This window comes from Psychrobacter fozii, from assembly GCF_003217155.1.
In the GTDB taxonomy this organism is placed as follows: Bacteria; Pseudomonadota; Gammaproteobacteria; order Pseudomonadales; family Moraxellaceae; genus Psychrobacter; species Psychrobacter fozii.
The window spans coordinates 576715-634385 of the sequence record NZ_QJSU01000001.1 but is presented as its reverse complement, the minus strand read 5'-3'; the positions used below and the strand labels follow the sequence as shown (position 1 = coordinate 634385).

The 57671-nt window shown below is 41.1% G+C and carries 48 protein-coding genes (1 of these 48 running past the window's edge); 16 read left to right on the top strand and 32 right to left on the bottom strand.

Annotation, left to right across the window (positions count from 1 at the left end):
- From DFP82_RS02665 to fmt, 15 genes are all read right to left on the bottom strand, one after another.
- Positions 1–667: the 5' portion of a fatty acid desaturase family protein gene (locus DFP82_RS02665; RefSeq protein WP_110922163.1), read on the bottom strand. 215 nt of this gene lie to the left of the window's left edge; only the first 667 of its 882 coding nucleotides appear in the window; the start codon lies at positions 665–667; its stop codon lies beyond the left edge, outside the window.
- A gap of 116 nt (positions 668–783) precedes the next feature.
- Complete coding sequence (locus tag DFP82_RS02660) at positions 784–1278, bottom strand: hypothetical protein (protein ID WP_110922162.1); 495 nt, start codon at positions 1276–1278, stop codon at positions 784–786.
- Positions 1279–1361: 83 nt separating this feature from the next.
- The gene (locus DFP82_RS02655) at positions 1362–2333 is read right to left on the bottom strand and encodes a TIGR01777 family oxidoreductase (RefSeq protein WP_110922161.1); all 972 of its coding nucleotides are present in this window, start codon (positions 2331–2333) and stop codon (positions 1362–1364) included.
- Between the two features lie 32 nt (positions 2334–2365).
- Positions 2366–2866 carry a hypothetical protein gene (locus DFP82_RS02650; RefSeq protein WP_110922160.1) on the bottom strand — a complete coding sequence of 167 codons (501 nt, stop codon included), beginning with the start codon at positions 2864–2866 and terminating at the stop codon, positions 2366–2368.
- A 112-nt stretch (positions 2867–2978) separates the two neighbouring features.
- Positions 2979–3440, bottom strand: coding sequence for a hypothetical protein (locus DFP82_RS02645; protein ID WP_110922159.1), 462 nt, complete (start codon positions 3438–3440; stop codon positions 2979–2981).
- Positions 3441–3484: 44 nt separating this feature from the next.
- Positions 3485–3934, bottom strand: a complete 450-nt coding sequence (locus DFP82_RS02640; protein ID WP_110922158.1) for a hypothetical protein — start codon at positions 3932–3934, stop codon at positions 3485–3487.
- A 41-nt stretch (positions 3935–3975) separates the two neighbouring features.
- Positions 3976–4929 (bottom strand): fatty acid desaturase, encoded by a 954-nt coding sequence (locus tag DFP82_RS02635; protein ID WP_110922157.1) that lies wholly within the window; start codon positions 4927–4929, stop codon positions 3976–3978.
- A 154-nt stretch (positions 4930–5083) separates the two neighbouring features.
- Complete coding sequence (locus DFP82_RS02630; protein ID WP_110922156.1) at positions 5084–5602, bottom strand: GbsR/MarR family transcriptional regulator; 519 nt, start codon at positions 5600–5602, stop codon at positions 5084–5086.
- A 168-nt stretch (positions 5603–5770) separates the two neighbouring features.
- Positions 5771–6409 carry an L-threonylcarbamoyladenylate synthase gene (locus tag DFP82_RS02625; protein ID WP_110922155.1) on the bottom strand — a complete coding sequence of 213 codons (639 nt, stop codon included), beginning with the start codon at positions 6407–6409 and terminating at the stop codon, positions 5771–5773.
- A gap of 158 nt (positions 6410–6567) precedes the next feature.
- A complete protein-coding gene (gene dprA / locus DFP82_RS02620) occupies positions 6568–7809 on the bottom strand; it encodes a DNA-processing protein DprA (protein ID WP_110922154.1) in 1242 nt (413 codons plus the stop codon).
- 62 nt (positions 7810–7871) lie between these two features.
- Complete coding sequence (locus DFP82_RS02615) at positions 7872–8969, bottom strand: LysM peptidoglycan-binding domain-containing protein (RefSeq protein WP_227680754.1); 1098 nt, start codon at positions 8967–8969, stop codon at positions 7872–7874.
- A 354-nt stretch (positions 8970–9323) separates the two neighbouring features.
- Positions 9324–10745 carry a threonine synthase gene (thrC, locus tag DFP82_RS02610; RefSeq protein ID WP_110922152.1) on the bottom strand — a complete coding sequence of 474 codons (1422 nt, stop codon included), beginning with the start codon at positions 10743–10745 and terminating at the stop codon, positions 9324–9326.
- A 50-nt stretch (positions 10746–10795) separates the two neighbouring features.
- The gene (locus DFP82_RS14665; protein ID WP_181416219.1) at positions 10796–11329 is read right to left on the bottom strand and encodes a hypothetical protein; all 534 of its coding nucleotides are present in this window, start codon (positions 11327–11329) and stop codon (positions 10796–10798) included.
- Positions 11330–11338: 9 nt separating this feature from the next.
- Complete coding sequence (locus DFP82_RS02600; protein WP_110922151.1) at positions 11339–12922, bottom strand: transcription antitermination factor NusB; 1584 nt, start codon at positions 12920–12922, stop codon at positions 11339–11341.
- 75 nt (positions 12923–12997) lie between these two features.
- Positions 12998–14068, bottom strand: coding sequence for a methionyl-tRNA formyltransferase (gene fmt, locus DFP82_RS02595; protein WP_110922229.1), 1071 nt, complete (start codon positions 14066–14068; stop codon positions 12998–13000).
- 217 nt (positions 14069–14285) lie between these two features.
- On the opposite strand from fmt, the gene DFP82_RS02590 reads away from it, so the two are divergent.
- Positions 14286–17126, top strand: coding sequence for a response regulator (locus DFP82_RS02590; RefSeq protein ID WP_110922150.1), 2841 nt, complete (start codon positions 14286–14288; stop codon positions 17124–17126).
- 82 nt (positions 17127–17208) lie between these two features.
- On the opposite strand, the gene DFP82_RS02585 is transcribed toward DFP82_RS02590, so the two are convergent.
- The 8 genes from DFP82_RS02585 to rpmH form a co-directional block, all read right to left on the bottom strand.
- The gene (locus tag DFP82_RS02585) at positions 17209–17883 is read right to left on the bottom strand and encodes a riboflavin synthase (RefSeq protein WP_110922149.1); all 675 of its coding nucleotides are present in this window, start codon (positions 17881–17883) and stop codon (positions 17209–17211) included.
- Positions 17884–18305: 422 nt separating this feature from the next.
- Positions 18306–19361, bottom strand: coding sequence for a bifunctional diaminohydroxyphosphoribosylaminopyrimidine deaminase/5-amino-6-(5-phosphoribosylamino)uracil reductase RibD (gene ribD / locus DFP82_RS02580; RefSeq protein WP_110922148.1), 1056 nt, complete (start codon positions 19359–19361; stop codon positions 18306–18308).
- Between the two features lie 80 nt (positions 19362–19441).
- Entirely contained in the window at positions 19442–19921 is a 480-nt protein-coding gene (gene nrdR, locus DFP82_RS02575) for a transcriptional regulator NrdR (protein WP_110922147.1), read from the bottom strand.
- Between the two features lie 84 nt (positions 19922–20005).
- The gene (mnmE, locus tag DFP82_RS02570) at positions 20006–21394 is read right to left on the bottom strand and encodes a tRNA uridine-5-carboxymethylaminomethyl(34) synthesis GTPase MnmE (RefSeq protein WP_110922228.1); all 1389 of its coding nucleotides are present in this window, start codon (positions 21392–21394) and stop codon (positions 20006–20008) included.
- A 266-nt stretch (positions 21395–21660) separates the two neighbouring features.
- Positions 21661–23349, bottom strand: a complete 1689-nt coding sequence (gene yidC, locus DFP82_RS02565; protein WP_110922146.1) for a membrane protein insertase YidC — start codon at positions 23347–23349, stop codon at positions 21661–21663.
- 210 nt (positions 23350–23559) lie between these two features.
- On the bottom strand, positions 23560–23940 hold the full coding sequence (yidD, locus tag DFP82_RS02560) for a membrane protein insertion efficiency factor YidD (RefSeq protein ID WP_110922145.1): 381 nt from the start codon (positions 23938–23940) through the stop codon (positions 23560–23562).
- Position 23941: 1 nt separating this feature from the next.
- Complete coding sequence (rnpA, locus tag DFP82_RS02555) at positions 23942–24313, bottom strand: ribonuclease P protein component (protein WP_110922144.1); 372 nt, start codon at positions 24311–24313, stop codon at positions 23942–23944.
- A gap of 186 nt (positions 24314–24499) precedes the next feature.
- Positions 24500–24634, bottom strand: coding sequence for a 50S ribosomal protein L34 (rpmH, locus tag DFP82_RS02550; RefSeq protein ID WP_007394757.1), 135 nt, complete (start codon positions 24632–24634; stop codon positions 24500–24502).
- A gap of 610 nt (positions 24635–25244) precedes the next feature.
- Between rpmH and dnaA the strand changes: the two genes are divergently transcribed.
- The 5 genes from dnaA to DFP82_RS02525 all read left to right on the top strand — a co-directional run bounded on the left by dnaA (position 25245) and on the right by DFP82_RS02525 (position 33254).
- The gene (gene dnaA / locus DFP82_RS02545) at positions 25245–26687 is read left to right on the top strand and encodes a chromosomal replication initiator protein DnaA (RefSeq protein WP_110922143.1); all 1443 of its coding nucleotides are present in this window, start codon (positions 25245–25247) and stop codon (positions 26685–26687) included.
- 167 nt (positions 26688–26854) lie between these two features.
- Positions 26855–28030, top strand: a complete 1176-nt coding sequence (gene dnaN, locus DFP82_RS02540) for a DNA polymerase III subunit beta (protein ID WP_110922142.1) — start codon at positions 26855–26857, stop codon at positions 28028–28030.
- Positions 28031–28198: 168 nt separating this feature from the next.
- Positions 28199–29404 (top strand): DNA replication/repair protein RecF, encoded by a 1206-nt coding sequence (recF, locus tag DFP82_RS02535; RefSeq protein ID WP_110922141.1) that lies wholly within the window; start codon positions 28199–28201, stop codon positions 29402–29404.
- A gap of 503 nt (positions 29405–29907) precedes the next feature.
- The gene (gene gyrB, locus DFP82_RS02530) at positions 29908–32517 is read left to right on the top strand and encodes a DNA topoisomerase (ATP-hydrolyzing) subunit B (RefSeq protein WP_110922140.1); all 2610 of its coding nucleotides are present in this window, start codon (positions 29908–29910) and stop codon (positions 32515–32517) included.
- 107 nt (positions 32518–32624) lie between these two features.
- Entirely contained in the window at positions 32625–33254 is a 630-nt protein-coding gene (locus DFP82_RS02525; protein WP_110922139.1) for a manganese efflux pump MntP, read from the top strand.
- Between the two features lie 210 nt (positions 33255–33464).
- Here the strand turns inward: DFP82_RS02525 and rlmF are convergent, their stop codons facing one another.
- Positions 33465–34523, bottom strand: coding sequence for a 23S rRNA (adenine(1618)-N(6))-methyltransferase RlmF (gene rlmF, locus DFP82_RS02520; RefSeq protein ID WP_110922138.1), 1059 nt, complete (start codon positions 34521–34523; stop codon positions 33465–33467).
- Between the two features lie 29 nt (positions 34524–34552).
- Complete coding sequence (locus DFP82_RS02515; protein ID WP_110922137.1) at positions 34553–35284, bottom strand: LysE family translocator; 732 nt, start codon at positions 35282–35284, stop codon at positions 34553–34555.
- A 314-nt stretch (positions 35285–35598) separates the two neighbouring features.
- Between DFP82_RS02515 and DFP82_RS02510 the strand changes: the two genes are divergently transcribed.
- The 3 genes from DFP82_RS02510 to DFP82_RS02500 are packed head-to-tail and all read left to right on the top strand — an operon-like array spanning position 35599 to position 39971.
- Positions 35599–36399 carry a crotonase/enoyl-CoA hydratase family protein gene (locus DFP82_RS02510; RefSeq protein ID WP_110922136.1) on the top strand — a complete coding sequence of 267 codons (801 nt, stop codon included), beginning with the start codon at positions 35599–35601 and terminating at the stop codon, positions 36397–36399.
- Between the two features lie 58 nt (positions 36400–36457).
- Positions 36458–38581, top strand: coding sequence for an McrB family protein (locus DFP82_RS02505; RefSeq protein ID WP_110922135.1), 2124 nt, complete (start codon positions 36458–36460; stop codon positions 38579–38581).
- Positions 38559–39971, top strand: coding sequence for an McrC family protein (locus DFP82_RS02500; protein WP_110922134.1), 1413 nt, complete (start codon positions 38559–38561; stop codon positions 39969–39971). The genes DFP82_RS02505 and DFP82_RS02500 overlap by 23 nt, the downstream gene beginning before the upstream one ends.
- A 349-nt stretch (positions 39972–40320) precedes the next feature.
- On the opposite strand, the gene DFP82_RS02490 is transcribed toward DFP82_RS02500, so the two are convergent.
- Entirely contained in the window at positions 40321–41157 is an 837-nt protein-coding gene (locus tag DFP82_RS02490) for a hypothetical protein (RefSeq protein ID WP_110922132.1), read from the bottom strand.
- Positions 41158–41712: 555 nt separating this feature from the next.
- Between DFP82_RS02490 and DFP82_RS02485 the strand changes: the two genes are divergently transcribed.
- From DFP82_RS02485 to DFP82_RS02465, 5 genes are all read left to right on the top strand, one after another.
- Entirely contained in the window at positions 41713–42876 is a 1164-nt protein-coding gene (locus tag DFP82_RS02485; RefSeq protein WP_110922131.1) for a MalY/PatB family protein, read from the top strand.
- Positions 42877–43117: 241 nt separating this feature from the next.
- Positions 43118–44713: a glutamine-hydrolyzing GMP synthase gene (gene guaA, locus DFP82_RS02480; RefSeq protein ID WP_110922130.1), complete on the top strand. Its 1596-nt coding sequence runs from the start codon at positions 43118–43120 to the stop codon at positions 44711–44713.
- 348 nt (positions 44714–45061) lie between these two features.
- Positions 45062–45748: a zinc ribbon domain-containing protein gene (locus tag DFP82_RS02475; RefSeq protein WP_110922129.1), complete on the top strand. Its 687-nt coding sequence runs from the start codon at positions 45062–45064 to the stop codon at positions 45746–45748.
- Positions 45749–46038: 290 nt separating this feature from the next.
- Complete coding sequence (locus DFP82_RS02470; protein ID WP_110922128.1) at positions 46039–46926, top strand: sce7726 family protein; 888 nt, start codon at positions 46039–46041, stop codon at positions 46924–46926.
- Positions 46892–47821, top strand: coding sequence for a sce7725 family protein (locus DFP82_RS02465; RefSeq protein ID WP_110922127.1), 930 nt, complete (start codon positions 46892–46894; stop codon positions 47819–47821). Before DFP82_RS02470 ends, DFP82_RS02465 begins: the two co-directional genes overlap by 35 nt.
- A 146-nt stretch (positions 47822–47967) precedes the next feature.
- Here the strand turns inward: DFP82_RS02465 and DFP82_RS02460 are convergent, their stop codons facing one another.
- From DFP82_RS02460 to DFP82_RS02450, 3 genes are all read right to left on the bottom strand, one after another.
- Positions 47968–48972 carry a YhdH/YhfP family quinone oxidoreductase gene (locus tag DFP82_RS02460; protein WP_110922126.1) on the bottom strand — a complete coding sequence of 335 codons (1005 nt, stop codon included), beginning with the start codon at positions 48970–48972 and terminating at the stop codon, positions 47968–47970.
- 174 nt (positions 48973–49146) lie between these two features.
- Entirely contained in the window at positions 49147–50124 is a 978-nt protein-coding gene (locus DFP82_RS02455) for a zinc-binding dehydrogenase (RefSeq protein WP_110922125.1), read from the bottom strand.
- A 410-nt stretch (positions 50125–50534) separates the two neighbouring features.
- The gene (locus DFP82_RS02450) at positions 50535–50789 is read right to left on the bottom strand and encodes a DUF2798 domain-containing protein (RefSeq protein ID WP_110922124.1); all 255 of its coding nucleotides are present in this window, start codon (positions 50787–50789) and stop codon (positions 50535–50537) included.
- Positions 50790–51066: 277 nt separating this feature from the next.
- Here DFP82_RS02450 and DFP82_RS02445 point away from each other — a divergent pair, with 277 nt between their 5' ends.
- The gene (locus DFP82_RS02445) at positions 51067–51801 is read left to right on the top strand and encodes an aspartate/glutamate racemase family protein (protein ID WP_110922123.1); all 735 of its coding nucleotides are present in this window, start codon (positions 51067–51069) and stop codon (positions 51799–51801) included.
- 279 nt (positions 51802–52080) lie between these two features.
- Positions 52081–53031, top strand: a complete 951-nt coding sequence (locus tag DFP82_RS02440) for an alpha/beta fold hydrolase (RefSeq protein ID WP_110922122.1) — start codon at positions 52081–52083, stop codon at positions 53029–53031.
- A gap of 2 nt (positions 53032–53033) precedes the next feature.
- Here the strand turns inward: DFP82_RS02440 and DFP82_RS02435 are convergent, their stop codons facing one another.
- The 3 genes from DFP82_RS02435 to DFP82_RS02425 form a co-directional block, all read right to left on the bottom strand.
- Positions 53034–54077, bottom strand: coding sequence for an NAD(P)H-dependent flavin oxidoreductase (locus tag DFP82_RS02435; protein ID WP_110922121.1), 1044 nt, complete (start codon positions 54075–54077; stop codon positions 53034–53036).
- 178 nt (positions 54078–54255) lie between these two features.
- On the bottom strand, positions 54256–55284 hold the full coding sequence (locus DFP82_RS02430; protein ID WP_110922120.1) for a hypothetical protein: 1029 nt from the start codon (positions 55282–55284) through the stop codon (positions 54256–54258).
- 318 nt (positions 55285–55602) lie between these two features.
- Positions 55603–57414 carry a hypothetical protein gene (locus DFP82_RS02425; RefSeq protein ID WP_110922119.1) on the bottom strand — a complete coding sequence of 604 codons (1812 nt, stop codon included), beginning with the start codon at positions 57412–57414 and terminating at the stop codon, positions 55603–55605.
- Positions 57415–57671: the final 257 nt, after the last annotated feature.

Genomic DNA, 57671 nt, shown 5'->3' with positions numbered 1-57671 from the left:
AGAGCAAGTTAAAAGTCAGTAGGTTAATCAGTGGATGACGCTCGCTACGGGCATATACCACGTCATCACAACCATGATGTACGCTCCATACCGCAAAGAACCCAACCATCGTATTAGCCAATATCATCACCAACACGTGATACACCAATACTGGATGCATCGTGATAAAAGCAGTGCCAATCACTGCAACAATAAGCAACATATCAATGCCGACCAGAATACGATTACGACGGCTACCATGCGTCAGGCCAAACCACTGAATCGCAATCGAGAAAAGTCCACCTCCCAATATTGCTTGATACCACGGCAGGCGCGCCCAGTTACCCTCAACATCACTGTCTCCCAGCGGATCTCGATGATGGTTGAGATGTGTGTGCCGAATGGCGTGCGTACTACAGAGCATCGTGATACTGAGAAAAAACAACATGAGCTCGGTGGCGAGTACTCCTACTCCCAACGTTCGATGATAACAATCATGCGCCTGTCTCAGTGCGGCAGTAAAAAAGAAAAACGTCGCCACAAGTGCAAGTAACCACCATCCTTGCCACGCGCTCCACCATGACAACAATAAAAAAGGTAATGATAAAAAAATATTATAAACAGTCTCGCTCAGACTAAGCTGACGTAAATCTTGCCATTCAATACTGGCTAACGAAGGATGACGCATGATGTTCTCCTTACTTAGTGATAAGCAGTAGCTGTCTTACTAGCGCGACCACTTAATTTAATTGGCTTAGTATTATTTATTTTATTTCTGTCAAAAGTGAAATGTGTAGATAAATTTTATTTGTGCTTAGGTAGTGCGATTAGACCTGTGACTACCGCGCTTACGCCACCTGTCAAAACCCGAATAATAAAAGGTAAGTCTAATAAATCTAGTAAAGATAGAAAAGTAAAACCTATGAGGCTACCAGTGACCAAAGATATTAGAAACCCTTTATAACTACGATAAGTTTTTGTATTCGCGAGAATATAACCTGTAAGCAATGAAGGTATCGAACCCAATATAAATCCAAAAAACATGCTTAAGATTAGCAAAAATCCTATCAACCCTATTAAACAGATCATGTTAAATATAGTTATAAAATAGATATTAGTAATATTGAATACTTCAGGCCCAACTAAACTATTATTTCCAAGTAGGGCATTAGGTACTATCATTGTCAGCCAAAGAAACAAGCCTCCTATTGTTCCGCCCAACAACCCATAGGATTCTATTACTTTATCTTTTGGATAGCTAGGTACCGTAACTGTAGCTCTACTCTCCATATCGCTCATAAAGACCTCTATTTTGTTTCACATGAAACTTAAAACTCAGATATAGAATATCTACGTTTCACATGAAACAGTTACCTAGTCATTTATGACTTCTGCTCTGCTAACGCTTGCTGTAGCGTTGGCTGCTGGAACTCATAACCTGCATCCTGTAATGCTTGTGGTAATACTTTTTGACCATCAATTAATAGCGTCGACATCTCACCAAACATCAGCTTAAGTAAAAAATTAGGTAAAGTGAAGAATGTTGGACGATGCAGCCATGTGCCTAGTGTTTTGGTAAAAGTATGATTGTTTACTGGGTTTGGCGACGTTAGGTTATATACAAACGCTGGTGTATCGTTTTCCGTTGCCGTTTTTAATAGATTATCCTGTGTAGCCTGACTTTGCGTATAACCAGCAAGATGCTGCTCAATGATAAATAGCGCTGCGCCTACCCAATCCTCACGGCTGATCCAGCTCATAATCTGCTGACCATTACCCAACTGACCACCGACACCCATTTTAAACGGTGTCAAAAGCTTGCCGACCATTCCGCCCTCAGGATGAATCACCACACCAGTTCGCACGATAACGACAGGTACGCCATAATCCGTTGCTGTCAAAGCTAGCTGCTCCCATTGCTCACATAACTGATGTGAAAAATCTGTCTCAAAACTGCTACTTTCGGTTAATGGTTTATCACCTTGCGTGCCATACCAACCAATCGCTGATCCGCTAACTAATAGCTTGGGTTTGATACTGGTGCGGGCGATAAACTCCAGTATTGACTCAGTGGGTTTAATACGACTGGCGAGCAACTGTTCTTTGCGTTCATCACTCCATCGCGAGTCAGCAATACCTGCGCCGGCTAGGTTAAAAATTACATCAAAAGTACTATCTGTTTTTGAGAGTTGGTCATAAGTCATCATTTCAATATCATTAGGATGTTCCTGGCTGCTGTCACGTGTCAGCCAAGTAATATGTAATTCTTTATCAGCCGTTTGATAACGTTTCTGAATCTCTTTACTGAACGCACTACCCAAAAACCCTGAACCGCCACTGATTAGAATATTCATACCCTACTCCCTATATGTATTAACTGTCTGATTTATGATTCATTGAAATGTAAACCCTTATAACCATCGTCTTCTTTTTTAGCCGTTATATCAAAACCACTTTTACATACTTTTGGTAAAGCAATGCAGCTAGCAATCGCTGAGTTGATTGCGCCAAATAACCCTATAGCAATCATAAATGCGAATAATACGCCAACTTCTATCAATGAGTTTATGCCTAAATACAAAATGATTGAACCCATATAACATGCTGAAGTTATAAAACCAGTTAAGAATGTCGTTCTTATACTTTTACGATCACCGCGCCATACCTTCTTACTAGCAACGATAACACCTGTTAATAAAGCAGGGATAAAACCAAGTAATCCAACATATAATAATGGCTGATAACCAATTTGAGCAAAATCAGCATCCCTAAAAATAAACAATAAGAACAACTGAGCTACCAGTCCACCAACCAAGCTACCAAATCCTGCAAACAGAATAATCACTTGTAGATAAGGGTACGCACCTAACTCATTATTCGTTTTCATTCTATTTATCCCATTAACAGTCATTGTTAATTTAGTATAAATATCGCCTTGGTAAAGCGCATGAAATTACTGTGGATAATTGATGATTAATTATGTAACTTATCTCTGTGAATCATGCCTTTGGTAAGACAAACAACCCTGTGAAATATCCACTAGAACTTCCGATAAAGGCAGCAAAGATACAAGCAGTAATTGAAAAAGGGATGTCGTTAAAAACCATGAATAGTAAAGTACAGATAACCGTCGATATTGTACCGATGATAGCTGAATACGATAAACCTTTATAATTGCGGTATAGCTTCAAACTCGCGACTAAACAACCAGTCAATGTTGCAGGGATCAGACCTATCATGAAACCAAAGAATGCACAGATAGGTACTGCTAATACAGCTAGCACTATTGATCTAACGATATTCTGAAAGACATCACTTTGCAAGACGGCTTCTAAGGCCATCAGCATAGCTATTATTAATCCTATTAAGCTGCCACCAATAGCTCCACCAAAGAATAAATAGGATGCTATGACATTGGCTTTTGAATAATTTCCATGACCTTTGTTAGAATCTGAACCCATGACGATATCCTTAGAGACAGTTTTTTAGCTATTTTTTCAGTCGATTAATCCAAATTCTCAGCATACTCTTCTAAAGTAGGTAATGCTGACATGCCTGCTAACACAGCACTTATGCCTCCCGTTAGACCAATCCCTAACAAATAAGGGATACCTGCTATAGAACTTAAAAAAAGAAGATAGAATACCGTTGTTACAATATAGCCAACTAGGAAAGTCTGTATCCACCATCCTTTTTTGATAAACCGCTTTTTACTGACGTGCCAAGCACTAATGATAGACATCATACTCATCCCAAGTAGCCCACCACCTATGATATATATTGGAAAAAACAAGATAACCAATAAGCCTATGCTTTCATCAAAGGTGAATAAAATCGCTATAAGTGGAAATAAGATTAGCTGAAATAAAGTACCCGAAAGTATGAACGTTCTATGCACTTTTTTCTCAGGGTAAATATTCAAACTATTACTTGGCTGAGTCGATGATATTTGCATACAACTATCCTTTTATTCGACTACCCAATTTGATAACCACACTAAGCAAAACGCTTACGAATAGGACATTCACTATCATTACTATTTTGATCTTTATCTTTCAACTTACTCGCATAATGATTTATAAATTCCATCACAGTCGTCATACTTGGTAATACATGTGCCTTAGTCAGGTGTGGCGCTACCACATCTAAACGCTTAGCAAGCTCAGGTAAATGATTCGATGGCACAGCAGGAAAGAGATGATGCTCTACGTGATAAAGTAAATTAAAGGTCAGTAAGTTGACCAAAGGATTGCGCTCGGTTCGGGCGATTGTCTCATCACAATCGTGATGCACGCCCCACACGGCGATAATGCCGACACTGGCATTGGCCAACATCATCGTCAGTAGGTGATATATCAACACTTGCGCCAACGTTGAAATAGCAGGAACAGCTACAGGAATCACAGTCAATACCAGCGCAGTGATAATAACAAGGAAAATCAAGCCAAACTCCAACCAAGCAATACGCTGATTGCGACGGCTGCTGAGACGCAATCCTTGGCGATAAATATCCAATCGATACGCTATTCCGCCAAGCAGCGCTTGCCACCACGAACCTTTTGCCAAACGGCCTTCGATATCACTGTCACCCAATGGATTGCGGTGATGTTCCATGTGGGTGGCTCGGATACTATGCAAACTGGTCATCAATAGTACACTGAGCAATAGCAATATCGCGGTGGTCGCGCGCTTACCTGTCCCTAAACTATGGTGATAGCCATCATGAGCTTGGCGAAAAGCAGCAGCGAAAAACAAATAAGAAGCGCCACAGGCCAACACATACAAAGACTGACTGGCGAACCACCAAGACAGCAATAAAAATGGATAAGGCAAAATGAGGTTATAAGCAATTTGAGCGCGCGTTAGTTGGCGCAAATCCTGCCACTCGACTGAAGCAATCGCGCTTTTAATGGTCTTCTCTTTATCAGCGTGTATTTTGTTTGCATTCATTTTGCACATCCATTTGTCGTTGCTGTTTCTTGCTGCTATTTTTACCGAAACTCGTATTACTCAAACTTAGTTACTCTTTATACTTATTACATAAGTTTCTGTCTAAACAGAAATAGTTACTCAAATTTTTTATTTTAAATCATACTTATCGCTACTAACGAAGAATTTTTTTAATACTCGCGCCCAGTTTAAGAACTTTTTTGAGAATACTGGTAGGTAGCTTGAGCATCTCAGCAGACCACGTAGTAAGCGTACTAACGAACTCTTGGGTGTCACGGATGCGTGCCTTTACGTCGCTGTTTTCGTGTTCGAATTCAGGACTGTCCATCAGCTCTTGTAAAAACTGCACCGTAGGCTCTAACTCGCGCTTTTGTCGTTCGACCACAATGATGCGTGCTAACTCCCAAACGTCGGTATTGGTCGTGAAATGATCGCGACGATCACCCAATATGGAGACCTTTTGTACCAAGCCCCAATGCTGCAACTCTTTGATACTGTTTGAGACGTTAGAACGAGCCACGCCAAGTGTTTCGGTAATTTCTTCAGCATTTAGCGGCTTACCAATGATAAATAACAACGCATGAATCTGTGACATGGTGCGATTAACGCCCCACTGCGAGCCCATCTCACCCCAATGTAAGATAAATTTTTCGGTCACAGGATTTAGTTTCATAATGGCTATTCACTTATTTTTTATGCGATATGGCTTGTTTCTTAATTGAGCTGTTTCTTAACTTATCTTGCGCCATTCTTTTATTTCTGTCAATAGTGAAATATAGAATCAATGCTTATTATTTATATGATGTCACTTGCCTCATTACGCTTAAATGACGGCTACTATCTAACGAATTATTAAGCCTGTCGTTGCATCGCGAATTTGACTGGGCAAAGTATAACCTAGCGTATCAGCTTGTAAGTAGCTGATGTGCTCACCAAAATACGCATAAGCATCGTCGAAAGTCTTAGCAGGTGATTGCGTTGACGGGTTACAACTGGTTGAAACAAGCAAGCCAAATGGGTTTTGCTCATTGACCATCTGTTGGCAAAGCTGACGAATAATAGGATGAGCAATGACTCTTACTGCTATCGTCTGATGCTGGCCAGTAATCCAAGTGGGTATAGCTGTAGCCAGTGCCTGAGGAATAGGCAATAACCAAGTATGCGCTTGCTTATATTGCAAACCATCATCGTTATTATGGCCACTATCTGTCTGCCAACTCTTTAGAATAAGGTCACGCTGTTCATCCGTTAAAGACGATAGCAAAGGAGCCAAACGCTCTACACTGTCGGTAATGACAATCATGCCTTTGGCTTGTGGACGTTGTTTGATGTCCAAAATGCGCTGAACGGCTGCTTTATCATAAGGGTCGCAGCCAATACCCCAAACGCTTTCAGTCGGGTACGCGAGCAACTGCCCTTCTTTGAGGCTCTGAGCTGCTTGTAGAGTAGAATCAGTGATGAAAGGTGTGAGATGGTTCATGGCTGAAATGGTTTAGGATAATAGAAAATTAGGCGCTAATCATAACACAGGAAAAAGTTGGGCTCAGACAACAAATTTCAAAAGCTGCCAATTTTTTACTATGTTAAATGAGTTAGAGACTGGAAAATAGAAACGTTTAAAGTTAGATAAGTTTAGCGTTAGACGCGTAAATAACGACCGCCCTGTACACTGATAACACCCATTAATTCAAGTTCCATTAGCTGTCCAATCAATTGCGGTGGTGCAAGCGCAGTTGCTACGATAAGCGCATCTAAATCCTGTCCATGCCAATCCAGCTGTTCATAAACAGGGGTTAAATGCTCAGGTACTACGATGGCACTAGCAGGAGATTTAATATTAGAAGGTGATGAGGTAGCATGGCCAGCTGTGGTTACCGCGCCTTTCTCTGCATCGATATTTTGTTGAGAGGGGCTATTATTCGATTGAGGTATGTCTGCTGGTGTGTAAGAACGGCGGTCATAGGTCAACTGGCCATTGACATCTTCTAAGACTTGCTGAGGATGATAAATCAAAGTGGCGCCTTCACGTATCAAGTGATGACAGCCTTCAGCATTGGTATTGTCAATATGACTTGGAATAGCGAAGACTTGTTTGCCCTGCTCTGAAGTGAGGCGTGCAGTAATAAGCGAGCCACTTTTAATCGTGGCTTCCGTCACAATGGTCGCTAGACTCAATCCAGCTACCAGCCGATTTCGGCGCGGAAAAGTATGCTTGTGTGGCTGCGTATGTGGCAATAGCTCACTGATAATACAACCACCTTGATCGATAATTTGAGCGAACAACTGATCATGATGGTTGGGATAATTGACATCAATTCCCGTACCCATCACTCCAATCGTTCGACCATGATAGTCAGTATCTGTCTGAGCCAGTGCACCCAGATGCGCACGCTTATCCACACCCATAGCAAGACCACTGGTAATGATATAACCTGCTTGCGCTAGATATTGCGCAATATCAAAAGTGATCTTCTGTGCATGTGCGGTGGGTTTTCGGCTTCCGACGATAGCGATTTGTGCTTGATGCAGACGCGAATGATTGCCACGATAAAATAGTAATGGCGGTGGATCATAGATTTGTAAGAGTTGGGCGGGATAGTCAGATTCGTCAGCAAATAGTAGACCATAGCGTCTCTCTATAAGTGCTTGCTGAATTTTATCGATATTGGCAAGTGTTTGCTCTGGCTGTTCATGACGTTTGAGATGAGTATGATGAATACCTGCTTGCCGCCATGCTTCTACTTTGGCTTGCCAAGCAAGCTCTGCATTTCCAAAGGAAGTAAGTAGCTTATGATAAGCAGATAATGACGCATTCACTTCGTACCACAGCGCCAGTACGGCGCGCTGATCGTCTGTTAAAGAAGAAGTGACTGCTGTCATAGTCCTTTATCTCTTATAGGTGGATTTGGAATGGTTAGCCTTCCAATAATCTCGTTACTTCCTTATAAATAAGGTGGTGGTAGTAACTGGTCACCGACATTAAGCGGTAGCTCAGAACTAAGCACATAAGCATAGCTAATATGATCAAATGTATTGAAGACCATTACCATACCAGTTTGTTCATTTGGCAAACGTACAGGCGTATCTTCATCTTTGATATCACGTACCAAAGCACCTTTTTGATAGACCGTCAGGACATCACCAGGCTTAGCACCTTCGGTACTACCTAGATTAATAGCGACCACACTGCCCTTCGCGGCTGAACTGATTGAATCCATCACACGTACAATCATACCACCACGACTGGTACTAGCAGGCGTTGGATAAAATACAGGTGGAATAGAGTTATTCAATTCAACAAATACGCGGTCACCTTCACGTACTTCTTTGCCATAACTGTCGGTAAGCTGCAAGCTAGTAACACCATTGGTTTCGGTAGATGTGACTAAACCCGTTGCTACTTGCGTGACTTCTAAGCCAATAATATTTTTTGTAGTGGGATCAGTATATAACTCGCCTTCACGATAGATACCGTAGCGCTGTCCGATGATAAGCGGCACACCTTTAGCATATATCTTGTCACCAGTTGCAGTGATTAAGTTACCTTTTTTAGAGGCCAGTATATAAGGAGTCGTATTAAAATCTTGTGGATTAACAATGACTGTTTTATCTAGCCAATGTTGAATAGCAGACCGAGGAATAGAAGGAATACTGTTGGCAGTTGACGTAACCGTTACCTTATTAGCAACCACGTTGCCTGTAAGTTGCTTTTCAACCCCAGCACAACCTTCACCTGTATCCACACCAATGAGCGTCTGACCTTTAATCACACACAAGATAAGAATGTCGTTAGGATAGATAAGATTGGGGTTTTTGATTTGCTTATTGGTCGCCCAAATCTCTTTCCAACGCCATGGACTGTCCAGATAGCGCCCTGAGATATCCCACAACGTATCACCTTTTTTGACAGTGTAGCGGTTGGGTGCATCTGCTTTAAGAGTGGGTGGTGGATTGTTAGCGTGGGCAGTGCTCATCAGCATCGCACTGCTAAATGTCGTCAGTAACAGTGCTTTTGCTATCTTGTTTAAGCTCATCTTCATTGTTATATCCACAATATGTACCGCTATTATCGCCATTAAAATCGCACTTAAGTCTATTTTTCTAGAAGCTCTTTTTTCGATACTTGAGCAAATAAGCCAGCATCAAGATCCAAAAAAACTATAGACTTAAAGTTGCATTTATTGTGACGCCTAGAGGGCAGCTGTTCAGTGTAGTTGACTGGTTTTATTCCTAAAAAAGCGCCTAGCACAATGATGACTCGCTGACGCTGTTCCTAATATTACAATTATATCTACCATAACACAATCATAAACACTTTATTACAATAGTGTAACCTTTATGTGGATATTTTCTTTAGGTTTTCTATTGAATATAAGCTCACCATTAGCAGTGGTTTATGCAGGGTTCGGGGTGACATGCTGGCGAATTTGCTCAGCGACCAATTCAGCATTGTTGTCTAGCACGACCACATGCTGCGGCAAACTCTCCAATCCTTCGGTATGAGCTAGGCGAGCGATATCTATCTGACCGATAGCTTCAACGATGGTATCCGCAAACTTAACAGGTAATGCTGTTTCTGCACAAACAATGATTTCGCCCTCTTTTTGCAACTCTTTAGCGACCTTGATACCGTCAGCTGTGTGTGGATCAATCAGTTCACCATGTTGCTCATACAGTGCTTTGATGGTCTGCAAGCGATCGCTGTGGGTAGATTTACCAGCAGCGAAACCATAGCGAGTATTAACTGCTTCCATTAGCTCAGATAGATCGAAACCTTGACCAGACTTCACCCCTTCAAATAACTCATGGACGCGTGCACTGTTTTTCTCTAATAATAGATAAACAAAACGCTCAAAGTTAGAGGCTTTTGAGATATCCATCGACGGGCTTGAGGTGATATAGGTTTTTTCAGTCGGACGCGGCTGATAAGCGCCTTGATTAAAAAAGTCATTCAACACGTCATTTTCATTGGTTGCGACAATCAAACGGTCGATTGGCAGACCCATTTCACGAGCGATATGACCAGCACAGATATTACCGAAGTTACCTGATGGTATGCTAAAGCTAACTTTTTCATCGTTGCTCGTCGTGACCGCAAAGTAAGCTTTAAAGTAATAAACAATCTGAGCTAGGATACGACCCCAGTTGATAGAGTTTACCGTACCTAGGTTATAAGCAGCTTTAAACTCAGCATCTTGCTGAAGTGCTTTAACGATGTCCTGACAATCATCAAACATACCATCGATAGCGATATTGTGAATATTAGCATCCGTCAAACTATACATCTGCGCACGCTGGAACTCACTCATCTTGCCATGTGGTGACAACATGAAGACTTCGATATTTTCTTTGCCGCGCAGCGCATACTCTGCTGCACTACCCGTGTCACCACTGGTCGCACCAATGATCGTAATACGCGCGTCTTTTTTCTTAAGCACATACTCAAATGCGTTACCCAAAAACTGCATGGCGACATCTTTAAATGCCAATGTCGGACCGTTTGATAATCCTAGAATATATAAGTTATCTTCAAGCTTGCGAACAGGAACAATCTCTTCACTACCAAATACATCAGCGGTATAAGTGCGCTCAATGATATCTTGCAAATCAGCCACAGGAATATCTGTCGCAAAACGCTGCATAATCGCCATCGCAAGCTTTGGATAGCTGAGCGTACGCCATTCATCAAGCGTTGTGCTATCGATGTTTGGATAATGCTCAGGCAGCATCAAACCACCATCTGGGGCAAGACCCATCAAAAGCACATCACTAAAATCCATTGGCGCTGTCTGACCACGGGTACTGATATATTTCATGGTTTATCCTATATAAGCTTAGTTTTATGTGACTTCAGTCAGTATAAGTATCATTTAATACGAAAATTCGTTGGAAAATCAATATCTACAAATTCATCTCGGTGTTGATAAGCTTCAGTAAAATCCCTCATAAACTGACTGAACACCTTTTCAAAATTATCTTTAGCAAACGTTAATTCAGGTACAGTATCAAACCAATCTATAGCATCTGGGTTTTGCTTTTCGATTGAACCTGTAAGCAGTCCAAAACGCTTCCATACCACTTTATCATCGATAATATATTGCTCAGTGATAATGGTGGTACAAGACAAATCATTATCTTCAGGGCAGACTAATAATGGTACATAGCTAACATTACCATCACCTAACTGCCCTAAATAGTACCAAACAATCTTAGTATCGGAATATAAATCTAGATTCAAACTCAACCCTAGCTCTTTGACACCTAATCTTTTTAACTGAGTACTTTTATCTATATATTCAGCAAGCCACTCACTAAGTAATACACCATCAACTATAAGCTCTGAATAAAATACTTCAGGGTTATATCCTTGCTGAATATTAATCATAGAAAGGTTGTTCATGCTATTACTTTAACTCTTCATCAACAATGCATAATAGAAACCATCGCCACTCGCGCTATCAATCGGTAAGCACTGACGACCAATCGCTTGTTCGATACCCCAACTGCATTCTTCGGTAAACTCAATCGCTACCGCATCATTATGATGAGTGATAAAGTCCTGCATTTGCTCGACATTCTCTTGCTTTAAGATAGAGCACGTCACATACAGCAGATAACCACCAGATTTGAGTTGTGGCCATAGATTATGCAAGATATCTGCTTGCAACAGTGCCGTTTGCTCGATGTCTTCTTCGGTACGCAGGATACTGATATCAGGATGACGACGAATCACGCCAGTCGCGGTACAAGGAGAATCCAATAATATCGCATCAAATACGGGTTCATTGGTCGCCGCTTTTTTGTTTTTCCAATGCTGCCATCTGGTCGCATCTGCACAGACAATATTCAATGCAATGCTGTTATCTGCTTGCTGCAAATCATGCTGACTCAAATTTAGGCGCTGTAAATTCTCACGAATACGCTCGATACGAGGTGCTTCATTATCAATAGCTGTTACCTTGATATCAGTAATTGCAGGTGACGTTTCAGCATTATCTTGTTTCACGTGAAACAACGATGATTCGTCATTAGCGCTTATGAGCTCTAACCAGTGAGCCAATTTACCACCAGGTGCCGCACAAGCATCTAAAATGTGTATCTCATTATTACTTTCATCACTGTCGCTGTCAGTATTCGCACTTTCAGCAATGAGCTTAGCCATCAATGCTTTATTAATAATCGGTGCAGCTAGCTGGGCATGCATGTCTTGAACGCTAGCAGTCCCTACAGCAAAATCAGGTAAAGCGTTGACGGCAGTGCTTTGATGCAGTCTAAGACCTTTGGTTGATAGCGTAGTAGTAGCAGCGGCAAACTCTGACGAATTCGCTACCTTAAAGCCAGTCGTTAGCTCAACGATATCTGCATCAATTTCTGCCCCGTCCAATGCATGCTGATAATCTTCTACTGAAGTAACCGCCGAATTCACTCGTAAAAACATCGGTGCTGGCTGACGCAAACCTTGTGTCAGTTCATCATACTGCTCGCTCCAGTCTTGCTTAAGTTGATAAGCGAGCCAATTCGGTAGGCTATGCTTTTTATCGCATTTCTTACGGAATTTACTTGGATTCTTCGCGACTTTACGCAAAATAGCATTCACCAAACCAGTCGAATGAGCAAACTCAATTTCTTTTGCAGCTTCAACGGTTTCGTGAATTGCAGCATGGTCAGCCACTTCTAAATACAGTAACTGCACTAAGCCTACTTGAATGGTCGTACGAACCTCAACTTCATCAATAGGGTTATCCGCTAAGCTATCGAGCAACCGTGCCAGCGCGTGCCATTGACGCAATGTCGTAAGCAGTAGCGCATGTGCAAAACCTTTGTCACCATCGTGTAGACTGTTTAGCAGTGGATCAAGGACGCTTGAGAGCGACTGACCGTTTTGAATGGCCAGTAAGGTACGAATCACACGTACGCGTACGCTACCATTCATAATAAGGTTGCTTGATGGTTTGAGCTTATTGTTTCTAGGCGCAGTAATGTTTTGTCTCATTAAATTTCATTTCCTTGACGTATCATTGATAGCGTCTTGTGCAGATAGGGTTAACTATCATTAAGTTAGGTTCAGTTATTTTGATTCTGTCGTAAATTGATCGCCGTCATTTAATTGGTTGCCGTGGCAAACTTGTTCGGCCGTCATGGGCTTACCACCTGCAAACTGCAAGTGAGTTATGGCTAAAGTCGTGGCCGATGACTCGGTATCACTGTCTTTGCCACAAGCCACTAAAATCGCTTTTCGTCCGACACTGATAACAGTTCCAGCAGGTTCATTAGTTTGCTGAGAGGCATTCACAGGCAAACTCGCCAACACTTTGACACGTTGTCCTGCAAGAAAAGTATAAGCACCTGGCCATGGGGTCAGCCCTCGGATTTGGCGTTCAATAGCAGCAGCAGGCTGTGACCAGTCAACTTCGCCTTCCGTTTTGACCAGCTTTTCAGCATAGTTGGCTTGACTATCATCTTGAGCGATAGCTTGCGCTTGATAAGTAGATAAGTCTTTTAGCACCGTACTGATGGCTGTCGCACCAAGCGCAGCCATTTTATCGTGTAGACTGGCAGCAGTATCAATAAGATCAATACTAGCGCTGACTTTATAAATCATGTCGCCTGTATCCAAGCCTTTGTCCATCTGCATAATGGTAATACCCGTCTCATCATCTCCGGCTAAGAGTGCACGGTGTATCGGTGCCGCACCGCGCCAACGCGGTAATAGTGAGGCATGGATATTTAAGCAACCATGAATAGGCATCTCTAATACGCCGACAGGTAAAATCAACCCGTAAGCGGCGACAATCATGACATCAGGCTGGTAACTGCGCAGAGTCTGCCTAGCAGCCAACCCTTCTGTACTGGATTTTTTAAAAGTGAGTGGTTGCTCTACAGGGATATCGTTCGCGAGTGCAACCTCTTTGACCGCAGAAGCCGCCAGCTTTTGGCCACGACCTGCTTTGCGATCAGGCTGTGTGTACACCGCCACAATCTCTATATCCAGTACATCTTGCTGACTGATTAGTGACTCCAGACTAATCGCTGCAAACTCAGGCGTCCCCGCAAATACCACCCTCAATCGGCCAGTAGATAGAGGATTATGGGGAATAGATAGCGTAGATATATCTGAGGTAGAAGCAATTGTAGTCATAATCATGCATTATATAGGGTTAAGTTGCTCATTATAGGTGAGTTTACAACGTTGTGCCATGATTGTAACTGTAGCAATGCGGCGTTACTAATGACGCCGTTTATCTTTATAATAGTTAAAGAACTTAAAACCATAAGGAATTAAGCAAGCTACCTACTGATTCAAACTTACGATTCACTCACTATGTTTTTTCGTGTCGATATAGGACCACGTTTTCATGCAACAATTTCAGTCCTTAAAGCGCTTACTTATATTTTATGCACTGACGTTGCTAGTGATGCTAGTACTGTATTACTTTACGCTTTTTCACGAAATAAAGACAAACAGTGAACAACAAAGTATCAATACCTTTTACTCATTACAACATGAAATCACTGAGCATGCAGGCCCACTAAACCCTGAAATTGACAGATTTTTGAAGCAGCTTGCCTTTGAAGGTATCAGCTATCAGTTGGTGTTTATGATGCCATCTGGTCAGACTTATATTCACCGCTATACCCGTCCAGATGAGCGTGCTTTCCCTACTGTCAGCTTTCCCACTATTACATCGTCACCTCCTGATAACAGTAGTCATAGCGCCTATAAGCTTAACAGCCGTAACTTGACAGGCACCATCAAGCTCAAAAGTGGTCATCAAATTTATATTATATTACGTCATAAACCGCTTATCATTGACTGGATATCTTACCGCTATTGGTTGCCGCTAATGACAGCGATTGTACTTTTTATCATCGCTTTGCTTTACATGTTCAACCGTCGTATCAATTGGGAACAGCTAATAAGTTATACCGACAGCCTAAACAGTCATAAACAAGAAGTTTATAGCACACCACCTTTTCTATATAAAAAATCCACGCCTGAGTTCTTGCGTTTAGGTCATGCGCTGAGCCGTGTCAGCTACCAACTACACAGTAACTATCGCCGTATAAAAACCCTAACACACCGTCTTGAACGTTTGGTAAACCAAGCACCACTGCCGATGATTATGATTATGCGTCACGGTCAGATTAGCTTTTGTAATCAACGTTTTGACCAAGTATTTACTTGTCCTCCTGAGAGTAATAAAAACTATGAGCTAATAGACTTCGTCGCAGGTAAGGATGAGTCTACCCAGCTGCTATTACAATCACTGTCTAATCTACGTGTCACTCGCACATTGAATGTTTATGGATTAGAGGATAAGCAAGCCTATCAATTGAATATCACGCCATGGTTCGGTGAACACGGACAAGTTCATGGCTTTACAGTGATTTTTAACAACATCAATGAAATCGTTAAGCAAAACGAGCAATTGCAGCAAAAAAACAAACAGCTGAAATCTAAGCTTGACGAATTCTATAAGCTTCGCCTTGTTATCGGTCATAAGCTGCGTGTACCGATAGAGGCAATGATCGATACTCTTGAGCCTATCGATCCCAAGAGACTGGATGCTAGGCAGAATAAGACGTTAGATACTCTGATAAAAACCAGCCAAAACATGCTAACCGTACTCAACGATACGCTGCATATTGGCAATATTGAAGTTAGAAAAAGTCGACTGAGTATTGAACCTGTTGATATTTATCAACTGACTAAGGAAGTTAATAGTCTAGTCATCAATGACATAAAACAGCAGGGATTGGAGTTAATTTACTTCTTTGCACCAGACTGCCCACGTTACATTGATACTGATGACGTTCGTCTACGTCACATCCTATTAGACTTATTAAAAAATGCCATAAAATTTACAACTTCAGGCTATGTCGCACTCACGATAGATCGCGTCACAGAAGAGCAAATCAAACGCATAAATAGCGATCGTATACTTCCTACCCATAATACGATGGTACCTACTCAGGCTTCCCACTGGGTTCATTTCAGTATAAAAGATACAGGGGTTGGCATTGATGCTGATAAAAAAAATCAGCTCATCACTGTTTTTAATCAAGAAACCAATCTAGATAATAACAAACCAACTCAAGCTACTGAGCAAGCAGGCACAGGGTTAGATAATGCCAATAGCTTTGCACAATTATTAGGTGGTTTTATCGAGTTGAAAAGTACGATAGGCAAGGAGAGCATATTTAATGTTTACCTCCCTTGCCGCCGTCCTAACTATCAGCCGGTATATCATCAGAATCAACATTTAAGTGGCATCCACCTCATCGCTGTCATCGAGCAACCTCTTGTTGCTGAAAATTTACAGCGCTTGTGCAAACACTTAGCCATCCCGATGACTATTCATACCGCAGTAGACTTAGTCACCTTGAGGCAATTAACAAATACATTAATACAGAACGAGCAGATGCTCACGCCTATCCTATTATTGGATTACGAGTACTACAAAACCATCACTTTAACTGATAATGATAACAACTCTCAAAATATACAAACAGATATAGTAGAGAAGCAAATAGATTGGAAATATAAAACACTCAATAATAGCGATAAGCTTCAGGCTTTGAACGACTTGCTAGCGACGCCTTTATTACCAAAACTATTATTTAGCATGAAGCCTGAACGTCATATTCCATCTGTATTGTTAGACAAATATGATGGCTTTTTAACCAAACCACTAGATGCTAACTTACTGGTTTCTGAATTGCTGCGCTTAACGATATCAGCTAGGAAAAAGCTTACAGCACCTATCAGCTGTGAAAAAGAGAGTAACCAACAACCAATAGACACAGCTAAACCAAAAGACGAAACTCTATCACCACTTATTTTGGTAGCAGAAGACAGTCCAACCAATCAGAAAATAACCTGCAAAATATTGAGTAAACTGGGCTATCGTAGTGTTGTCGCAGAAGATGGTCAGCAAGCATTACACAAACTGAAAGAGCAGCGTCAGGATATTTCCCTTATCTTGATGGATTGTAGAATGCCTGTCATGGATGGGTTGCAGGCTACTCGTGCTATCCGTGCGCAAGATGACGATATTCCTATCGTGGCGCTGACGGCAAACAATGCACAAGAAGATCGTGATGCTTGTATGCACGTAGGAATGGATGATTTTCTATCTAAACCGATTAATAAGAAAGAATTAGAAGCAGTGTTAGAGCGCTTGATAGAAGCATAAAAATCACGCTAATTGCAACTGAGTAGTATGTTATTAGACAGCTACTCAATTGCTCAAATACTTATTTTTATATGGTTAGCGATTACTTCATAAAGCCATTATCTGCTAAGAAAGCTTCCGTAATCTGACTTTGTGGACTTGGCGCATTCATACCGCCCGTTTGCGACTTATTTAATAAACGCTCTAAATAGCGTGCAACGATGTCCACTTCGATATTAACTTTGTTTCCAACCAGCCAATGTTTAGCGATATTGGTTACTTGAGCCGTATGTGGAATAATATTTAAAGAAACAATATTGTCACGTACAAGGTTGGTTGTCAGGCTAATGCCATCAATCGTAATAGAGCCTTTAGTCGCTGTGTAATGTGCCAGCTCTTGTGGTATTTCGATTTCAATATAGATAGAGCGTGCATCTTGTTGTATCTTGCTTACTACCCCAACGCCATCCACGTGACCAGCCACAATGTGACCACCGAAACGTGTTGTTGGTAGCATGGCTTTTTCTAGATTGACAATATGACCGGGTTTTAATGTCTCTAATGCTGTACGAGCGATAGTCTCACGTGAAACGTCAACAGAATAATGATTGCTACCGAACTCTACCACCGTCAGACAAATGCCATTTGAGGCAATAGAGTCTCCCAGTTTCACATCACTGAAATCTAAATCATTAGATTCTATTGTCAAACGTATATCACCGCCCGTAGGCTGCATAGATTTTACTTTTCCCACACTCTCTATAATTCCAGTAAACATATTGGCCTCATCTCTTTGTAATATTGCCGTTATCGACAATATATTTTAATTCATTCGTATTTTGGTAGTGTTTGTCCAAACTAAATTTTTAGTGAAACCTAAGCTAATTCTATGCTCATTATGGGATAACTTGTGGATAAGTAATGATAAATCAACCTTTAGTAAGCCAAAAACCCTCGATAATAACAAGTTATCCACAGGAAAATAAAATTCAAGAATAGAACAAGCTACTTATAAATTAAGTTTAAGTTATTGATTTAATTACTTTTATTAATATTATTGTGTGGAGACGCATAATATAAGTTTCATGTGAAACGAAGTTATACACAGTTTCATGTGAAACCTAAGTTATATAACATTACTTATCCACATTTAGCCCACACCAGATATAAATTATAGATAAACCCTTTATACTCAATGGCTTATAGAGGTAACAACGTTAACTTAAGATCAGAGCCTACCCGTTCATGGCTACTAACACTAAAACGTAGCTGCTCTGCTAAAGACAGCGGACTGAACTCGACCATCGGTTTGGCCTGTGCGCCCAATAAACAGGGTGCTTGATAGACGATTAATTTATCCACCAATTGTTGGCTTAAAAAGCTACCAGCGACGCTAGCACCAGCCTCTACTAACACGTCATAACACCGATGCTCACTGACCAAATTTTTCAGTAATGCAGTCAAGTCGTCTTCACGCCAATATAGCGTATTTGGACGACGACATAACTGATGACTAGACTCTGGACTATGCGCTAGCCGTTGACGTCTATCGAGCACCACTACGATAGGTGCTGGCACTTGCTCAGGTGGCACACCTAATTGGCTAGAACGTACATTAAGCTGTGGATCGTCTGCAATAACCGTTTCACTACCCGTAATAATCGCACCACTTTGTGCGCGTAGTTTCTGTACGTCTTCACGGGCGGCGGCTGAGGTAATCCATTTTGACTCACCAGACGCCATCGCTGTGCGACCATCAAGGCTGGTTGCTATTTTCAGTCGTACATACGGCATTTGAGTACGCATCGCCTTTAAAAACCCGCGATTTAAGGCTTCTGCTTGCGCTGTCAGCACACCAACTATAACTTCAATACTAGCCTGCTCTAACAACGTTATACCACGTCCAGCAACCTGTGGATTAGGGTCGAGGCCTGCTATTACAACACGCTTTATACCCGCATTAATAAGACCCAATGCGCAAGGTGGTGTACGCCCTGTATGACTACAAGGCTCTAAAGTTACATAAGCTGTGGCTCCTACTGCCTTCATACCTGCTTCTTTGAGCGCAAATACTTCTGCGTGAGGCTCACCTGCTTTGGGATGAAATCCTTGCCCGACTACTTCTCCTGCTTGGACAATGACACAGCCTACTGCAGGATTAGGCCTTGTGGTATACAAACCTTGCTTTGCCTGCTCAATAGCAAGCATCATAAAGTAGCGATCTTGTGCATCTTGAGCATGGTTTTGAATAGACATAGCAGTAGACTTAATCAATAATTGAGGGTTCTATATAAGAAAGTAAGTGTTTGAGACCTGATTAATAGAGTAACTATGACTTATTTATCAGTTTCGTTCGATTGTTTTTCATTTGGGCGGATATTCGCAATTTCTTGATGAAAAGCATCAATATCTTGAAAGTCCCGATAGACACTAGCAAAGCGCACATAAGCGACATCATCTAGTGTTTTGAGTTCACTCATGATTATTTCACCTAAGACTTTACTACTAATCTCACGCTCACCCATTTGTCTAACACGTTTCTCAATTCGGCTAATCATCGCCTCTTGCTCATCAATTGTGATAGGACGCTTTTGCAAAGGCAATAAAATAGAGCGACGCAATTTTTCATTATCATAAGGCTCAATCTTGCCACTTGATTTGATAATTCTTGGCATCACGACTTCGACCATCTCAAAGGTAGTGAAACGCTCTTGGCAGCTATTGCATGAGCGGCGGCGGCGAACTTGCGCACCTTCCGCAGCAAGACGCGAGTCAATAACCTTAGTCTCTGACGCATTACAATACGGACAGTGCATCGCATTTTCCTTGTTTTAACATTGAGAGTCAAAGTCTTTATTTATGAGACCCATGTTAGATGAGTACATCATAGTAATACTCTATTATTTGCCAATACAGAAGCTACCAAATATCTTGCCCAACAAGTCATCAGCGCTAAATTCGCCCGTAATTTCGCCCAGACTGCGCTGTGCTTGATGTAAGCTTTCAGCGACTAACTCTCCTGCTTGAAAGACCGTTAATTGTTCGTGCGCTTCGACCAGATTATCAGCCGTCCGCCTAAGCGCATCTAAATGTCTTGTACGAGCAATGAGACTGTTTTCTGGTGGATGAAAACCCACTTTAGCACACAATGTTTCGACCAAATTATCGATGCCAATGCCTGTTTCACATGAAACATTCACTTGTTCATAGCCACGACTTTCTATTTCAGATTGCGAAGTGGAAATAGCTTGCTCGCGCTTACTGTCGTTAAATAAGTCGCTTTTATTAGCAATGATTAATAAACGTTTGGCCTCTGGCAACTCGCCAAATAATTGCTTTGCAAGCTGTAGCGGTGTACTTTCTTCCTCAAGATCACGGGTGACATCATAGACCATGAGTAGCATATCAGCCTGAGTAATGGCCGTGCGTGCACGCTCAATACCAATACGCTCTACCGTGTCTTCTGTGTCACGTAGACCTGCCGTATCAGTTAAATGAAGTGTGAGCCCATTGAGAACTACTGTCTCTTGCAGCGTATCACGAGTAGTCCCTGCTACGTCAGTAACGATAGCCCTCTCCTGACCCGCTAGACGATTGAGTAGGCTTGATTTCCCTGCATTTGGTCTACCTGCTAGTACCACATGAATACCATCACGTAGCAGCTGGCCTTGTTTTGCCGTTGCCAGTACTTGTTGTATTTTTTCTTGTGTTTGCTCAAGCTTATTTTGTATCACACCATCAGATAAAAAGTCTACGTCCTCTTCATCAGGAAAATCAATAGCCGCTTCAACGTGCAAGCGCAGATGAATAAGTTGCTCTAACAGTTGATTAATTTTTTGTGAAAACTCACCACTGAGAGAGCGAATAGCACTACTAGCTGCCGCCGCACTGGTCGCATCGATCGCATCAGCAATCGCCTCTGCTTGAACCAAATCTAATTTGTCATTATCAAAAGCTCTATAAGAGAACTCCCCTGCACTGGCTTGTTTTGCACCCAACTCAAACACACGAGCTAGCAATTGGTTTTGCAAAATCATGCCACCATGCCCTTGCAGCTCAATCACATCTTCACCGGTGAATGAATGTGGACCTTTGAAATACAGCACCAAACCTTCATCAATCACTGTGCCATCAGCCTGATAAAATCGGCAAAAACTGGCCATACGTGGCGTAAAGGCAGACTTACCTGTTAAGGCACAGGCCATATCATACGCACGCACACCTGACAAACGTATAACGCCGACACCACCACGGCCAAGCGGTGTTGCAATGGCTGCAATCGTAGCCAATCCAGCCGAGCTAGGTTTATCAGATGAGTGATGCGAGGTTGACGCGTTTTCTAGGGAATCCACTATAACTCTCAATAACTGAAAACCCCATTATAGACGCCTCAGCACAGACTGACAAAGCAAACTTTACATAGTGATACTTTAAGCATGTGGCACGTTTCTTTTATTTTTTATTGAGAATAAGTTAAAGGCGATAGATATGTGCCACGCATAAAAAAACCACCGCCGTAGCGATGGTTTTCTATCAATTCATAAGCTAGAGCTAGTTAGTCCAGTACTTTCACAGTACGGCGCTTTTGCTCTTCTTCAACTTTTTTATTGACGATATATTGCTGAGTCATACTAAACAAGTTGTTCACAGTCCAGTATAGAACCAGACCCGCTGGGAAGAACAGCATGAATGCAGTAAAGATAATCGGTAAGAACTTCATAACCTTTGCTTGCATTGGATCAGCTGGTTGCGGATTAAGCTGTTGCTGAATAAACATGGATGCGCCCATTAGTAGCGGCAAAATAAACCATGGATCCATCGATGACAAATCTTGAATCCATAAGATCCAAGGAGCGTGGCGCAGCTCAACACTTTCGACCAGCACCCAATATAACGCCAAGAAGATCGGCATTTGCATCAGAATAGGCAAACAACCCGCCATTGGATTGACTTTCTCTTCTTTATAAATGGCCATCATCTCTTGCGACATCTTCATACGATCGTCGCCATGCTCTTCTTTGAGCGCTTTGAGTTTCGGTCCGATAGCTCGCATTTTTGCCATTGAGTAATAGCTCTTGTTAGAGAACCACATCAAGGCAATTTTAACTAAAACCGTCAATAGAATAATTGACCAACCCCAGTTACCGATGATTTTGTGAATACCATCCAAGATAGCAAACAAGATCTTAGATATTGGCCATAACAGACCATAATCGACCGTTTTGTTGAGTCCTACCGAAACTTCTTTGAGTTCAGACTGTACTTTTGGACCAGCATATAACGTGGCATTCAACGTCAACTGCTTGTTTGGTGCTACATTAATAGGCTGACTATTAAAACCAATAAAGTAATCATCACCCGTTTCACGGCTAAAGAAATTACCGGTAAAGTTTTCAGGCGTCCATGCAGACACAAAGTAATGCTGCACGATGCCAACCCAACCTTTATCACTGGTCGTCGTCAACTCGCCATCACTAAAGTCACCAAACTTCAGCTTATTATAAGGATCGTCAGGAGTACCCCAAGCACCGCCCAAATAAGTAGCCATGCTCAATGCGCCTTTGTCAGACGTACCAGGGTCTTTACTGTCATCACGCTTTAACTGCGCAAACATCTGACCTTGCCAAGCATTGGTAGAGGTATTCTGAATTTGATAGCTAATATCAATCGGATACTTACTTTCAGTAAAGGTGAAGGTCTTGGTAATTGTCACGCCATCTTTTTTGTAAGTTAGCGGTACAGACAGTGTTTGCTGCCCTTCTTCCATTACATAATTATTGGCAGTATGACTGTAATTGGCACGACCTTCTGCCGTATCAATACCATCTTGACCAATTAAACCAGACTGAGCCACGTATACACGATTGCTATTATTTTCTAGCAATACGAAAGGCTTATCGCTATCGAGCTTCGCGTTATATTGCTTAAGAGCAGCATAAACAATATCGCCGCCTTCTGGATTGATTTTTATATCATAGCGATCGGTCGTAACCGTGATTAGACCTGTGTCTTTAGCAGGAGTAGGGGTCGCAGTCACTGTGTCGCTATCGACAGGTTGTGTCTGTGCCGGAATATCACCTGCTGCACCGGTCGAAGATGGAATGTCAGCACCCACTGAAGTGGTCGTTTCTGGCAGCACATCTACCGCTGGTGCATCGGCATAATCATCTCGCCATGCCAAAATCAGCAGATAAGCGGTGATTAGCATCGCAATGATGATCATCACCCGAAATATCTTTTGCATAAACCTTTCCTAGATTAAAAAATTAGGGAATGAAAAATTAGGGCATGTGTCATGACTCTACAGCACGGCTGTCCTGATGTTTAACAACAGTATTGCGAGTCATTTACATAAAATGTGCATTATTTTACTAAAAATCAGCCTTAAATGATACCAAGAGTGTGGATAACTTGTGGGTAACTCCTTGGTCTTTATATCAAAGCCAATCGATATTCACTTCGATCCTAACGTCATTAAATGATTAAGGCGTGAAACATAGCTTTTGCTATCTCGATAAACACCCAATCCTTGAACGTTTATATGTGGTAAGCAAGCAAAAGATACGTAACTATATTGGTAAGAAGCTAAAGGTAGTGGCACGAAATCAATGCCATGCCCACCTAGAGGGTGACATCTGCCAATACGTTTTAACAGTAGCCAACTACCAGCTCGGACACCGTGCCACATCAAAGCCTGTTTACCGTAATTTGAACAAGTTGGATAATATCTACAACGAGCAGGTATTATTGGGCTAATTATTTTTTGATAAAAAATAATTACATTTAATAAAAATTTATAAAAAATAACTTTATTAGTTTTTATAAAAAAATTCATTTTATTTTATTTCTATTTTTTTAAAAATATTACTTATTTGATTTTTTAATTCTTTTTTATCTATATCTTTTATTGATTTCTTAACAATAAAAACAATGTCTTTACTTTCTGTTTTAAAAGCCTTTGATCGAAACTGTTCACGTATTTGACGTTTAATTAGATTTCGAGCGACTGCAGTAGGTACTTTGCGCTTTGTAATAGCCATACCAACTCTCGGTTTATCATGAGTATTAGTACGTACAAAGGCCATCAAATGACTTTGGTGAATCTTACGTTCAGGCGCATCAAACACCTCACGAAAAGCCGCTGGTGTTAGCAGTCGCTGCTCTTTAGTGAAATGGGCGGTAGGTGTAGCTGAAACAGTATTTGGCATATTAAGACCTAGTATAAGAGCTAATAGCAAGATTGGAAATAATAGTAAAATATAGAGACAAAAAAAGCGCCTATTTGGGCGCTTTTAATATATGGCTAAGTGTCAGTTGTGATGATTGACTATCGCAATCTATGCATAATATAGACACAACAAGCACAATTAGCCATGCTTATCGCAATCTACTGATTATACAGTAAGGCGATGACGTCCTTTAGCGCGGCGACGAGCTAAGACCTGACGGCCTTTTTTAGTTGCCATACGAGCACGGAAACCGTGAGTACGTTTACGCTTGATTACGCTTGGTTGGAATGTACGTTTCATAACTCACCTATCAAAATAATGGACTAAATTCGTAATAACGGAGGATTATACCACCAGATACTGTCTTGGTCAATGAACTAATTTAATCAGTATTTATACAAGTAAAAATTACTATTGTCAGAAGCAAGTTTTTAGTAGCTGATTTTTGATAAGTAGAAATAACTAGCATTAGTTTAACTGTTCAGTAAACCTAGTTTCTGAAATTAACATTTAAAAGTTATCCACAGTTTGTCTCGAACTCTATAGTAATTAACTATTAATATATATAAGTATTGTTGTTATTGGGAGCTCTATTATCTGTGGTTAACTCTAATTTTCTTTTTATAATCAAAATACTAGGCTATGGGTAAACCTGTTGATAACCTGTGGGTTAAATATGGATAACTCAAGGTTCGAAGTTGTCCACAAAACTATCCACAGTCTTATCCCCAAAAAACAAGGTTTTATCCACAGGGTAACTGTGTTAAATTAGCTACCTACTCGACGTGTAGTTTTACTCGGTTTACAGTGACTCTCTTTGGTATAGCAAGTAGGCACTGCATTAGTGCTCTAATAGCGATTTATACCGTTGAGATATCTGTTATTTCAAATTATAGGGTTAGTACTTTTCATGATAGACACAGCAAATATTTGGGATAAATGCTTAAACGATTTACGCTATAACGTAAAAGACAATGTATTTACTATGTGGTTGAGACCATTATCAGCCCATCAAGAGGCTCAAACCCTTATCATACTTGCCCCTAACGATTATTTTGTCACTTATATTAAAAAGAACCATTTACAAGATATCCAGCAATTGGTCGCCAAGCATAGCCAAGGAAGTATTGAAGAGGTTATCGTACGTGTTGATAATGCAGGTCGTGATATCGATGATAACCAACCGCAGTCAGGGTCTTTATTTGCAGAAGATAAGCCCTCCCCTCCCCCAGCAGAACATAATTTTGAGACGATCCATCACAATAATGCGAAAGCGGATATTGATGCCAATATGCGTCATGCAGAACTGGTTGATTCTGCTGATGCTAAGTCACTTAGTTATCTTAATCCTGAGTTTACTTTTGAAACATTCGTGACGGGTAAGTCTAACAACCTTGCTTACAAAGCTTGTTATGAGCTTGGTAAACGTCAGTCGAAAAATCGTCACAATCCTCTATTTATATATGGCCCTTCTGGTTTGGGAAAAACGCATTTAATGCATTCTGTAGCACATCGCTATTTAAAAAATAATCAAAGTTTTTATTATTTCACTTCTGAAAAATTTATTAATCAATTGGTTTATTCTTTAAGAAATAATAAAATAGAAGATTTTAAAAAGAAAATTAAAAAAGTAGATTTATTAATTGTAGATGATATTCATGTATTAGCTGGAAAGACCAAAAGTAGTAACGAGTTTTTGACATTGTTTGCAGATTTTACTAGTGGTGATAAACAACTCATTTTGGCCTCTGATCGTCATCCATCACAAATGACTGAGTTTGACGAGCGTTTTAGATCGAGATTCTCTTGGGGTTTGACCGTAGCAGTTGATCCACCTGAGATTGATACTCGTGTGCAAATTTTGCAAAAAAAGGCAGCCTCATACGGCATGATTTTGCCTAAAGAATGTGCGCTATTCATTGCACAAAATGTGGTGTCTAATGTCAGGCGTCTAGAAGGTGCGCTAAATCAAGTATTTGCTAATGCTAACTTAACTGGCGCACAAATAACGCTTGAGATGGTGCAATATGCGCTAAAAGACATCGTTGCAATGCGCGTACAAGCCGTTAATATGGATAATATTCGTAAAGTAGTCGCTGAATACTATGATGTGACTATCAAAGATATGATGGGTCGTAAGCGCACGCGCAGTATTGCTAGACCTCGCCAAATTGCGATGGCACTATCACGTGAATTGACGGGAGATAGTTTTCCTGAGATTGGTCAGTCATTTGGTGGACGTGATCACACAACGGTGATGCATGCTTGTGATAAAGTTAATGAACTACGAGCCGCAGATCCTGCGTTTGATAAGGATTACAAGACCCTAGCGCTAATGTTGCAAGCAGGTTAGTAGGCCACAGTATCACTATGTTTTAGTAGGATGATATGGTTTATAATATTGACGATATATGCACACAGATAGCTAATGGATTATAGTCAGTAGACAAGGTATTATTAAGCCTAAGCTATTGTTCTGAATTGATAAAAATACAGTCATTTAAATAAGAGTAACTAAGCATGCAATTATCGATTAATCGAGAGTCGTTACTAAAAGCCATTAACTTGATCGCCAAGGCTGCTGATAAACGCCATAACATGGTTATTTTAGGCAATATTAAGCTACAGTTGTCTGAGTCAGCGCTTGTTTTGACAGCTTCTGATTTAGAAGTAGAGTTGACCTCGACGTTGAAATTGCCTGCAGGTGCTTGTGTTGAAGCTGGGACAACAACTTTACCTGCGACGAAGCTGAAAGATATTTGCAAATCATTACCAGCACAGGCGCAAGTCAATCTGGCGACTCAAGAGAATGAACGTTGCCTACTGACTAGCGGTAAAAGCCGTTTTACATTAGGTACATTGCCAGCCGAAGACTATCCAAGCTTGGGTAATCCAGAAAACATCACACCATTAATCATCAGCCGTAGCCGCCTTACTGATTTGATCCACAAAACTCAGTTTGCGATGGCCATTCAAGATGTGCGTTATTATCTAACTGGCATGTTGTTTGATGTATCACAGCAGCAGCTAACCACGGTTGCAACTGATGGGCATAGATTGGCTTTAGCGCGTAGTGTTATCGATGTGAGTGCTGATCTGAATATGCAGGCTATCTTGCCACGCAAAGCTGTCATTGAGCTTGAGCGCTTGGCTTCTGAGCTTGGTAAAATGCTCGGAGATAAAGATAACCCAGTTACGTTAAGCTTTGGTCGTGAATTTTTGCAAGTCAGCTTACCGTTCGGTGATGTTGATAGTGCAGGGCAGGTGAGTGATAATTTAATGGTCACTTTTACGGCACGCCTGATCGATGGTAAGTTCCCAGATTATCGCCGTGTCATGCCAAGTAATACGGATAAGCTGGCGTTGTTTAATCAAGAAAAAATGACTGATGTGCTACGTCGTGTTGCGATTTTGAGTAATGAAAAATCTCGCGGTGTGGTCTTTAACTTTGCCAGTGACGGTATGGTAGAAGTACGTGCTAATAATGCTGAGCAAGACGAAGCGGTGGAAATGATACAAGCTAAGTATCAAGGTGAGCCCATGGAGCTATCGTTTAACGCTGCTTACTTACAAGATGTACTGGGCGTTATCCAAGGTGATTTGCAAATGCATATGAGCCAATCAAACGCTTCAGTGCTAGTCAATCAACTGAATGATGAATTCCATCAGTATGTCATTATGCCAATGCGAATATAGTGATATTCGTTTTACAAAAGCGGCAGAGTTGGGTATTTGAGCTGTATTTAAGTGCAAACTTACTCTTAGAGTAGATTTGCACCTTTAAGTTTTAATCTTTTTTGCCTACAATTTAGTCAACTTATAATTACCTTTTATATACTATTTTAATAGGCGGCTATCAGTATTATGATTGAACGTCTGCAAATATCACACCTTCGAAATCTAACACAAGTCAATTTACAGCCTGCTGCGTGTAACGTCATTATCGGCGCGAATGGCAGCGGAAAAACATCCTTACTTGAAGCTATATTTTTGCTGTCCAGAGGCAAAAGTTTCCGGCATCACCAGCCCAAGCGCTATATTCAACATCATCAAAATATGGTTACTGTACATGCTAAGCTTAATGATAGCAGTACCTTAGCTATCCAAAAACAAGCTGATGCTACAACACTCTTGCGTCTTAATCAGACGACTGTCTACAACCAAAGCATCTTAACTGAGCAACTGCCAACACTACTGATAGATCCTTCAACGATGGATATGTTAGAGCAGGGTAGTGCCAGTCGTAGACAGCTATTGGATTGGCTAGTGTTTCACATGAAACAAGGCTTTCATCCGCAGTGGGTTGCTTATCAACGATTACTAAAACAGCGCAATAGTTTACTAAAAAAAACACGGCATTTGACCCAAGTGCAGCTTGCTGAGCTGAAGTCATGGGATAAAGGATTGAGTAGCCATGCAGCACTCATTCATCATTATCGTGAGCGGATATTTACCGAATGGCAGCCTTATTTTGCTGAGAGTATTGAGCAGTTACTGCCATCTTATGCCGAACAATTGAGCTTAAGCTACAATGCTGGCTACGATACGAGTATTGCGTTAGATGTGCAGCTTAATGAGCGACTAGAGCAGGATCTGCAGCTGGGATACACTCGTATCGGTAACCATCGAGCTGATGTTCATGTGCATTGGCATTCTGATGATTCACTAGAGATGAATAATGAGTCTGCAAGCACAACGCCAAAAAACGATGTCAGTGCTAAATTACCAACTCTAAAAGAGCAAGCGGCTAACGTATTGTCTCGTGGAGAAAAGAAGCTGTTAATCACTGCATTAAGGCTGTCTCAGTTACCGCTACTGCTCAATGCTGAACAGAATGTTGACTCACAGAGAGATGGGTTTAATACTAGAGCCACGCCAGTCGTATTGCTAGACGATATAACGGCAGAGCTTGATAATAGAGCGATAGAGATTTTATTATCGACTTTATCGCAGTTGCCCTGCCAGGTATTTATGAGCAGTTTGACTGATGATATCGTGCCAATGATCCAAGATTTATGGTCAAATCCTAATATGTTTCATGTGAAACAAGGTAATATCCAACCTCTTTAATAACTTCCTCATACTGTCTATTTCATCCTGATTTACAACCTCATAAATCCTCTATACCTACTATCATTTTCCTACAGTACCGTTTATTTTTCGAGAGCCATTCATACTAAGAAAACTGTCAGTAAACAGTGACTTAGAAGCAAAAAAATGCTAAAATTAGGCTTTATTTTTATCCTGTTTTCAGCAAGTTGTTTAATAGCGTTATGTAGATATTTTTTATTATCTATAGGTTTCTAAGTGTTTGATAAGTATGTGTTTAATTTATTCTACTGGCTTTAATAATGTTTAAAAAAAAGAAGCTGATTGTGAAGTTATAAAGCACTGACTTTGTGTTCTCTGAGTCAATATCATCTCTGACGAAATTTTGGTTAATTAAGTTTTAGCCAATGATGCGTATCGAAGATTTTTACTACAACAGTTGAGTCTAAAATAACGTTATGAGGCATCATCGTAGTGGTGAGTCCATAGCAAACGGCTGATTATGGCTAGATTAAGGAAGACACATGAGTGATTCATTACCTACCGACCACGAGCAACTGACATCAGACAGCATTGCTGAAACGACAGTGCCAGCTGTGGCGCCTGAAGTATTACCCTCTGATTATAGCTCTAAAGATATTCGCGTATTACGTGGGCTAGAGGCGGTACGTGTACGTCCTGGTATGTATATCGGCGATACCGATGATGGTACAGGCCTCCACCATATGGTCTTTGAGGTAGTGGATAACTCTATTGACGAAGCGCTTGCGGGTCATTGTGATCAGATTGACATCATTATCCATGAAGACGAATCTGTCAGTGTGATGGACAACGGTCGCGGTGTGCCTGTCGATATCCATCCAGAAGAGGGTGTATCTGCAGCACAGGTCATCATGACGGTACTGCATGCTGGTGGTAAGTTCGATGATAACAGTTATAAAGTGTCAGGTGGTCTGCATGGCGTAGGTATCTCAGTGGTCAATGCTTTGTCTAAAAAGCTTGAGATGAATATCTGGCGTGAAGGCTATCACTATAATCAGACTTATACCGATGGTGTACCTGATGCTGATATTCAGCAGATGGAAGCCACGAATCAGACGGGCACGCAAATCCGTTTTTATCCTAGCAGTGATGTGTTCACTGGTACTATTTTTGAATATGATATCTTAGCAAAACGCTTACGTGAGCTATCATTTTTGAACTCTGGTGTGCGTATTGTATTGACTGATGAGCGCATTGATAAACGTCATGAGTTTGAACATAAAGGTGGGTTGCTCGAGTTCGTTAGCTATATCAATGCTGGCAAAGACGGCGTCAACGAAGTGTTTCATTTTACCAGTCAACAAGATGACGGTATCAGTGTTGAAGTCGCACTGCAGTGGACAGATACTTATAACGAAAAAGTACTATGTTTCACCAACAACATCCCTCAAAAAGATGGTGGTACTCACTTATCAGGTTTCCGTTCAGCATTGACGCGCTGCCTGAACAGTTATATGGATCGTGAAAACTTATTCAAAAAAGAAAAAGTAGCTGCAACGGGTGATGATGCCCGTGAAGGTCTCACCGCTATCGTCTCTGTGAAAGTACCTGATCCAAAATTCTCTAGTCAGACTAAAGATAAGCTCGTATCAAGCGAAGTAAAATCGGCTGTTGAATCAGCGATGCATGATAAGTTTAATGACTATCTACTAGAGAATCCAAGTGCGGGTAAAGCGATTGCGAGTAAGATTATCGATGCGGCACGTGCGCGTGATGCTGCTCGTAAAGCGCGTGAGATGACGCGTCGCAAGACGACTTTGGATATCGCAGGTTTACCGGGCAAGTTGGCTGATTGCCAAGAAAAAGATCCAGTATTGTCAGAGCTATATATTGTGGAGGGTGACTCTGCAGGTGGTTCAGCCAAACAGGGGCGCAGTCGTAAAACCCAAGCCATTTTGCCGTTAAAAGGTAAAATCTTGAACGTTGAGCGTGCTCGTTTTGACAAAATGCTGTCTTCTGCTGAAGTAGGTAACCTGATTACAGCACTTGGCTGTGGCATTGGCCCTGATGAATATAACCCTGACAAAGTACGCTATCATAAAATCATTATCATGACGGATGCTGATGTTGATGGGTCACACATTCGTACGTTGCTGTTGACTTTCTTCTTCCGTCAAACGCCTGAGTTAATCGAGCGTGGCTATGTTTATATCGCTCAGCCACCGCTATACAAAGTCAAAAAAGGTCGTCAAGAGCTGTACCTAAAAGACGATGAGGCACTTAAAGCGTATCTACTGTCATCGACGATTGACAATACCAAGCTGCATATCAGTGCTGATGCGCCTGCGATTACTGGTCAAGCGTTAGAGACATTACTGAATGACTATAACCAAACGCAGCTGATCAAAGCACGTTTGCAGATTCGTTTTCCAGCGGTGCTTTTGGATGCATTGACGCATACGCCAAAGCTGACCACGGATATGACTAACGATAAGTCTGCTATGCAAGCATGGAAAGACGCCATGCAAACGCAGCTGGACCATTTCGGTAGTGATCTAAGTCCTGAGATTAAACTGATTAATATCCACGCACCTCAGCCAAAAAATATGGATGCGGCAGCGGCTGATTTATTGGGTATGAAGCCAGAAGTGGTGGCTGAAGAAACTATCGATGGTGAAGCTTTATCTACCAAAGCACAGTGGCTACCACGTATCACGGTCTATGTGCATCAATTGGCTCATCATTATCTACTGGATGCGAGTTTCATTAGTTCGGGTGAATACAGCAAGCTGTTGCGCTTGTCTGCTGAATGGAACACGTTGCTTGAAAGCGATGCCTTTATTCGCCGTGAAGCGACCGCTGGTACGACGAAAGATATCCCAGTACGTGACTTCGATTATCTCTGGCAGCAAATGATGGTCGATGCACGTCGCGGTCTAGCCATCCAGCGCTATAAAGGGCTAGGAGAGATGAACGCCGATCAGCTTTGGGACACAACGATGGATCCTGAAAACCGTCGTATGCTACGCGTCACTATCGAAGATGCGATCGCCGCTGACCATATGTTTACGTGCCTAATGGGTGATCATGTTGAGCCGCGCCGTATCTTCATCGAAGAGAATGCGTTGACCGTTTCTAATCTAGATATCTAAATTTAGAGTTGGCTGTTAATAAGATATAAAAATACCGCTTTGGCATCCAAAGCGGTATTTTTGTTTCACGTGGAACGAATAACTGATTACTTTACGAGAAAAATAGAATGATTGAAGTCGTATTACTTGCTATCGCATTAGCAATGGATGCATTCGCTGTGGCTATTGGACTGGGTGCTAAGTCACAAAAACAGAGTAAGTCTTATCTGCTGCGATTGGCTATTTATGCTGCCTTATATTTTGGCATTGCACAGGGCGTGATGCCACTTATTGGTTATCTATTAGGGGTAGCACTTTTGGGTTGGTTGGCAGCAGCTGCACCTTGGATTGGTGGATTTATTCTGATCGCTCTCGGCGGAAAGATGCTTTACGAAGTATTTACTGCGGATGAGGAGGATGCTGTCGACAGTGCGCTTCACACAAACGGCGACGCTATAAATGCTGATAGTGAAGCAATGACAGTTATTCATAACGGCCATAAAACTATCAATCACCGCACTTTATTTACACTCGCCATTGCGACGAGTATCGATGCGATGGCAGCAGGATTTACACTCAATTTGTTAGAGCTAAATGCATGGTTAGCCTGTTTAATCATCGCGGTAGTCACTGCTATATTTGGCTTGTTTGGCGTTTATTTGGGCTGGCGATCGGGTACGTGGTTAGAAGATAAAGCAGAAGCATTAGGTGGGTTGGTGCTTATTTTAATTGGATTAAAAGTGATGTTTTTTAGCTAATATAGTCAAAGAATTAATAAACCGCTACGGCGTTACCCTCCTTAGATGTACTACTTGTACTATCTGCAGTCGGCTGCCTTGTACCTGTTATAGACTTCTTTGACTATCAGTTTTTTTAAATTTACTATTTCCAATAAAAAGCACCGCTCTAAACTTTAGAGCGGTGCTTTTTTGTTTCACGTGAAACTTAAATAGATAAGCTATTAACGGTTACTCTTCGTCAGTGCCAAAGCGCCATGCCAAGACACGGGTGCTCTTTTGACCCTGACTCATCTCGATAATACGCATTTGGGCGACATCAAGTTGCTTTAATAACAGCTGTAATGGTTTCACATTTTCAGACTTTGAGACTAGTGTCGTGAACCATCCAACATGCTCTGCAAAATCTTGGCTCTCTTTTGCCATTTTGGTCAAAAAGGCAATCTCGCCACCTTCACTCCATAGCTCTTTATGCTGACCACCGAAGTTCAGGTTTTGTGCCGCATTACCTGTCTTCGACGAACTGCGGCTGATTTGTTCGTTTTCATTTTTACCACGATGTCTTTGCAAATTATGCTGCTTGCGGCTGTTGGATTCCATCGCTTCTTCTAATGAGGCATGGAATGGAGGGTTACAGACCACCACATCAAAGTAGTCTTGGCGACCAATGATGCCTGCGAACATATGCTTAGGATTGGTTTGCAGTTTGACTTTTACCGCACCTTTTAGCTTTGGATTGGCATCACAAATAAGCGCAGCGGTATTGACCGAAATTGGATCAATATCGCTAGCAGTAAAGCGCCAACCGTAGCTCTGGCTACCAATAATTGGATAGATAGCACTGGCACCCGTTCCAATATCTAAAGCGTGAATTTCTTTACCTGTCGGCGGTGTGTTATCTGCATTCACATGGGTGGTCTGCGCAAGCAAGTCCGCAATATAGTGAATATAATCAGCACGTCCTGGGATAGGTGGGCACAAATAGCCTTCTGGAATGTCCCAAAACTTTACACCATAATAATGGGCCAGTAGCGCCTGATTGAGGACACGTACCGCTTGGTTATCCGAGAAGTTAATCGTCGGCTCGCCTTTAGGATTGGTAATAGTATGGTTGGCAAGCTCAGGCAACGCGCGAGTCAATACCGCAAAGTCATAGCGACCCTGATGTGGGTTGCGCGGATGTAGCTGGCCGAGTTTTTTGGCGGTCGCCGGTGATCTGTTTCTGTGTGTACTATTTGCTGGAATACGGGTCATAGTGTGTGGCTTTGATGTTTGAATATAATCAACCATTTTAGCAGATTTCACGAGTAACGAATGTCTTATCGACTACGTAAAATCAGATTTAATCCTAATACTATCATCGCTGTACCCAATACGCGGTCGATCCAATGCTCAAAACGCTGAAAGCGGCGATGAATAGCAGGGATGGAAAGCAGCATCACGACCGTACTAAACCATGCCATTTGTAAGACCATCATCCATACGCCATAAATGGCCAACTGCCATAGCGGTATATCAGGTGATAATACGAGTGTGAATATCGCGACGAAATATACTGGGGCTTTTGGATTAAAGACATTGCAAAAAAAGCCACGGCGCAACGTAGCAAAGGTGGATTCGCTATTGCTAGGTAACTTTTGGGTAGAGATATCTTTAGTTGTGGGCGTGATTTGGCTAGTAAGCGCATCCTGTGAAACGTGAGCGCTTGAACTTACTTCTGAGTCTGCTGCATTTGTTAAGTTGGCTAAATCTGCTGGCTTTTTAGGCTTGGCTTGGATGCCCTGCCAACCGAGATAAATCAGATAACCGCCGCCCAACCATTTGATAGTAGTCAATAGCGGCTGCGAATGTGCGATGACCGTCGCCAGTCCCAATACCGAATAGATAATATGTACGGCAAGGCCCAAGGTGATACCGAGACTACAGATCAAGCCTGTGCGTCGACCTTTCGCCAACGTCTGCTGTGATACCAAGACAAAATCAGGACCAGGTGAGGCTGCAGCCAATAGATGAACGCTGGTGATCAGCAAAAAACCGTGCCAAAATTCCATAAAATACTCTAAACAATACCTAGACCTGCATCATAGTTGCACTTATCGTAAATGAGGTCAAATTTTATCGATTTATGCTTTATTCGAGTCAGTTCTATTGCTTGTGTTATCGCGCGAGGGTGTCTATATTAAAAGTGGATTTATCGACAAATTTCTATGAATCTATTACCGAATTATCATCTTCATTTGCAAGATCTGTATTGAAGATAGCCAATTGCTGCGACTGATGATATATCAAGGCTATCAAGGATATCGAGGCGCAACTATATAACCACCCATTACATAATAATGATTATTTCAACAAGGACAGAACCATGACTACGGACAGCAACGCAACAGAAAATCGCATCACTTATAACACCCAAGGCCATGTTTGCCTTGTCGGTCTAAATCGTGCCAATAAACGCAACGCCTTTGACAGTCATATGATCGGCCAGTTGTCTGACGCGATGACACGCTACGAGCAAGACGACAACTTACGCTGCGCATTGATATTTGCGCATGGTGATCATTTTACCGCTGGGCTGGATTTGGTAGAGCTGCAAGACAAGTTAAACGATGGTGTGTTTGAGTTTAATGACGATCAAATAGACCCGTGGGGCATCGGTGGAAAACTGCGTACCAAACCTGTGGTCGTAGCGGTCAAAGGCACATGCTTCACTGTGGCTATTGAGCTGATGCTAAATAGTGATGTGGTCATCGCCAGTGACAACTGCAACTTTGCACAAATGGAAGTCCAGCGCGGTATCATGCCATTTGGCGGTGCGACGGTACGTTTTGTCGCGGCGGCAGGCTGGCAAAAAGCCATGCCGTATCTACTCACTGGTAAAGCATTCGATGCGCAAACGGCTGATAGACTGAATTTGGTCAGTGAAGTCGTGGCCAATGGTACTGAGTACGAGCGTGCATTGACGCTGGCACAAGAGATCTGCAAAGCCGCGCCTTTAGGTGTGAGAGGTGCTTTATCTTCAGCGCAAGATGCCAGTCGAAATGGCGCAGCGACTGCATTGGCCAATATCCATAGTTATCTGCCGCCGCTCTTTCATTCAGAAGATGCGAAAGAAGGTGTGATGGCGATGGTTGAGAGACGTGAAGCTGATTTTAAGGGACGGTAGTTTCAAGGTATTAAATAATCAAAATATTAAAAATACAATTAGTTCATAAGGGTTAAGTATGGATCAGGTAGTTATTAAGAATAGTGATACAGATAGTCCTTCATTAGTCACAAAAGAAGAATGGAAGATAGTATTAAACGACGAAAGCTTTATGTCGAATAATTATAAGTTCGCTTTAAGTATTTTCTTTTTAGAACATAATCATAAAGCTACCTGTAAATTTTTAGCTGACAAATACAATATGTCACCTTTTTCTCTAAGTGGATTTATTACTCAGTTTAGTGCCAGAGTTCAAGAAAAGCTAAATAAGTTTGAAATTGTCACGGAAGAAGGTGCAAAAAGTTTTTGGTTAGTAACTATGACAGGTAAGAAAGTTGCGGGAAGTCTTTTTGAGTGGAAAATGCGCGAAGAGCTTGTTGACGCTATCACAGAGCTGGATTACGTAAATAAAAATTACCTTGATATCGTAAATTTAGGTGCTCTAATTGATTATATCAATAAAGATTTAAGCGAATTCATTATAAAATTTAGAAAAGAAAGAAAAATTTTGTCAAATAAGGAGAGAGCAACCACATCAGGCATTCTTTTTAAATATAAAAGTGATGACGTAGACTGGGCTATAAATGAAGGTGGACATAATGAAATCCAGTATCACATATTCTTGAGAGATGATAAAGTTGGTTATGGACTAGGTTTTAACGCTCAGTACGTCCCATTTAGTAATGATAAAACATCACTTGAACTTATAAAGCCATTTGTTAACTCATTTCTATCTATTCAGAATAGTGACGTAGTCGAAACTCTTAAAAACAGAGGCTTCGAGATTGATTTAACCTCTTTAAAAAGTATGGGTGAAGGTGGGTATAATCTATTTGGACGAGTCGTCTCATTAACTGGCAACAAACTTTCCTTGATAGACTATTACAGCATCATTAATGACCTCAAAGGCGATTTGTTTGAAGCTTATAAAAAAAATTTTAAGCTTACCAATGAGTTAACCGTAAATGAACAACCGATTACCAACCCATTGCTACAAGAAATTAGCGAGCTATTACTTGCTAATAAAAATCTCATACTTACAGGTGCACCCGGAACAGGCAAAACCTATTTAGCTAAAACGTTGGCTGAGGAATGGGGCGCAGAATATGAACTCATTCAGTTTCATCCATCTTATGACTATACTGACTTTGTCGAAGGCTTAAGACCTATTCAAAATGAAAATGGAGAAGTTGGTTTTGAGCTACGAGATGGTAGTTTCAAGAATTTTTGTAAAAGAGCACTCAAAAACCAAGCCAACCAAGAGCTTGATAATTTTGATCAAGCGTATGCGAGTTTTATAGAGGATGTTGCTGAAAAAGGCTTAGAGCTTGCGACACGTGTTCAAGGTAATCCTTTTCGAATAACGATAAACAAGAAAGGTGATTGTGTTGCAATACCTGACACAATCAAACAAACACCAATGATAGTTACTAAAAGCTATATTCAAACTTATTTTGAAACTGGCAAAGTAATAGATTGGAAGCCTTACTTAATACCAATTTGTAACTATATCAAAGAAAAATATGCACTAAGAATGTCTGATACGGGCGATAAAAATAAAAAATTTATTATTATCTTGGATGAAATAAACCGTGCTGAAATCTCAAAAGTCTTAGGTGAGCTTTTCTTCTCTATTGACCCTGGCTATCGAGGGGAGAGTGGTAGAGTCACTACTCAATATGCCAACTTGCAAACGGATGAAGATGTATTCAAAGAAGGTTTTTATATACCAGATAACGTCTATATCATTGGCACAATGAATGATATCGACCGCAGTGTTGAGTCTTTTGATTTTGCTATGCGGCGCCGTTTTGCATGGAAAGAAATCAAATCAGCAGATCGACTATCTATGTGGGAAGGTCAAATTGATGATTGGGCAGAGGAAGCCGAACAGCGCCTAATGGATTTAAACAAGGCTATCGAATCTGTGCAAGGATTGAATTCAGCTTATCATGTTGGCCCATCTTACTTCCTAAAGCTTGCCAACTATGATGGTGATTTCGATAAATTATGGACATATCATTTAGAGTCGCTACTTTTTGAATATCTGCGTGGTTATCCTGATGCTGAGCAACAGATTCAAGGATTAAAAGATGCCTATAATCTACAGTTAGGGTTTGATGATGATCGTAACGACGGATAATTATTCATTAATTCTAGACGCCAATGTTCCAAATGTTAATAAAGTTATAGCTGATTTATCACTACTCGCTAGTAAGAATATTGGCGAACTAGTGACCGCACATCCTAATTTATTGATTTTCCCTGCGCATTTTGAGGATAACGAAGATGATATTGCCAGTAAACCAATCTTTGAGTTAAAGGTTAATGAGTCTCAGACCGTTTTAGAGACAGGCAATGTCATGGGTTTTATTGGTGTGAAAGATACACAGTTGAAAATCCAGTCCCGTTTTGCTCGGGCTTCTGTTGTTGATAGTGATGACCAGGCCAATCAAGAAGAGGCTATTGAAGAAGATTATTTTTTACATTATATGCTGCAAAAAGTATTGTGTATTAACCTGTTTGATTTAAAGCACAGTCGAAATCAAACTAACCTATTTGATTTTTTGGTATATCTGTTTCCTTATTTTCTTAAAAAAGCACTCTCGCAAGGCCTGTATAAAGAGTATCAAAAGCAAAGCTATAACGACAGTAGTCTGAAAGGTGCTATCGACATCAAAGCCCATTTACGTAAAAACCTGCCGTTTCGAGGCAACGTTGCCTACAGTGTGCGCGAACATAGTTTTGATAATTCAATCTCCCAGCTTATTCGTCACGCAATAGAGCTTATTAAACAAAAACCTAATCTGGGAGATGTGCTGCATAGCGACAGCGAAACACTTGACTTCGTCAATCTGATTGTCCAACATACTCCTTCATATCATGTACGCGATCGACATACTATTATCAATACTAACCGTAAGCCTTTTGTACATCCTTACTTTACGGAATACAGTGGCCTGCAAAAAATCTGTCTGCAAATCTTGCGTTATGAAGGTCTAAAATACGCTCACAACGACGATAAGGCTCACGGCATTTTGTTTGATGGAGCGTGGTTATGGGAGGAGTACCTCAACACGCTACTACGTCCTATCGGATATGACCATCCCACTAACAATACCCGACAAGGTGGTATCAAGGTGTATGCTCAAAAGCTTTCAGGTAATAACGTGCGTCGTTATCCTGACTTTGTGAAAGACAATCGTATTATTTTAGACGCGAAATATAAGCGTATGAAAGATAATAAAATCGATAGAGATGACCTTAATCAAGTCCTGTCATACTTGTTTTTATATAAAGCGAATATTGGAGGTTATATTGCTCCTACAGAAGAGGATAACTTGGTGCTAAATATGGGATTGCTTAATGGTTTTGGTGGCAGTATCCACAAGTTTAAGCTATCCATTCCCCAACATGTTGCAAGTTATCCAGAGTTTAAACAGCTTATTGCTATGAATGAGACAAAGCTAATTGAATCTATTAAAGAACTATCTTTTAAGCAAAGTATCGATGAATCTTTTTCAACTGTCTAAAGTTAGTTATCATTCAATAGCCGCCTTGTGACGCGGTTTAGCCCTGACAGTAGCGGCTATCCTGCTTGAAGAGGCGTGTTGCGAAGGCTAGGTTTTGGGGCAGTCTCGTCACCAAACAGGAATGACCCAAACCGTTGCCGCGCCACTCCTAGATAAGCAGATAATAGCGGATGGCAGGATTGGCTCCCACTTCATAATAACTTTAATAACTACAGAATCTAACGCAGCACTTCGAAATACCATCAAGCGAACCAAACATACGACCCAAAAAAACCTCGCAATCGCGAGGTTTTTGTTTTATCTAGTATGACTGACTACAACAGCATCAGTGTTGACCACTCAACTATAATTATTTAGCTTTTTGGTAGTAATCAACCATCATCGTACCTAGCGTGCCGTTGTCATCAATAGTGACAATTCTGACCGTACCTGATTGTGCTGCGGTACTCGACTGCACTTGTCCAGCATTACCTAAGACGACTTGGTTGTTTTTAGCTGCCTTTGCCTCGTTACCGATAGCGATGCTATTCATGCCAGCTGCCATAGACTTATTACCGACCGCGACTGAGTTTGCACCTTGTGCTGCTGCCGCTTCACCGACTGCCGTAGCACGAACACCACTAGCGTCAGCTAAATGGCCGAACGCTTGTGCGCGCTCGCTTGTGGCTTTGGATTTCCAGCCGATAGACGTTGAGCCTAGACCAGCAGCGTTGGCTTCGCCGCCGACAGCCGTTGCTGAGTTTAGACCTGCATTGGCTTTATTACCGACAGCGACTGTATCGTTAGTACCACCAGCCATGGCCGCTTCACCAACTGCGGTAGAGCGAACGCCGCTAGCATTAGCTAGATGACCGAACGCTTGTGCGCGTTCAGCAGTGGCTTTTGATTGCCAACCGATAGAGGTTGAGCCTAGCCCTGCTGCATTGGCTTGACCACCGACAGCCGTTGCCGAGTTCAGACCTGCATTGGCTTGACTACCGATAGCGACAGTATCATTAGTGCCGCTAGTTGTGGCAGCGTTGCCAAGCGTGATGGCGGTACTGCTAGTAGCACTGGCAGTAGTTGGAGCGTCTGACATTTTATGCTCAGCGCCTGTTGCCATCGTCGTGCATGCCGTGGTTGCGGCGATGGCTAACGTGAGCGCACTGATTTTTAGCACTGAATTCGGTAGAAAGTCCATTTTCATTCTTAATTCCTTTTTGATAGCCTTAACGGCTTAGTAGGTGGTTTGGATGGATCAAAGCCATCAGGTATATAGTGTTGACATACTATGATGACATTCGTTCCAGTCGGTAGGTAAGCTTAACTCTAGTCAATCCCCTATACATTGGATACGGTGTCAGTCTCGTTTAGTCTACGATTTGTAGTACTTTCACTCACCTTCCTTGTATCCAAATGATATTGAACCGACTATATACGACTTTTACATTAACTTATAGTGACCGTTCAAGCAATCAATATTCTATATAGTCAATCCTCTATAAAAGAGTGACAGCGTTAACCTCACTTGAGGTATCAGATATACATCTGCGCTCGGTTGCCTTGACCCTCTTTTAAACTGAATCAACTATCTCTTCAAAGAATAGTTAAGCGAATGAGTAAACGGTAATTAAACAGCTGAACAAACAGTCATGCTCTAACACACGCTAACCATTCGTCTATCCATATAACAACCATAAAGCCATTGGCGATGACGCCCTTCATGTTGTACCCTAAACCACTATTTTTATAATTAAGAAGAATGCCAATGCAATACAACTTTGATGAGATAGTCGATAGACGTAATACAGGGTCACTCAAATGGCACTATACCGATGACACGATTGCGCTATGGGTCGCGGATATGGATTTTAAGGCTGCTGAGCCTATCTTAGACGCAATTGAGCAAGCAGTGCAGCACGGTATATTGGGTTATACCAAACCTACCGAGGCTTTGTATGACTCAATTATTCAGTGGCATGGCAGTCGTTATGGTTTGCAGCTGACTAAAGAGAATATATTGTTCTCACCCGGCGTCGTGCCAAGCTTAGCGCTGATGATGAACGTCTTTACCGAAGTAGGCGAAGCGGTATTGGTGAATGATCCCATTTATACGCCTTTTATGAGCAAGGTTGAGCAGAATGGCCGTAAGCTTGTGCTCTCTGCACTAAAGGAAGCCGAGGGTAAGTATCATCTAGACTTGGCCGATATCGAAGCCAAAATCATCGAACATGATGTTAAGCTTTATCTACTCTGCAATCCGCACAATCCGGGCGGGCGCGTGTGGACGGTTGATGAGCTTGAAGCGCTGCTTGCGATTTGCAAAAAGCACAATGTGGCGATTGTCAGTGATGAGATTCATCAAGATTTGACCTTGACTGGTCACACATTTATACCGTTTCTAACATTAGCAAAAGGCTATGAGCACAATGTCGTAAGCCTGACCTCAATGACCAAAACCTTTAACATCGCCGGTATCAAAGGCTCTATGATATTTGCAACAAATGAGGCATTGGTCAAAAAAATTAGCCAACAGCAAAACCTAAATGACGAGTATGAGCTGAATTTATTTGCTTATACGGCTATGCGTGTGGCTTATGAGCAGGGCGATGAGTGGTTGACGCAGGCGCTTGCTTATATCGAAGCCAATATTGATTTGACGGTGCAGTTTTTAGAAGAAAATTTGCCTAAGATTAAGGTTATGCGCCCAGAAGCCTCATACTTAATTTGGGTAGATTGCTCGGCGTATGGTCAAGAAGATCAAGCACTGTATGACACTCTTCGCGCTGCCAAGGTTGAGCTGAGTGCGGGATTCAAATATGGTGAGAAAGGTCATCTGAAAATGCGCATTAATGTCGCATGTCCTAGAGCATTGTTACTAGAAGGGTTGACTCGTATGTATGCAGCGTTGAGTGATGCTACGTAGTAAGTGCAGTAAGTAGTACGGGTCCTTGCTAAATGGAGAGGCGGATAGCTTGTTTGTCACTGGGCTTATGATTGGGCTTACTGTCTCTTCTGTTCTTATTTTTAGCCCATTTAGACGACTATCGAGTGAATGGAAGGCACGCTCTAATAATAATCGCGAATAATTCATCATCTAATAGCCAATAGAGGGCGTAAACTTGTTAAAATAGGGCACCAATTTATCTATTGATGGACATCGATTTATGACCACAACTGCTGCCACTCCTACCATTAAAGAAGACCGCATCTTAATCCTCGATTTTGGCTCGCAATATAGCCAGCTGATCGCCCGCCGCGTGCGCGATTCTGGGGTGTTTTGTGAGATGTTCCCTTATGACATCGACGCTCAGCGCATCATCGATTTTGGCGCAAAAGGTGTCATCCTATCGGGTGGCCCTGAAAGCGTCCATGCTGAAAACAGCCCACGTATCAACGATGCGGTGTTTGATTTGGGCGTACCAGTATTGGGTATTTGCTACGGTATGCAAGCGATGGCAGATCGTTTCGGCGGGCAGGTTCATGCCAGTGATATCCATGAGTTTGGCGCAGCGACGATCAACATCAATGGCACGTCTACCTTGATCGATGGTATCGAAGACGCAGCTGGTACGCTCAATGTCTGGATGAGTCATGGCGATAAAGTGATTGAAGTCCCTGAAGGCTTCGACATCGTTGCTAGTACGCCAAGTTGCCCGATTGCGATTATGGCCAATGATGACAAGCAATACTACGGTCTACAGTTTCATCCAGAAGTGACGCATACCTTACAAGGTCAGGCGTTGCTAGGTCGTTTCGTTCATGAAATATGTGAGTGTGCAGGCAACTGGACGCCAGACAACATCGCTGAGATGCGTATCGCACAGTTAAAAGAGCAAATCGGTGACAAGCAAGTATTGCTAGGTCTGTCAGGCGGTGTCGATAGCTCAGTGGTAGCAGCGTTATTGCACAAAGCCATTGGCGATCAGCTTACCTGCGTATTTGTGGACAACGGCTTACTTCGTTTGAACGAAGGCGACCAAGTGATGCAAATCTTTGCAGAAAACATGGGCGTAAAAGTGATCCGTGTTGATGCAGAAGACTTATTCTTAAATGCACTAGCTGGCGAGTCTGATCCAGAGAAAAAACGTAAAATTATCGGTAAAACGTTCATCGACGTATTCGCTGATAGCGCGCGTCAAGTGAGCGAGCAGAGCGATGGTAAAGTCGTTGAGTTCTTGGCACAGGGTACAATTTACCCAGACGTTATCGAATCTGCCAAGTCGCATCAAGGCAAAGCACACGTGATTAAGAGCCACCATAACGTAGGCGGTTTGCCAGATGATTTGGCATTTAAACTGATTGAGCCATTACGTGATTTGTTCAAAGACGAAGTACGTAAGCTTGGTATTACCTTAGGTCTACCAGCTAAAATGATCTATCGCCATCCGTTCCCAGGTCCAGGTTTGGGTGTACGTATCCTTGGTGAAGTGAAAAAAGAATACGCTGATATCCTACGTTTGGCTGATGCGATATTCATGGCAGAGCTAGAAAAATCAGGCTGGTACGACAAGACTGCACAAGCATTTGCGGTATTCCAACCAATCAAATCTGTCGGCGTGGTCGGCGATGGTCGCCGCTATGCGTGGGTAATTGCGCTACGTGCGGTTGAGACGGTAGACTTTATGACGGCACGCTTTGCCCATCTGCCGTATGATTTGATCGAGACGGTATCGAACCGCATTATGAATGAAATCGCGGAAGTATCGCGTGTGACTTATGATGTTTCGAGCAAGCCGCCTGCAACGATTGAGTGGGAATAATTCGTTTACGTATTCTAAACGGTAACGGCGTTAACCTCGCTAGATATACAAACACGTATTATCTGCGCTCGGTTGCCTTGTTACCATCTTAGACTACGTAAACTTATCTAAACAGCTTTTCAACTCAGATTTTTTGAATTGATGAACAGCTTGTCATAAATAAAAAAGCACTCAACTTGGTTGGGTGTTTTTTTTGGTTTGAATAAACAGGCAACTAAAAAGGCTTTAGTTTTTTATTGAACATTTGTCTTTATTATCTATAATGTAGTCAACTTTAATTGGCTATTTATTATTGAAGTCGAGATAAGACAACTAACCGTTCAGTATTTAGTAAAACTAAGGGATAAGATGCTTTGTAATAATTGTGATCAAGAAAACTCAAGTGACGCAGGATTTTGCTCAAAATGTGGGTATCAGCTATCTAATACTCAAGCACAAACACCACCACCGCTCACTGCCGTAAATATCTCAAAAGATGCGCAAAGCTCACAAAACACAGTATCTTCTGACTCTGAGACAGCGGATACTTTATTGGCGGCCTTCGTCGGTGAAAAGTATGACAGTTTTTACCGTGATAAATGGTTTAAAGATAGTGAGCCACGCCTAGAAGTTAATAACGATGGTTCGAGCATTCACAGTTTTAATATTGTCGGACTTCTCTTGGGAACATCTTGGTTGTGTTATCGCAAGATGTACCTAGTAGCCCTATGTATTGTAGTTGGTATAAATACGGTCGATTTGATTTTAATGTATACGCTCGGTATGGAAACGTATAACTCTCTTGGTCAAACCAGTTTTTTTATCGCATGGGCAGTATTGACAGGTATGTTAGGTAATTATTTTTACTTTAGTCATAGCGTTAAAAATATAAAAAAAATCATGGATAATAACGTAGATCCAGCTATGGCTGAACAGGAATTAGCGGAAAAGGGTGGTACATCATGGGTTGGCGCAATCGTGGGTAGTATAGTGGCGGTGTTGCTATCAATGGGTATGTCCTACTTTTTTGCGCCTGATTGGTTTTGGTTGGTGTAGTCGGTTTTTCTCTCTACTTAGCCTTTAGCTGAAATAAAAAACACTCAACTTGGTTGGGTGTTTTTTTTGGTTTAATATTTTGTTGTCGTAATTGATTGGATATAATTACACATATGTTCGTTTCTATAGTATAGTCAACTTTAATCTATTTAATAATAATTAAAATTAATTTTTGACGAGAAGCAAATACTAAGTTCAAAAATATAGTTTAAAATCTTTAGCTTTATTTGCTATTGTAGACTGCTGTAAGAACTTCAATATACAAAGTCTATCGAGAGTGTGAGCTGAAAATGAATTACAGAGATTTAGCAAAAATTTTTACAAGTTCAAATATTAATAAGGTCGCTCAAGGCGATTTTAGTAATATTTATGACGCTGTTTCTAATTTTTCTGACCTTGAAGACCTGAATACTCTAGAAGAGGTTTATAATGAATCATACAAACTACTTTGTAGATATTATCCAAATGAATATGTTGTTAAAAATATAATAGCAAATAATATTCTTATTGGAACTCATTCAATGAATACTGCCAGTATGCTCAGTGAACTTAGAGTAGGTTCCAATAAAGCAGATTGCGTAATTATAAACGGTCATTCCACTTGTTATGAAATAAAAACGAAATATGACTCCTTAAAAAGACTTTCTGATCAGCTAGCCTCTTATGTCCAAGCTTTTGACTATACATATGTGGTAGCTCATGAAATTCATCTAAAGGCTATACTGGAAATTTATTCTGAAAACCCTGTATTTGGAATCATGCTATCTAATAGTCGTAATAGATTGAGTAAAAAGATTATAGCGCCAAAAAGTGTATGCTTTAACTCAGATTCAATGTTTCATACTTTAAGAAAAGAAGAGTACATAGACGTCATTAAAGAGGTAACTGGGTCTGAACCGAACTATCCTGACACAGAACTATTTTTCGAATGTAAAAATATTTTTTGTAATCTAGAACAGGAAGTAGCTAGTAAACAGTTTAAGAGAGTACTAAAAAAACACCGTCGAAATGATGATGGCTTCATTAATGAACTACCTAAATCAATGAAAAACTTAGGAATAAGTTTTAAAATCGATAAAAAAAATAAAGCAGCAATCACATCTTCGCTTCTAAAATGCAATTTATTAAACAAGGATAGAAAGAATGTACTTCCCGTATTTGAGAGGAAAGCAGAATGAATTAGCTGCCTTAAAAGAAGTGGTTTCTAGGCTTAAAGTAGATAAAGTCTATCCAGTTGTTGAACCCGTTAAGAGTAATACTAAACCGCTTCTAAAGACTATAAGTATTCTTAATGATAACGGAATTATACCCCATATTATTGTAAACCCAGAGGTAGGCGATTTAGCTACTGATTCTCCTGATCACTTATACAATACTATATCTAAAGAAAGTGTGAAATTCGTTCCTTGTATTCGTTTGAATAATCAGAATATTACTAACACACAAACGTTTTTAAATCAGCTCATTGATCGTGGATTAGAATTTTCTTTGTTACTACAAGAGGATATACTTTCTAATATCAACTCTTTTACCGCAAAAGCCAGAGCAAACCTAATTATAGATCAAAGCAGATATTCTCATACATTTGCGAATCTAATACCTAATTGCGTGATCATCAGTAGCTCATTTCCCACAAAAGATAAAAATGCAAATTACAATTCCATACCTCAGTTTTTTTCTGACGCTCATATCACTTATAAAGTTCCTTTAGTACAAAATCAAATAGGTTTCGGGGACTATTTAATAATAGATAATGCTTGGAGTACTAATGGAGGACCAGCTTACGTAGTAGCATTACATATTACCTATATTGAAAACAGCAATTTAAATATGTATGTGAAACACAGCTTATCGATAACAAATCCTAGCAGTCAAAGTGATATTGCGGGTAAGTTTCAAGAAGCATTAAACGAGATGATACAGTTTGCAAATCAAACACCAAGTTTAGATCAAAATACTTTAGGTTTTCAAGAGTATATAGATATTCATAAGAGAAAGTCTTTTCATGCTCTAGGCATACCAAAAAAGCTAAGCATGATGCATCATATGGAGACAATAAGTAACTACTTATAACACATATATTCTCTAAAAAAATTCTTCCTTTTAATTAAAGTAAGTTTGCATACTGTCAATAGTATGCAAGCTTACTTCTTAATTTAAAAAAAGCAGCACCTCAAAAGAGATGCTGCCTTTTATGTATAAAACTAACTTTTAAAAACTTAGCCCTTCACATTCACCACATAACGCCCAACCACCTTGCTAGACATAAAGCGATCTAGGTATTCAGGTGTTTGCTCTAGCGTAATCTCTTCACCATAGCTTTCAAGATTAGGCAGTTTCATATCAGTTGCGACACGTTTCCAAATGGCTTCTTTATCAGCCAATGGGATATAGACCGAGTCGATACCCAATAGTGACACCGCGCGGGTGATAAAAGGTATCACCGACATCGAAAAATCAGCGCCACTGGCTAGGCCGCAACTGGTCACTGCACCGCCAGATTTGGTTTGCTTTAGCAGGTTGGGTAAGTAGTCGCCGCCGATGGTATCAATAGCGTTTGCCCATAGCTCACGGCCGACAGGTTTGTTACCGATTTCATTGATGGTATCGCGATGACGTACTTCGCTTGCGCCCAATGCCTTTAAATGCTCGCTTTGCTCTGGCTTACCTGAGAATGCAATCACCTCATAGCCTAACTGCTTTAAGATAGCAATACTGATCGTACCCACGCCACCTGTTGCACCAGTCACAGCAACTGGGCCATCACTTGGTTTTGCACCCATTTTTTCTAGCTTTTGGACACTGAGCGCTGCGGTTAAGCCGCCAGTACCATAGGTCATCGCTTCTTTTAGGGTTAGCGTTTCTGGACAAGCCAGCGCCCACTCTGCGGGGATTGAGATCATCTGACCAAGGCCACCATCGGTATCCATACCGAGATCATAGCCGAATACCAATACTTCTTGCCCTACAGTAAACGTGCCTGACTTGTCACTGACGACCACGCCAGCTGCGTCGATACCAGGGGTATGTGGATACTGTTTGGTGATTCTCTTATTACCCGATGCCGACATTGCATCTTTAAAGTTTAACGATGAATAATGCACCTCGATGAGTAAGTCATTCTCTGGTAAGTCACTAACTTTGCGTTCTTGAATGCTTTTTTTGAATTCACCATCGCTGGTTTCTTCAACGACTAATGCTTTGAATGTTGTATCGTTTGACATGGTTATATCCTTATTAAATCTTATTATTTGCGCTGATTGGCTTAGCGATACTATTACAGCAGAATAGTTAAAAAAGCCCACCGTACCTTATAGCTAATACACATAGGCTTTCTTATATTTGCTAATACCGCTGGTTTTTGCCCTTATTACGAAATTACGAGGCGAGTGTAGGAATTAAGGTTTTAAAAGAACTTTGCCTTTTTTACTTGATTGTACTTTTCCAGAGACAGCGGTGGCGATATCGTCCAGACTATAGACAGCTTCGATCGGTAGCTTCAAATCGCCATTCGATGCGCGTTCTAGCAATTCAGTGATCAGACGCTGCTTGTTGTCTAGATCCATTTCTTGGCTAGTTTTGCTGCCCCAGAAGCCTTTCACAGTGGCTTGCTTAAAGATCAAGCTACCAGCGTCCAGTGCCATGGGCTTGCCTGACATGATACCGAATGAGACCAGAGTTCCTTTGCTACCCAGTAGCGATAGCAGCTCATTGCTCGACTCACCACCGACTGAGTCAACGGCTGCTGTGATTTTGTCATCGCCTATGATGGCGCGGACTTGGTCTTTCCAATCGTCATCAGCAGTGACCACATTGTTTTTGATACCGAGTGAGGTCAGCTCTTCTATCGCATCTTTGCTACGGACGAGGTTAATCGTATTCACGCCGCGTGCTGCTGCGAGCATGGCAAGGGTCTTACCGACAGCGCCGTTTGCTGCATTGTGGATGATCCATTGACCGCTATCTACTTCTAAGAATTCTAATAGCATTAAGGCAGACAGCGGCATAGCAATCAGCTGGGCAGCCAAATCGTCTTCGATACTATCAGGCATGTTGAATACCATGCTGGCAGGGGCGACAAAATACTCTGCCCATGTCTCATGCACACTGGCACACGCCACACGCTGACCCACACTAAAGTCTGTCACGTCATCGCCTACCGCATTGATAATGCCTAGCGCTTCACTACCACCGATGGCTGGCATTTCAGGCTTATAGCCATATTGTCCACTCACGGTCAGCATGTCATGGTTGTGAATAGGGGAGAGGATGGTTTTGATACGGACTTCGTTGGCAGCAGGCTGCGGCATCGGACTGTCGCCCACGCTCAATACGTCAGAAGGTTTGCCAAAGCTGTTATGAATAGCACTACGCATAATAATTCCTTTATTTATTTATGATTTGGTTTATTTATAAGTGTATTAAGAGTACGAATAACCGGCTATAAGCATCAGGCCACCAAGGTCATTCACCAATGTATTTTTTCTTCTAGTAGAAACGATACCATGATAATGATGCTTATAGGTTATCGACTAACAAAGACACTATACTTAAAAATAGACTGGTCGTCTAGACGTCAGATACATTTGCGCTAACGGGATTTTATTATAGAAAGCTTGGCTTACATCAGTAATATTCTCTAGCGTTAGATAGCCAAGCTCATATACATGGGATACGGCATCAGACCAGTTCAGTCTATGCTTTGTAGAACCTTAACTGGCTTGCCCTATATCTAAACTATCTTAGACTGATGATGGCTTAGAATGATGATAGCTATCGATACTATTTAATAAAACTCAATACGACTGAGCACATGCTCTTGTACCAGATAGGCGCAGATGTAAGCGCTTGGCCACGCAAACATAAAGGCCAGTCCCCACGAATGCATCAACTCCATAAAAAAGCCGTCGATAAAGCCTTGTTTTACCACCAATAAGGCCGTCGATATTATCAGTGACATCATCATTGCCATGATACCTGTGAAGATAAGGCGGTAGTATTTGCGCCGTGTACGTATTCTGATGGTAGGAAAATTTGCCATAGTTTTAGAGTGTCCTGAGTGGTGCTAAAGACACTTCACTGATGAGGTAAGTGTCAATTTTATATAATAAATGGTGGTAGGGGCCGTTAGAATCTGCCATTGAGTACTATCATATCGCGTGCTGACCAATGAATAAAATGGTTATTATAAATGGCGAGGTTTGTTATGGTTAAACTATAGCCATTCTTACAGCAGTACAGTATAAAGAAATAGCGCACTAAATCTGATTAATTTTGCTACGATAAAGTCGATCACAATAAACACGTAGGACAATGAAATGGCAGCTCGAAAGCAGCGCACATTAGGTATCATTGGTGGTATGAGTTGGGAGAGTACTCAGGTCTATTATCGCTTAATCAATGACGGCATCAAAGTTGAGTTGGGTAACTTACACTCAGCAGATTTGCTGATTCATAGTGTCGACTTTGCACCGATTGGCGCGTTGCAAGCACGAGGAGCGTGGACTGAGCTTGGCGCAATGATGGCAAATAGTGGCGAGCGATTACAGGCGGCTGGTGCACAGGGGTTATTAATTGCGACCAATACCATGCATAAAGTAGTCAGTGACGTTGAAGCCGCGACCGATTTACCGATTATTCATATTGCGGATGCTACTGCCGAGGCGATTAAGCAGCGAGGTCTGACCAAGATCGCGCTGCTCGGTACACAGTTCACCATGACCCAAGATTTTTATAAGCAGCGCCTTATCGATGCAGGATTACAAGTATTGATTCCTGAGACTGACGCTTGCGCAAAGGTGCATCGTATTATCTATGACGAGCTGTGCCAAGGACAGATACTCGATAGCTCACGTCAGTATTATCGCCAAGCCATTACAGATTTAGCCAATGAAGGGGCAGAGGGTGTGATATTGGGCTGTACCGAGATAGGCTTACTTATCAGTCAAGCCGATAGCCCGATTCCAGTATTTGATACCACGGCTATTCATGCTGCCGCAGCGGTTAATTTTCTGTTAGGTAAAAATGATTGGGTAAGGACTGAAAGTAGTTAGGGCGTGTCCTCAATTCAATCGATAGTTATCTAAATGGGTTAAAAATGGCTAAATCTTGCCAAACGGCGTCAAATAGCTGGTCAATATCTCGATATTATCTGCGCCATTTTCCTTGTTTGACTGCAATTTATCTCATTTTTATCACCATTTTTAAAATGAGGACACGCCCTAGTTTATAAATTTTATTGTTTGGTGGCGAGTTATAGTAGATTGACTCTAAGCAGCACTAGCCGCATCTTGCACACCAGTCTTTTACTGTTTCTTAATAGGAAAGTTTCAATGATATTAAAACGCCTAAGCCTCGCCACTGTACTCAGTTTATCAGTCGTCGGCTGTACCACCGCACCCAATACGCTAGCCGTAAACACGACTCAAAAAATCATCCAACACGAACGCAATAAAGCAGACCTTACCACTAAGGTATTTACACTCGCTTCTGGTGAACAACTCACTTATACCGAAAATAACGCTATCAATGCTGAGCCTTTATTATTGATTCATGGTTTTGGCGGTAATAAAGACAATTTCACTCGTATCGCTGACAAGCTGGCTGACTATCACCTTGTTATTCCAGACTTATTAGGGTTTGGTGATTCGAGTAAGCCTGACACAGCGGATTATCGCGCGGATGCCCAAGCGCAGCGTCTGCATGAGTTGATGCAAGCGAAGGGCTTGGCCTCCAATATCCATATCGGCGGTAATTCGATGGGCGGTGCCATCAGTGTGGCTTATGCGGCAAAGTATCCAGACGATGTCAAAAGTCTATGGCTCATCGATAGCGCAGGGTTTTGGTCAGCGGGCATTCCTAAATCGTTGGAAAATGCCACGCTTGAGAACAATCCCCTATTGATCAATAAGACGGAAGATATCTACGAGATGTATGACTTTGTCATGTATAAGCCGCCTTATTTGCCCAAAACTGTGCAAGCGGTATTTGCGCAAGAGCGTATCGCTAATAAAGCGCTTGAGTCCAAAATACTAGAGCAGATCGTCACAGACAATGTCGAAGAGCGTGCCAAAGTCATTGCGAACTATCAGATTCCGATGCTGGTCGTTTGGGGCGAAAAAGACCAAGTCATCAAGCCTGAAACGACTGCGTTGATTAAGGAAATTATCCCGCAGTCGACAGTTATTATGATGCCAGAAGTCGGTCACGTACCGATGATAGAGTCGGTAAAAGAGACAGCAGCAGATTATAAAAAATTTCGGGCAACGTTAAAAGATGAGTAAATTTATAACGCTTTTACCAATCGCTCAAGCAGTTCAAGCGTGCTCTCTTGTTTGACCAAGGCTACCCCTTGTCCAGCCCATAATGATTGATGTTCTGCATCTTTATTCTGAGACGCATTAGCTCGCATAAACTTGGTCATGGCATTTAATTGCGGATAGGGCGGTAGCTCATTAGCGCTTTCAAATGTGGAAAAATCACGTAGATAATCATTCAATAAACCACGAGCGAGCTTACCTGAGAATAATCGAGTTAAGCGTGTCTCAGCGCTGCGTTTGCTATGACTGGCATCCAGTAAAGCTTGTTTATAAATGTCATTGATACCGCATGTATCGGTGGTCAAAAATGCTGTCCCTATTTGTGCCAGCTCGGCACCAGCTGCCTGAATAGCTTTGATAGCTTGTCCAGTCATAATACCACCTGCTGCGATCAACGGAATATCGGTACAGGCACGTGTCTGACCAATCAACGTCAATAACCCTAATGGATCACTTTCACTTTGCGGTAGCCAACCACCGCGATGCCCACCAGCTTCGACTCCTTGTACACATACCGCATCTGCGCCAATATCCGCCCACGCTTTCGCTTCTAATGGATGATTGGCGGTGCCGATGACGCGCGTGCCGAGACCTTGGAGATGCTGAACTTGCTCGGCACTGATAATACCAAAGGTAAAACTGGCGACAGGAACGGGATTGTCATAGAGCACTTGTAGCTGGTCTAAAAAGCTTAGCGCTGGGCGCTCAGGTAGTGCAAACTCGATATTGTTGTCTTGATAGTATTGACTTAACCAAGCAGGCATTGCGGTATTAAAGGTCGTAGAGTCCTGCTCAGAGAGCACCATCAGATTGATCATAAAAGGTCGGTCGGTGAGCGATTTAATGGTATCAATTTGACTGGTCAAAACGTCTGGCGCCGTCATGCCAGATCCTAATGAGCCCAGTCCGCCAAAGTTACTGACCGTCGCTGCCAGCTCAGGTGTGGTTGCTCCTGCCATGGGTGCTTGGACGACAGGGTAGGTTAAATTCAGAGTATCAAGTAAGCTCATGACTGGCTGCCTTTTTAGTAGGGTGTTTGCATGACTTACTTTAACAGAGCTGAGTAAATAGTATGTGAGATAGTGTTTATTTAGTTAGGAAATAGGAAGGTTTTTATTAGTCGGTGCTTTAGAGGGTTTTGGTTCCGCTTCGAAACGCTGTGTAATGTTCTAGATTTCCTGACCTTTATCACTTCCATGGAATAGCAGCACGTATTTTTTCGCTCATTGTGAAGGCTTTTATTAAGAATAAATCCTTTTGCGTTTGCGCAACGATTGTTTTATATAACTCAATTGCTTCATCATCAGAAGACGGAATAGGCTGTTGATCAACAAAGCGCGTTAAAATGTCATGATAAGTCATGTTATTTAACTTGAAATTATCTGAGCCTACTTGTGCTAAATAATCGGTTATTATTTTTTCAACTTGATAGATATTGCTATATATTTTTTCAGTATAAAAATATTGTTTATTGCGCATGCTCACCATTGAAGGCGACGAATAAATCACTGTTAAGCTTCTTTCAAGGGCATCTTCTCTCCAGTCAGGCTCTGAATATAATTGTGCCATTGAAGTACCATCTAACTGTTTCATAGAACTCATATTACTCAGGTCTTCTTTAATTTCACCAGATAAAAAGTCCGCAATATCGATATTTACATTTTTACCGACAAATTGCGTTGCCTCTCCAATGAAATACCCCCGAGAATGTTCTGGAAAATCATTATTGATGTAGGCGTAGGAGTTATTCAGTCTGCCTATGGTCATTGGATGTTCTAAGTAGCTTTGCTTTATATCAGAAAGTATTTCATCATAAGATACTAATTCAGTATCATATACAATATATATCTCTTGAATGATATTTTTGCTGTCAGCAAACACGCCAATTTCTTTTATATTTCCATATTCAGTTGAAGACATATCGGTTAATAGATTATAAAATCTATACCCCAAGGGATCATCATCGAACCATTCACTATTCCAATACTGTAAGGTCGGTTCAAGGCCTGGATGTTTTTGCATTGCCACGTCAATAGAGTCTTCGCCAACTGTAATACCCAGCGGACTGGCAATTGCTAAATCATTACGATTAATATCGCTAAGTTTGCTAGCAATTGAAGGAGCGTCGATGTTGGCTGTAACGCTCTCATCAGCATGACTAAAGGCGGTCGTAAGAAACCCAATGCTCAGAATGGATAAAAATAGTTTACAGTTCATCGAAATACCTATGTAAATAATTAATTAAATATCCACCGTCTTATAATGATAAGAGCTACTCAATTTATAGTAATCAGCAAGCAAAATAACGATTATTCGGACACAAAAAAAGCGAGTGTTCACCCGCTTTGAATATACAATCATACATTTAAAAAATATAAAAGTGAACATATTTCCGCTATTGTACTTCCTCGGACAAAGTTACTTACTATCGCTGCCAGTTCGGGTGTGGTTGAATGATAGCTTTGTAGTTAAAAATTTTGACTACGGTTTCTTCAGCATAGCTCACTAGTTATTATCGATGTACTACTTTGTCTATTATTTTTTCCGAATTCTTAGTGGTAGTGGAAATGAAGAGTTGTAAGGATAAGGCTTCGTGCTAGGCTGATTGGTAATAAAATTTACTAAAGTCTCTAAAACGTCTTCAGTAGTGTCTTTAGACAATATCCTTACTTTACGTCCCTCACTATTGCGTATAGATATTGGTATCTTCTTAAAGCGATACATCATCTGATTTTTCTCATCTTCGCCAAATTTTATTTCGCTTTTCTCTTGAAAAGAATTATCAGTATTCTCTACTTCTGTAGATGGCTTAAAAATACTCCATGAAAGCATCATTGGGTTTTCAAAAAAGTCTGAATGATTGAAGTGTACTGGGTTGTCTTTTTTGATATCTTGGAGTAAGTTGAAAAATTCATAAGATATTAAACTATGATGCAGTTTCAAGTGTAAAAATAAGGAGATTAAATAGGTTACAAGCTTATTATGCTCTGCTATAGGGCTTTTCCTTCTAAGATGAGGTTGCCCTTGATTATTTATCTGTTTTTTGTAGCTATAAGCTTGGTCGAACCTTAAAATATTGTTTAGGTCCCAATTCACCTCGCTCCATGGGTTATGAAGATCAAAGTCAATAATAGAAACAATAGCCTTAGGTATTTGATCTATTTTCTTAAAAAAATCAATAGAGTTCTCTATATACCATTCGCTTAATTGAGTCAACGCACTTTCATTATTGTCTTTAACCTTATTTAAGCTTTCTGTAAGATGCTCGGTACTTGAACTAATAGTTTTCCCATCGGTTCTTTTTTCAGATCTAAGACTATTAACTAATACATTTTTAATGCTATCTGCTAGATGGTCTAACTGATTGAGCTTATAGATATCTTCCAATATTGTCTTATCAATAGAAACAGTGACATTATCTTCTGATTCGTTGTCTATTTCCAATAAGTCTATATTATTCAAATAATTGTTTTCAGAGCGGTAAATTGGTCCTCCAATATACTTTGAGTCATAGATTCGGCGAAAAATATCTGTTGCCCAGACGCCTAAGTCAATTGCTATATCTGCTCTAATATCTTGTAGTAACTCTTTTTTATGTAGGAGTTCGAATTCTTTGACTAGCTCTGCATAATTCTGATTATCTAAAAAATCTGATATCTTTTTCTGCTCACCAGAAAGTATATCCTTTCCATCCTGCGTCGAAGATGGTCTATAGAAGTCTTTGGTTTTAGCCTTGGATTTTATTTTTTTAAATAATGCTAGTTTTATAACATTATTGTCATACGGAGTTTGATTAAGGAATTTCTTGAAAATAGTCATAGTATATCTAAGAGATGCATACATCTCATAATAGCTATACTGTCTATCTATATTTATGAACTTATAGCCCTTTCCATGAATATTGCCAAGAGGAGCAAAAGCAACTTTTTCTTTTTGTATGGACGATAAGATAGTGTCGATAGCATCGCTATCAATCTCATTTTTAAGCTTTAAAGAATGCAAATAAGCGATGAAATCATTACTGCCTTTGTTGTCTTCCATCATCTGCAAAATAGTGTCTCTAATTTTTAAGTGCTCAGTTCTATTAGGTGCGCTTCCAAGCTTTAATTTTATAACGTCGCATACAATGAAAATGAGCTTTAATCTGTCTTCAATATGTGATCCAGTGCTAGGCTGCAATATCAGCTGTCTTGTGTATAGCATCACTAAAAATACTTGCTCAAACACCATCTTTGTAACGTTTTGGGTCTCTTTGACAATACTATCAATATCCTTAGGTCGTACTCCTAGTACTTCTAGATTTAAATCGATTAGCTTTTTATCATCTTTTTTGTAACTTGAGTTCATTCAGAATTTCCTAAGTATAGCCTTGCTTTTAATTAGTTGGGGATACTGTCTATAGGTATAAATACCTAAAAGAGGTTGTTTATAAATATTATCTGGATGTTATTAAGATATAAAATAAATTTTTATATAAAGCAGATACGATTAATTAATTTAAAAATAATAATCGTATCTATATATTATATTTTTATTTTTAAAATAGCTATTAATAAATTTTATCGTATCTTTACCTTTATTGTTATTACTGTACTATTTAGTTC

Bases quoted from the DNA above. Each gene is read 5' to 3' on its own strand.
- rpmH (WP_007394757.1), bottom strand. From the start codon at position 24,634: ATGAAACGTACATTCCAACCAAGCGTAATCAAGCGTAAACGTACTCAC.
- DFP82_RS02650 (WP_110922160.1), bottom strand. From the start codon at position 2,866: ATGAAAACGAATAATGAGTTAGGTGCGTACCCTTATCTACAAGTGATT.
- gyrB (WP_110922140.1), top strand. From the start codon at position 29,908: ATGAGTGATTCATTACCTACCGACCACGAGCAACTGACATCAGACAGC.
- DFP82_RS02515 (WP_110922137.1), bottom strand. From the start codon at position 35,284: ATGGAATTTTGGCACGGTTTTTTGCTGATCACCAGCGTTCATCTATTG.
- DFP82_RS02505 (WP_110922135.1), top strand. From the start codon at position 36,458: ATGGATCAGGTAGTTATTAAGAATAGTGATACAGATAGTCCTTCATTA.
- rlmF (WP_110922138.1), bottom strand. From the start codon at position 34,523: ATGGTTGATTATATTCAAACATCAAAGCCACACACTATGACCCGTATT.
- DFP82_RS02435 (WP_110922121.1), bottom strand. From the start codon at position 54,077: ATGAGCTTACTTGATACTCTGAATTTAACCTACCCTGTCGTCCAAGCA.
- DFP82_RS02625 (WP_110922155.1), bottom strand. From the start codon at position 6,409: ATGAACCATCTCACACCTTTCATCACTGATTCTACTCTACAAGCAGCT.
- DFP82_RS02660 (WP_110922162.1), bottom strand. From the start codon at position 1,278: ATGAGCGATATGGAGAGTAGAGCTACAGTTACGGTACCTAGCTATCCA.
- yidD (WP_110922145.1), bottom strand. From the start codon at position 23,940: ATGAATTTTTTTATAAAAACTAATAAAGTTATTTTTTATAAATTTTTA.
- DFP82_RS02455 (WP_110922125.1), bottom strand. From the start codon at position 50,124: ATGCGTAGTGCTATTCATAACAGCTTTGGCAAACCTTCTGACGTATTG.
- ribD (WP_110922148.1), bottom strand. From the start codon at position 19,361: ATGTCTATTCAAAACCATGCTCAAGATGCACAAGATCGCTACTTTATG.
- DFP82_RS02460 (WP_110922126.1), bottom strand. From the start codon at position 48,972: ATGTCAAACGATACAACATTCAAAGCATTAGTCGTTGAAGAAACCAGC.
- DFP82_RS02635 (WP_110922157.1), bottom strand. From the start codon at position 4,929: ATGAATGCAAACAAAATACACGCTGATAAAGAGAAGACCATTAAAAGC.
- DFP82_RS02640 (WP_110922158.1), bottom strand. From the start codon at position 3,934: ATGCAAATATCATCGACTCAGCCAAGTAATAGTTTGAATATTTACCCT.
- DFP82_RS02470 (WP_110922128.1), top strand. From the start codon at position 46,039: ATGAATTACAGAGATTTAGCAAAAATTTTTACAAGTTCAAATATTAAT.
- DFP82_RS02450 (WP_110922124.1), bottom strand. From the start codon at position 50,789: ATGGCAAATTTTCCTACCATCAGAATACGTACACGGCGCAAATACTAC.
- DFP82_RS14665 (WP_181416219.1), bottom strand. From the start codon at position 11,329: ATGAACAACCTTTCTATGATTAATATTCAGCAAGGATATAACCCTGAA.
- DFP82_RS02525 (WP_110922139.1), top strand. From the start codon at position 32,625: ATGATTGAAGTCGTATTACTTGCTATCGCATTAGCAATGGATGCATTC.
- recF (WP_110922141.1), top strand. From the start codon at position 28,199: ATGATTGAACGTCTGCAAATATCACACCTTCGAAATCTAACACAAGTC.
- DFP82_RS02615 (WP_227680754.1), bottom strand. From the start codon at position 8,969: ATGAAGATGAGCTTAAACAAGATAGCAAAAGCACTGTTACTGACGACA.
- fmt (WP_110922229.1), bottom strand. From the start codon at position 14,068: ATGACTACAATTGCTTCTACCTCAGATATATCTACGCTATCTATTCCC.
- DFP82_RS02645 (WP_110922159.1), bottom strand. From the start codon at position 3,440: ATGGGTTCAGATTCTAACAAAGGTCATGGAAATTATTCAAAAGCCAAT.
- DFP82_RS02585 (WP_110922149.1), bottom strand. From the start codon at position 17,883: ATGTTTACTGGAATTATAGAGAGTGTGGGAAAAGTAAAATCTATGCAG.
- nrdR (WP_110922147.1), bottom strand. From the start codon at position 19,921: ATGCACTGTCCGTATTGTAATGCGTCAGAGACTAAGGTTATTGACTCG.
- DFP82_RS02490 (WP_110922132.1), bottom strand. From the start codon at position 41,157: ATGAAAATGGACTTTCTACCGAATTCAGTGCTAAAAATCAGTGCGCTC.
- thrC (WP_110922152.1), bottom strand. From the start codon at position 10,745: ATGAAATATATCAGTACCCGTGGTCAGACAGCGCCAATGGATTTTAGT.
- guaA (WP_110922130.1), top strand. From the start codon at position 43,118: ATGACCACAACTGCTGCCACTCCTACCATTAAAGAAGACCGCATCTTA.
- DFP82_RS02425 (WP_110922119.1), bottom strand. From the start codon at position 57,414: ATGAACTCAAGTTACAAAAAAGATGATAAAAAGCTAATCGATTTAAAT.
- dprA (WP_110922154.1), bottom strand. From the start codon at position 7,809: ATGACAGCAGTCACTTCTTCTTTAACAGACGATCAGCGCGCCGTACTG.
- DFP82_RS02630 (WP_110922156.1), bottom strand. From the start codon at position 5,602: ATGAAACTAAATCCTGTGACCGAAAAATTTATCTTACATTGGGGTGAG.
- DFP82_RS02475 (WP_110922129.1), top strand. From the start codon at position 45,062: ATGCTTTGTAATAATTGTGATCAAGAAAACTCAAGTGACGCAGGATTT.
- DFP82_RS02655 (WP_110922161.1), bottom strand. From the start codon at position 2,333: ATGAATATTCTAATCAGTGGCGGTTCAGGGTTTTTGGGTAGTGCGTTC.
- DFP82_RS02440 (WP_110922122.1), top strand. From the start codon at position 52,081: ATGATATTAAAACGCCTAAGCCTCGCCACTGTACTCAGTTTATCAGTC.
- DFP82_RS02500 (WP_110922134.1), top strand. From the start codon at position 38,559: ATGATGATCGTAACGACGGATAATTATTCATTAATTCTAGACGCCAAT.
- DFP82_RS02430 (WP_110922120.1), bottom strand. From the start codon at position 55,284: ATGAACTGTAAACTATTTTTATCCATTCTGAGCATTGGGTTTCTTACG.
- DFP82_RS02600 (WP_110922151.1), bottom strand. From the start codon at position 12,922: ATGAGACAAAACATTACTGCGCCTAGAAACAATAAGCTCAAACCATCA.
- dnaA (WP_110922143.1), top strand. From the start codon at position 25,245: ATGATAGACACAGCAAATATTTGGGATAAATGCTTAAACGATTTACGC.
- DFP82_RS02485 (WP_110922131.1), top strand. From the start codon at position 41,713: ATGCCAATGCAATACAACTTTGATGAGATAGTCGATAGACGTAATACA.
- DFP82_RS02590 (WP_110922150.1), top strand. From the start codon at position 14,286: ATGCAACAATTTCAGTCCTTAAAGCGCTTACTTATATTTTATGCACTG.
- rnpA (WP_110922144.1), bottom strand. From the start codon at position 24,313: ATGCCAAATACTGTTTCAGCTACACCTACCGCCCATTTCACTAAAGAG.
- DFP82_RS02510 (WP_110922136.1), top strand. From the start codon at position 35,599: ATGACTACGGACAGCAACGCAACAGAAAATCGCATCACTTATAACACC.
- dnaN (WP_110922142.1), top strand. From the start codon at position 26,855: ATGCAATTATCGATTAATCGAGAGTCGTTACTAAAAGCCATTAACTTG.
- DFP82_RS02445 (WP_110922123.1), top strand. From the start codon at position 51,067: ATGGCAGCTCGAAAGCAGCGCACATTAGGTATCATTGGTGGTATGAGT.
- yidC (WP_110922146.1), bottom strand. From the start codon at position 23,349: ATGCAAAAGATATTTCGGGTGATGATCATCATTGCGATGCTAATCACC.
- DFP82_RS02465 (WP_110922127.1), top strand. From the start codon at position 46,892: ATGTACTTCCCGTATTTGAGAGGAAAGCAGAATGAATTAGCTGCCTTA.